General features: G+C 65.5%; 61 protein-coding genes and 1 pseudogene (2 of these 62 cut by a window edge). 46 read left to right on the plus strand and 16 right to left on the minus strand.

Features of this window, described 5'->3' with window-relative positions:
- From BMX67_RS11305 to BMX67_RS11355, 12 genes are all read left to right on the plus strand, one after another.
- Positions 1 to 792 carry the 3' portion of an ATP-binding protein gene (locus BMX67_RS11305; RefSeq protein WP_090734976.1) on the plus strand. The gene continues 84 nt to the left of window position 1, outside the view, so only the last 792 of its 876 coding nucleotides appear in the window; its start codon lies off the left edge, out of view; it ends in the stop codon at positions 790 to 792.
- 102 nt (positions 793 to 894) lie between these two features.
- Positions 895 to 1,518, plus strand: coding sequence for a hypothetical protein (locus BMX67_RS11310; RefSeq protein WP_090734977.1), 624 nt, complete (start codon positions 895 to 897; stop codon positions 1,516 to 1,518).
- A 14-nt stretch (positions 1,519 to 1,532) separates the two neighbouring features.
- Positions 1,533 to 3,221: a DEAD/DEAH box helicase gene (locus BMX67_RS11315; protein ID WP_090734979.1), complete on the plus strand. Its 1,689-nt coding sequence runs from the start codon at positions 1,533 to 1,535 to the stop codon at positions 3,219 to 3,221.
- Positions 3,222 to 3,224: 3 nt separating this feature from the next.
- Complete coding sequence (locus BMX67_RS19880) at positions 3,225 to 3,635, plus strand: DUF6511 domain-containing protein (protein WP_245739431.1); 411 nt, start codon at positions 3,225 to 3,227, stop codon at positions 3,633 to 3,635.
- A complete protein-coding gene (locus tag BMX67_RS19335) occupies positions 3,632 to 4,033 on the plus strand; it encodes a hypothetical protein (protein WP_139206505.1) in 402 nt (133 codons plus the stop codon). Before BMX67_RS19880 ends, BMX67_RS19335 begins: the two co-directional genes overlap by 4 nt.
- Positions 4,020 to 4,787, plus strand: coding sequence for a PD-(D/E)XK nuclease family protein (locus BMX67_RS11325; protein WP_090734981.1), 768 nt, complete (start codon positions 4,020 to 4,022; stop codon positions 4,785 to 4,787). Before BMX67_RS19335 ends, BMX67_RS11325 begins: the two co-directional genes overlap by 14 nt.
- Positions 4,784 to 7,105 carry an AAA family ATPase gene (locus tag BMX67_RS11330; protein WP_245739432.1) on the plus strand — a complete coding sequence of 774 codons (2,322 nt, stop codon included), beginning with the start codon at positions 4,784 to 4,786 and terminating at the stop codon, positions 7,103 to 7,105. The genes BMX67_RS11325 and BMX67_RS11330 overlap by 4 nt, the downstream gene beginning before the upstream one ends.
- A gap of 340 nt (positions 7,106 to 7,445) precedes the next feature.
- On the plus strand, positions 7,446 to 7,985 hold the full coding sequence (locus tag BMX67_RS11335; RefSeq protein ID WP_245739433.1) for a crossover junction endodeoxyribonuclease RuvC: 540 nt from the start codon (positions 7,446 to 7,448) through the stop codon (positions 7,983 to 7,985).
- Complete coding sequence (locus tag BMX67_RS11340) at positions 7,982 to 8,182, plus strand: hypothetical protein (RefSeq protein WP_090734984.1); 201 nt, start codon at positions 7,982 to 7,984, stop codon at positions 8,180 to 8,182. Before BMX67_RS11335 ends, BMX67_RS11340 begins: the two co-directional genes overlap by 4 nt.
- Entirely contained in the window at positions 8,175 to 8,555 is a 381-nt protein-coding gene (locus BMX67_RS11345; protein WP_090734986.1) for a DUF6362 family protein, read from the plus strand. Before BMX67_RS11340 ends, BMX67_RS11345 begins: the two co-directional genes overlap by 8 nt.
- A gap of 416 nt (positions 8,556 to 8,971) precedes the next feature.
- Complete coding sequence (locus BMX67_RS11350) at positions 8,972 to 10,348, plus strand: site-specific DNA-methyltransferase (RefSeq protein WP_090734988.1); 1,377 nt, start codon at positions 8,972 to 8,974, stop codon at positions 10,346 to 10,348.
- Positions 10,345 to 10,569 carry a DUF7220 family protein gene (locus BMX67_RS11355; protein ID WP_090734990.1) on the plus strand — a complete coding sequence of 75 codons (225 nt, stop codon included), beginning with the start codon at positions 10,345 to 10,347 and terminating at the stop codon, positions 10,567 to 10,569. Before BMX67_RS11350 ends, BMX67_RS11355 begins: the two co-directional genes overlap by 4 nt.
- Before the next feature lie 53 nt (positions 10,570 to 10,622).
- Here the strand turns inward: BMX67_RS11355 and BMX67_RS11360 are convergent, their stop codons facing one another.
- The gene (locus BMX67_RS11360) at positions 10,623 to 11,195 is read right to left on the minus strand and encodes a DUF3489 domain-containing protein (RefSeq protein ID WP_090734992.1); all 573 of its coding nucleotides are present in this window, start codon (positions 11,193 to 11,195) and stop codon (positions 10,623 to 10,625) included.
- A gap of 95 nt (positions 11,196 to 11,290) precedes the next feature.
- Positions 11,291 to 11,563 carry a hypothetical protein gene (locus BMX67_RS11365; protein WP_090734994.1) on the minus strand — a complete coding sequence of 91 codons (273 nt, stop codon included), beginning with the start codon at positions 11,561 to 11,563 and terminating at the stop codon, positions 11,291 to 11,293.
- 111 nt (positions 11,564 to 11,674) lie between these two features.
- On the opposite strand from BMX67_RS11365, the gene BMX67_RS11370 reads away from it, so the two are divergent.
- The 25 genes from BMX67_RS11370 (at position 11,675) to BMX67_RS11485 (ending at position 34,663) form a co-directional block, all read left to right on the plus strand.
- Complete coding sequence (locus BMX67_RS11370) at positions 11,675 to 12,271, plus strand: hypothetical protein (RefSeq protein WP_090734995.1); 597 nt, start codon at positions 11,675 to 11,677, stop codon at positions 12,269 to 12,271.
- Positions 12,219 to 14,225: a phage terminase large subunit family protein gene (locus BMX67_RS11375; RefSeq protein ID WP_175479882.1), complete on the plus strand. Its 2,007-nt coding sequence runs from the start codon at positions 12,219 to 12,221 to the stop codon at positions 14,223 to 14,225. Before BMX67_RS11370 ends, BMX67_RS11375 begins: the two co-directional genes overlap by 53 nt.
- A 1-nt stretch (position 14,226) precedes the next feature.
- The gene (locus BMX67_RS11380; protein WP_090734997.1) at positions 14,227 to 14,436 is read left to right on the plus strand and encodes a phage head-tail joining protein; all 210 of its coding nucleotides are present in this window, start codon (positions 14,227 to 14,229) and stop codon (positions 14,434 to 14,436) included.
- Positions 14,436 to 15,992 (plus strand): phage portal protein, encoded by a 1,557-nt coding sequence (locus BMX67_RS11385; protein ID WP_090734999.1) that lies wholly within the window; start codon positions 14,436 to 14,438, stop codon positions 15,990 to 15,992. Before BMX67_RS11380 ends, BMX67_RS11385 begins: the two co-directional genes overlap by 1 nt.
- Before the next feature lie 4 nt (positions 15,993 to 15,996).
- A complete protein-coding gene (locus BMX67_RS11390; protein ID WP_090735001.1) occupies positions 15,997 to 18,054 on the plus strand; it encodes a prohead protease/major capsid protein fusion protein in 2,058 nt (685 codons plus the stop codon).
- A gap of 15 nt (positions 18,055 to 18,069) precedes the next feature.
- Complete coding sequence (locus tag BMX67_RS11395; protein WP_090735003.1) at positions 18,070 to 18,642, plus strand: HNH endonuclease signature motif containing protein; 573 nt, start codon at positions 18,070 to 18,072, stop codon at positions 18,640 to 18,642.
- Between the two features lie 15 nt (positions 18,643 to 18,657).
- Positions 18,658 to 18,993 (plus strand): DUF2190 family protein, encoded by a 336-nt coding sequence (locus BMX67_RS11400; protein WP_090735004.1) that lies wholly within the window; start codon positions 18,658 to 18,660, stop codon positions 18,991 to 18,993.
- A complete protein-coding gene (locus tag BMX67_RS11405) occupies positions 18,993 to 19,304 on the plus strand; it encodes a head-tail joining protein (RefSeq protein WP_090735006.1) in 312 nt (103 codons plus the stop codon). Before BMX67_RS11400 ends, BMX67_RS11405 begins: the two co-directional genes overlap by 1 nt.
- A complete protein-coding gene (locus BMX67_RS11410; RefSeq protein WP_090735007.1) occupies positions 19,301 to 19,930 on the plus strand; it encodes a DUF6441 family protein in 630 nt (209 codons plus the stop codon). The genes BMX67_RS11405 and BMX67_RS11410 overlap by 4 nt, the downstream gene beginning before the upstream one ends.
- Before the next feature lie 606 nt (positions 19,931 to 20,536).
- The gene (locus BMX67_RS11420; protein WP_090735009.1) at positions 20,537 to 20,956 is read left to right on the plus strand and encodes an acyl-CoA transferase; all 420 of its coding nucleotides are present in this window, start codon (positions 20,537 to 20,539) and stop codon (positions 20,954 to 20,956) included.
- 24 nt (positions 20,957 to 20,980) lie between these two features.
- The gene (locus tag BMX67_RS11425; RefSeq protein WP_090735011.1) at positions 20,981 to 21,919 is read left to right on the plus strand and encodes a phage tail tube protein; all 939 of its coding nucleotides are present in this window, start codon (positions 20,981 to 20,983) and stop codon (positions 21,917 to 21,919) included.
- Positions 21,919 to 22,374: a hypothetical protein gene (locus BMX67_RS11430; RefSeq protein ID WP_090735013.1), complete on the plus strand. Its 456-nt coding sequence runs from the start codon at positions 21,919 to 21,921 to the stop codon at positions 22,372 to 22,374. Before BMX67_RS11425 ends, BMX67_RS11430 begins: the two co-directional genes overlap by 1 nt.
- A gap of 83 nt (positions 22,375 to 22,457) precedes the next feature.
- Positions 22,458 to 22,601 (plus strand): DUF7697 family protein, encoded by a 144-nt coding sequence (locus BMX67_RS19885; protein ID WP_158644569.1) that lies wholly within the window; start codon positions 22,458 to 22,460, stop codon positions 22,599 to 22,601.
- Positions 22,594 to 25,011 carry a phage tail tape measure C-terminal domain-containing protein gene (locus BMX67_RS11435; RefSeq protein ID WP_090735014.1) on the plus strand — a complete coding sequence of 806 codons (2,418 nt, stop codon included), beginning with the start codon at positions 22,594 to 22,596 and terminating at the stop codon, positions 25,009 to 25,011. The genes BMX67_RS19885 and BMX67_RS11435 overlap by 8 nt, the downstream gene beginning before the upstream one ends.
- Positions 25,011 to 25,637 carry a DUF2460 domain-containing protein gene (locus BMX67_RS11440; protein WP_090735016.1) on the plus strand — a complete coding sequence of 209 codons (627 nt, stop codon included), beginning with the start codon at positions 25,011 to 25,013 and terminating at the stop codon, positions 25,635 to 25,637. The genes BMX67_RS11435 and BMX67_RS11440 overlap by 1 nt, the downstream gene beginning before the upstream one ends.
- Entirely contained in the window at positions 25,634 to 25,984 is a 351-nt protein-coding gene (locus BMX67_RS11445; RefSeq protein WP_090735018.1) for a hypothetical protein, read from the plus strand. Before BMX67_RS11440 ends, BMX67_RS11445 begins: the two co-directional genes overlap by 4 nt.
- Positions 25,977 to 26,108, plus strand: a complete 132-nt coding sequence (locus tag BMX67_RS19990; RefSeq protein ID WP_264080903.1) for a hypothetical protein — start codon at positions 25,977 to 25,979, stop codon at positions 26,106 to 26,108. The genes BMX67_RS11445 and BMX67_RS19990 overlap by 8 nt, the downstream gene beginning before the upstream one ends.
- A gap of 4 nt (positions 26,109 to 26,112) precedes the next feature.
- Entirely contained in the window at positions 26,113 to 26,769 is a 657-nt protein-coding gene (locus tag BMX67_RS11450) for a lysozyme (RefSeq protein ID WP_090735019.1), read from the plus strand.
- A 5-nt stretch (positions 26,770 to 26,774) separates the two neighbouring features.
- Complete coding sequence (locus tag BMX67_RS11455) at positions 26,775 to 27,005, plus strand: hypothetical protein (RefSeq protein WP_028031150.1); 231 nt, start codon at positions 26,775 to 26,777, stop codon at positions 27,003 to 27,005.
- Positions 27,006 to 27,091: 86 nt separating this feature from the next.
- Entirely contained in the window at positions 27,092 to 27,322 is a 231-nt protein-coding gene (locus tag BMX67_RS11460) for a hypothetical protein (RefSeq protein ID WP_090735021.1), read from the plus strand.
- A gap of 126 nt (positions 27,323 to 27,448) precedes the next feature.
- Complete coding sequence (locus tag BMX67_RS11465) at positions 27,449 to 28,333, plus strand: DUF2163 domain-containing protein (RefSeq protein WP_090735022.1); 885 nt, start codon at positions 27,449 to 27,451, stop codon at positions 28,331 to 28,333.
- Entirely contained in the window at positions 28,330 to 28,764 is a 435-nt protein-coding gene (locus BMX67_RS11470) for an NlpC/P60 family protein (protein ID WP_090735024.1), read from the plus strand. Before BMX67_RS11465 ends, BMX67_RS11470 begins: the two co-directional genes overlap by 4 nt.
- 9 nt (positions 28,765 to 28,773) lie before the next feature.
- On the plus strand, positions 28,774 to 32,739 hold the full coding sequence (locus tag BMX67_RS11475; protein WP_090735026.1) for a baseplate multidomain protein megatron: 3,966 nt from the start codon (positions 28,774 to 28,776) through the stop codon (positions 32,737 to 32,739).
- Positions 32,740 to 32,748: 9 nt separating this feature from the next.
- Positions 32,749 to 33,825 (plus strand): DUF2793 domain-containing protein, encoded by a 1,077-nt coding sequence (locus BMX67_RS11480; RefSeq protein WP_090735027.1) that lies wholly within the window; start codon positions 32,749 to 32,751, stop codon positions 33,823 to 33,825.
- A 157-nt stretch (positions 33,826 to 33,982) separates the two neighbouring features.
- Positions 33,983 to 34,663, plus strand: a complete 681-nt coding sequence (locus BMX67_RS11485) for a L,D-transpeptidase (RefSeq protein ID WP_090735029.1) — start codon at positions 33,983 to 33,985, stop codon at positions 34,661 to 34,663.
- A 36-nt stretch (positions 34,664 to 34,699) separates the two neighbouring features.
- Here the strand turns inward: BMX67_RS11485 and BMX67_RS11490 are convergent, their stop codons facing one another.
- On the minus strand, positions 34,700 to 34,984 hold the full coding sequence (locus BMX67_RS11490) for a hypothetical protein (RefSeq protein ID WP_040610620.1): 285 nt from the start codon (positions 34,982 to 34,984) through the stop codon (positions 34,700 to 34,702).
- Between the two features lie 181 nt (positions 34,985 to 35,165).
- Here BMX67_RS11490 and BMX67_RS11495 point away from each other — a divergent pair, with 181 nt between their 5' ends.
- Positions 35,166 to 37,520 (plus strand): heavy metal translocating P-type ATPase, encoded by a 2,355-nt coding sequence (locus tag BMX67_RS11495; protein ID WP_090735031.1) that lies wholly within the window; start codon positions 35,166 to 35,168, stop codon positions 37,518 to 37,520.
- A 63-nt stretch (positions 37,521 to 37,583) separates the two neighbouring features.
- Positions 37,584 to 38,096 (plus strand): L,D-transpeptidase family protein, encoded by a 513-nt coding sequence (locus BMX67_RS11500; RefSeq protein WP_090735033.1) that lies wholly within the window; start codon positions 37,584 to 37,586, stop codon positions 38,094 to 38,096.
- Here BMX67_RS11500 and lnt read toward each other — a convergent pair.
- The 10 genes and pseudogenes from lnt to BMX67_RS11550 all read right to left on the minus strand — a co-directional run bounded on the left by lnt (position 38,077) and on the right by BMX67_RS11550 (position 45,520).
- Positions 38,077 to 39,684, minus strand: a pseudogene (gene lnt / locus BMX67_RS11505) (apolipoprotein N-acyltransferase). The gene BMX67_RS11500 and the pseudogene lnt overlap by 20 nt on opposite strands.
- Complete coding sequence (gene lspA / locus BMX67_RS11510; protein WP_090735086.1) at positions 39,651 to 40,109, minus strand: signal peptidase II; 459 nt, start codon at positions 40,107 to 40,109, stop codon at positions 39,651 to 39,653. The pseudogene lnt and the gene lspA overlap by 34 nt, the downstream one beginning before the upstream one ends.
- A 19-nt stretch (positions 40,110 to 40,128) precedes the next feature.
- Positions 40,129 to 40,911, minus strand: coding sequence for a ZIP family metal transporter (locus tag BMX67_RS11515; RefSeq protein WP_090735036.1), 783 nt, complete (start codon positions 40,909 to 40,911; stop codon positions 40,129 to 40,131).
- A gap of 12 nt (positions 40,912 to 40,923) precedes the next feature.
- Positions 40,924 to 41,379 carry a DUF411 domain-containing protein gene (locus BMX67_RS11520; RefSeq protein WP_090735037.1) on the minus strand — a complete coding sequence of 152 codons (456 nt, stop codon included), beginning with the start codon at positions 41,377 to 41,379 and terminating at the stop codon, positions 40,924 to 40,926.
- 3 nt (positions 41,380 to 41,382) lie between these two features.
- Complete coding sequence (locus BMX67_RS11525; RefSeq protein WP_090735039.1) at positions 41,383 to 42,756, minus strand: M23 family metallopeptidase; 1,374 nt, start codon at positions 42,754 to 42,756, stop codon at positions 41,383 to 41,385.
- A complete protein-coding gene (locus BMX67_RS11530; protein ID WP_090735040.1) occupies positions 42,753 to 43,379 on the minus strand; it encodes an SCO family protein in 627 nt (208 codons plus the stop codon). The genes BMX67_RS11525 and BMX67_RS11530 overlap by 4 nt, the downstream gene beginning before the upstream one ends.
- A complete protein-coding gene (locus tag BMX67_RS11535; RefSeq protein ID WP_090735042.1) occupies positions 43,379 to 43,846 on the minus strand; it encodes a copper chaperone PCu(A)C in 468 nt (155 codons plus the stop codon). Before BMX67_RS11535 ends, BMX67_RS11530 begins: the two co-directional genes overlap by 1 nt.
- A 23-nt stretch (positions 43,847 to 43,869) precedes the next feature.
- Positions 43,870 to 44,529 (minus strand): DsbA family protein, encoded by a 660-nt coding sequence (locus BMX67_RS11540; RefSeq protein ID WP_090735043.1) that lies wholly within the window; start codon positions 44,527 to 44,529, stop codon positions 43,870 to 43,872.
- Positions 44,526 to 44,948: a disulfide bond formation protein B gene (locus BMX67_RS11545; protein ID WP_090735045.1), complete on the minus strand. Its 423-nt coding sequence runs from the start codon at positions 44,946 to 44,948 to the stop codon at positions 44,526 to 44,528. Before BMX67_RS11545 ends, BMX67_RS11540 begins: the two co-directional genes overlap by 4 nt.
- Before the next feature lie 5 nt (positions 44,949 to 44,953).
- Positions 44,954 to 45,520 (minus strand): SCO family protein, encoded by a 567-nt coding sequence (locus BMX67_RS11550; RefSeq protein WP_090735046.1) that lies wholly within the window; start codon positions 45,518 to 45,520, stop codon positions 44,954 to 44,956.
- A 209-nt stretch (positions 45,521 to 45,729) separates the two neighbouring features.
- Here BMX67_RS11550 and BMX67_RS11555 point away from each other — a divergent pair, with 209 nt between their 5' ends.
- The 7 genes from BMX67_RS11555 (at position 45,730) to BMX67_RS11585 (ending at position 52,964) form a co-directional block, all read left to right on the plus strand.
- Positions 45,730 to 46,158, plus strand: coding sequence for a MerR family transcriptional regulator (locus tag BMX67_RS11555; protein WP_007426244.1), 429 nt, complete (start codon positions 45,730 to 45,732; stop codon positions 46,156 to 46,158).
- Between the two features lie 82 nt (positions 46,159 to 46,240).
- On the plus strand, positions 46,241 to 46,843 hold the full coding sequence (locus tag BMX67_RS11560) for a cation efflux transmembrane domain-containing protein (RefSeq protein WP_090735048.1): 603 nt from the start codon (positions 46,241 to 46,243) through the stop codon (positions 46,841 to 46,843).
- An 88-nt stretch (positions 46,844 to 46,931) separates the two neighbouring features.
- A complete protein-coding gene (locus BMX67_RS11565; protein WP_090735050.1) occupies positions 46,932 to 47,702 on the plus strand; it encodes a transglutaminase-like domain-containing protein in 771 nt (256 codons plus the stop codon).
- On the plus strand, positions 47,692 to 48,621 hold the full coding sequence (locus BMX67_RS11570; protein ID WP_090735052.1) for a cation diffusion facilitator family transporter: 930 nt from the start codon (positions 47,692 to 47,694) through the stop codon (positions 48,619 to 48,621). Before BMX67_RS11565 ends, BMX67_RS11570 begins: the two co-directional genes overlap by 11 nt.
- 761 nt (positions 48,622 to 49,382) lie before the next feature.
- Positions 49,383 to 50,270, plus strand: coding sequence for an NAD-dependent epimerase/dehydratase family protein (locus BMX67_RS11575; protein ID WP_090735053.1), 888 nt, complete (start codon positions 49,383 to 49,385; stop codon positions 50,268 to 50,270).
- 370 nt (positions 50,271 to 50,640) lie between these two features.
- Positions 50,641 to 51,831, plus strand: a complete 1,191-nt coding sequence (locus BMX67_RS11580; RefSeq protein ID WP_090735055.1) for a COG3904 family protein — start codon at positions 50,641 to 50,643, stop codon at positions 51,829 to 51,831.
- Positions 51,832 to 52,031: 200 nt separating this feature from the next.
- Positions 52,032 to 52,964, plus strand: coding sequence for a hypothetical protein (locus BMX67_RS11585; RefSeq protein ID WP_139206507.1), 933 nt, complete (start codon positions 52,032 to 52,034; stop codon positions 52,962 to 52,964).
- Between the two features lie 9 nt (positions 52,965 to 52,973).
- Here BMX67_RS11585 and BMX67_RS11590 read toward each other — a convergent pair whose 3' ends face one another.
- The 3 genes from BMX67_RS11590 to BMX67_RS11595 all read right to left on the minus strand — a co-directional run.
- The gene (locus tag BMX67_RS11590; protein WP_139206509.1) at positions 52,974 to 53,486 is read right to left on the minus strand and encodes a hypothetical protein; all 513 of its coding nucleotides are present in this window, start codon (positions 53,484 to 53,486) and stop codon (positions 52,974 to 52,976) included.
- Positions 53,483 to 53,824 carry a hypothetical protein gene (locus tag BMX67_RS19340; RefSeq protein ID WP_175479883.1) on the minus strand — a complete coding sequence of 114 codons (342 nt, stop codon included), beginning with the start codon at positions 53,822 to 53,824 and terminating at the stop codon, positions 53,483 to 53,485. Before BMX67_RS19340 ends, BMX67_RS11590 begins: the two co-directional genes overlap by 4 nt.
- Before the next feature lie 911 nt (positions 53,825 to 54,735).
- Positions 54,736 to 55,382, minus strand: partial view of a GIY-YIG nuclease family protein gene (locus BMX67_RS11595; protein ID WP_217645840.1) — the 3' portion only. Its footprint extends 103 nt past the window's final position; the window shows 647 of its 750 coding nt (coding positions 104–750); its start codon lies beyond the right edge, outside the window; its stop codon occupies positions 54,736 to 54,738.

Here is a 55,382-nt window from a genome sequence, read left to right on the forward strand (position 1 = left end):
GGTAAGACCAGCCTGCTCTGGACGCTGAACGCCTCGACAACGCTCTTCCTCGATCTCGAGGCTGGCGACCTGGCGGTCGAGGGGCTGGAGATCGACACGCTCCGGCCCCGCACCTGGAAGGAATGCCGCGACTTCGCGGTGTTCATCGGCGGGCCGAACCCGGCGCTGCGCGAGGACCAGCCCTACAGCCAGGCGCATTTCGACGAGGTCTGCGGGCGCTACGGCGACTCGGCGGTGATCGGGAAATACGAGACCGTCTTCATCGACTCGATCACCGTGGCCGGGCGGCTCTGCTTCCAGTGGTGCCGTGGGCAGCCCGAAGCGTTCTCCGAGAAGACCGGCAAGCCCGACATCCGCGGCGCCTACGGTCTGCATGGCCGCGAGATGATCGGCTGGCTGACCCACCTGCAGCACACGCGCGGCAAGCATGTCTGGTTCGTCGGCATCCTCGACGAGCGGCTCGACGACTTCAATCGCAAGGTCTTCCAGCCGCAGATCGACGGCTCGAAGACCGGGCTCGAGCTGCCCGGCATCGTCGACCAGGTCATCACCATGGCCGACATCCCGGACCCCGGCGGCCAGCCGCAGCGCACTTTCGTCTGCCAGACACTGAACCCCTGGGGCTATCCGGCCAAGGATCGCTCCGGTCGCCTCGACAGGGTCGAGGCCCCGCATCTCGGACGGCTGATGGAGAAGATCCAGCGCCCCGCGGCGCCTGCCTCCGAACGTCTGACCTGGCCGCCGGTGACCCCGGCCGATCCCGCGCCCGCGCAGGAGCCCGGCCATGGCTGAGCGCATCTCGCCATGCCCGGTGTCCCGATCCGGTCGCCGGGGTGGCTTTCCCCTTCTGACGCCGCTGCGCGTCCCATCCTGCAACAGATAAGGAGCCGCGCAATGTCCGGACCCTGGAACGACTTCAACTCCGCCCAATCCAACACCAACGTCATCCCCAAGGGCACGCTCGCCAAGGTGCGCCTGACGCTCCGCCCCGGCGGCTTCGACGACCCCTCGCAGGGCTGGACCGGCGGCTGGGCGCGCCGCGCCGCCACCGGCGCCGTCTATCTCGACGCCGAATACACGGTGGTCGAGGGTCCCTATGCCCGGCGCAAGGTCTGGTCGCTGATTGGCCTCTACAGCCCCAAGGGCCCCGACTGGGCGAACATGGGGCGCGGCCTGATCCGCGGCATCCTCAACTCGGCGCGCGGCGTGTCCGACAAGGACAACTCGCCCGAGGCGCAGGCGCGCCGCCGCATCAACGGCTTCGGCGATCTCGACGGGGTCGAGTTCATCGCCCGCATCGACATCGGCACCGACACCAACGGCGAGGACAAGAACGAGATCCGCGCTGCTGTCACCCCCGATCACCGCGACTACGCCGCGCTGATGGGCACGGCCGCGCCGCAGTTCACTGCCGCCCCGGCGCAGGGCCACGCCCCGCAGCAGCCCGCCACGGCCACCCAGCCCAGTCAGCCCGCGTCCGCCCCCGGCGCCGCCGGGCGGCCGAGCTGGGCGCAGTAAGGGGGAGACCGATCATGCGCCTGCGCCCCCGCCAGAAGACCTTCGTCGAGCGCAGCGTGGCTGCGCTCGCCTCCCGCGGCAACACGCTGGGCGTGGCGCCCACCGGTGCGGGCAAGACCATCATGCTCTCGGCGGTCACCGGCGAGATGATCGGCGACGGCGCCAAGGCTTGCGTGCTGGCCCATCGCGACGAGCTGACGGCGCAGAACCGCGCCAAGTTCCAGCGCGTGGTGCCTGGCGTCGCCACCTCCGTCATCGACGCCACGGAGAAGTCATGGGGCGGCCAGGTCGCCTTCGCCATGGTGCCGACGCTGGCGCGCGCCTCTAACCTCGCCGACATGCCGCGTCTCGACCTGCTGGTTGTCGACGAGGCGCACCATTCCGTCGCCGATAGCTATCGCCGTATCATCGACCGGGTGCGCGAAGCCAATCCCGACGCCCGCATCTTCGGGGTCACGGCGACGCCGAACCGTGGCGACAGGAAGAGCCTGCGCGAGGTTTTCGACAATGTCGCCGATCAGGTGCGGCTGGGCGAGTTGATCGCCTCGGGCCATCTGGTGCCGCCGCGCACCTTCGTCATCGACGTGGGTGTGCAGGACGAGCTCCGCTCGGTCCGCAAGACGATGTCGGATTTCGACATGGCGGAGGTGGCGGGCATCATGGACCGCGCCCCCGTCACCGACGAGGTGATCCGCCACTGGAAGGAGAAGGCAGGCGACCGGCAGACCGTGGTGTTCTGCTCCACCGTCGCGCACGCCGAACACGTCACTGAGGCGTTCAGGGCAGCGGGCGTTTCCGCCGCGCTGATCCACGGCGATCTGGCGGCCGAGACCCGCAAGGCGATCCTATCCGACTACGCCGCGGGGGACATCCGCGTCGTGGTCAACGTGGCGGTGCTGACCGAGGGCTGGGACCATCCGCCCACCTCCTGCGTCGTGCTGCTGCGGCCCAGCTCCTACAAGTCCACGATGATCCAGATGGTCGGGCGCGGCCTGCGCACCGTCGACCCCGAGGAACATCCCGGAATCGTCAAGACCGACTGCATCGTGCTGGATTTCGGCACCTCGAGCCTGATCCACGGCACGCTGGAACAGGATGTCGATCTCGACGGCAAGACCGAAACCGGCGCGGCGCCGACAAAGACCTGTCCTGCCTGCGAGGCGGAGATCCCGCTGGCTGCCACAGAATGCCCGCTCTGCGGTGAGGCGTTCCCCCGCGAGGATCTGGATGCGGGCGAAGGCGGGGACGCCGCGCCGCTCTCGGGCTTCATGATGACGGAGATCGACCTGCTGAAGCGGTCCAGCTTCGCGTGGGTCGACCTCTACGGCACCGACGATGCGCTAATGGCAACAGGCTTCGCGGCCTGGGGCGGCATCTTCTGGCTGGATGGGGTCTGGTACGCCATCGGCGGGGCGAAGGGCGAACGCCCTCACCTGTTGGGTGTCGGCGAGCGCACGGTCTGCCTCGCGCAGGCAGACGACTGGCTGAACACCCACGAGACCGACGAGAGCGCCTTCAAGACCCGGTCCTGGCTGCGCCAGCCGCCGACCGAGAAGCAGCTGCAGTACCTGCCGCCCGAGTGCCGGCATGACTTCGGCCTGACGCGCTACCGCGCCTCCGCGCTGATGACCTTCGGCTTCAACAAGCGCGCTATCCGCCAGTTGATCGACAACTCGGCCAGCCCCGAACGGAGGGCGGCATGATCCATGACCTCCTCCACCCCCATCACGGCCGAGGACCGGCGGCGGCTCTGGCATCCGCGTGGGACGCTCTGTGCTGTCTGCCGGCAACCCACCCGTGGTTTTGGCTGGTTCGATCCGCACCGGTCGAAGCAGCCCCGGCCTTCGGTCTGGTTCTGCTCGATGTCCTGCCAGTCCTTCTGGACGCGTCTGGCGCGGGAGCGTTTCGCCATGGTTGACCTGACCGAGGAGGAGCGCGCCGCGATCACCGCCACCATGAAGCGCATGGCGCTGCTGATGGACGAGATCGGCTGGGCCACACCGCTCGGCGAACTGACCGAGGCGCAGGTGCGCGCGCTGATCGAGGAAGCCGTCGAGGGCTTCCGCGAGGCCATGTCCGACATCGCCCGGGCGCAGACGCCGGAGGTGCCGTTTTGACCAAGCTCTGCACGAAATGCGGCGTCAAGAAGGACGTCTGCGAGTTCGGACGCCGCCGGCTCAGTCCCGATGGTCGGCAGACCTGGTGCCGGGATTGCCGCCGGGAATACCAGCGTGCCTATGCGCAGAACTTCCGCAATCCCGAGAAGCATCGGGAGGCGCAGCGTCGCTATCGCCTGCGCCACGCCGAGAAATATCGGGCCCACAGCATCGTCAGGCGTGCCGTCAAGGCTTGTCGGATCGTCGTGCCGGTCTGGTGTCAGCGATGTGGCTGCGTGACCGACCTCGAAGCGCATCACCACGACTATGACGCGCCGCTCTCGGTCGAATGGCTCTGCTCGACCTGCCACGGGCTCGCCCACCGCAGCTACGAGGGAGGACAGCATGCTGGACTATAACCGCCGCCCCAGCTTCGCTGACCGGGTCAACGCCGCCGTCGATCAGGCGCTCACCGCCGATCAGGCCATGCGGCCGCCCCGCGACTATCTCGGAGGCTCACGCCTGGGCCATGCCTGCGAGCGGGCCCTGCAGTTCGAGTTCACGGCGACGCCGAAGGACGAGGGCCAGGACTTCTCGGGCCAGTCGCTGCGCATCTTCGCCATCGGCCATGCGCTCGAGGATCTGGCCGTCGCCTGGCTGCGCGGCGCGGGCTTCGACCTCTACACCCGCAAGGGCAACCGGCCAGATGGCGGCCAGTTCGGCTTCTCCGTCGCGGGCGGACGCATCCGCGGTCATGTCGACGGCATCATCGCGGCCGGGCCCGAAGGCTTCGGTCTCGCCGTTCCCGCGCTCTGGGAATGCAAGACCATGAACGCCAAGAACTGGCGCGCCTGCGTCAAGGACGGCGTGAGCAAGTCGAAGCCGGTCTATGCCGCCCAGATCGCGGTCTATCAAGCCTACATGGAAACCAGCGTGCCCGGCATCAGCGCCGCGCCCGCGCTCTTCACCGCGATCAACAAGGACACGGCCGAAATGCACCATGAGCTGGTGCCTTTCGACGCCGATCTCGCGCAGCGCATGTCCGACCGGGGCGTGCGGATCCTGCAGGCGACCGATGCGGGCGAGTTGCTGCCCCGCGTCGCCACCACGCCCGACTTCTTCGATTGCCGCTTCTGCCCTTGGTCCGAGCGCTGCTGGAGGCTGCCGGCATGAGCGACGACGGCATCCTGCATTTCAACCCGTGGATGGACTTCAACGACGGGCCACCGTCCGAGAACCCCTTCGGCTGCGACCCTGATCCCGAGCAGATCGCCGTGTTCCTCGACACCGTGTTCAGCTGGTGCGAGGGGCTGATCCCGCTACGCGGCTTCGTCGACAAGGGTCAGGGCCGGGACGGCAAGCCGCACAACATCTGGATCCCGGGCGACGACAGCGCGCCCGAGAAACTCGCAACCTTCGCCGGATGGGCGAACCGCGAGGGTGCCGCCGTCTATGTCATCCCCGGCACGGTCGAGGAACAGGGCCAGGCACGCGCCGCCGACGTGCTGCAGATGCAGGCCATCGTCGTCGATCTCGACGCGGGCGATATCCCGGCCAAGCTCGACCATGTCACCCGCCACCTAGGCGCGCCCACGCTGATCATCGAGAGCGGCGGGCGGACGCCCGAGGGTGCGGCCAAGCTCCATGTCTGGTGGAAACTGACCGAACCCGCCGAGGGCGAAGATCTGACCACCCTCTGCCGCCTGCGCGGCGAGATCGCCGTGAAGGTCGGCGGCGACACGCATTTCCGCTCGGCGCACCAGCCGATCCGGGTGCCCGGCACCGTCTATCACAAGCACGGCCACCAGCGCCTCGTGCAGATCCGCGAACAGCGTGACGTCGAAGTCGACCTTGCGGACTTCGCCGAGAAGGTCGCCGAGATGCCGCCGCTGCCCGGTGTGGGCTTCGAGAGCCACGTTGCCGCGCCGACCGCGAAGCCCGGCATCGACGCGGTGCTCACGACGCCGGTGCGCGAAGGCGCGGTTGACGACTGGTCCCGGTTCCAGGGGGCCAGCGCCGCCATCGGCCATTACGTGCGCCTCGTGCACGAGGGTCGCCTCGACCCGTTCGCGGGCTGGGAGGCGATCTGCGGCTACAACGCCGCCATGCTGCGCCCGTCCTGGCCGCTTGATCGGCTGAAGGCCGAGTCCGAACGGCTCTGGGCGCTGCATGTGAAGCGCAACGGTCCGCCGCTCCTGCGCGCAGCCCACATCGATGCTCCGGCCAGCCCGCTGCCGACATTCAGCCTCGGCGCGCTGCTCGACGACACCAGTCCGATGCCGGAGGACATCATCGGCCCCCGCGTGCTGACACCTGGCGGGCTCCTGGTGCTGGGCGGCGCGCCCAAGGTCGGCAAGAGCGACTTCCTGATCTCCTGGCTCGTGCACATGGCGGCAGGCGTGCCCTTCCTCGGCTTCACGCCGCCCCGGCCGCTGCGCGTGTTCTACCTTCAAGCCGAGATCCAGTATCACTATCTGCGCGAGCGCATGCAGCAGATCGCGCTGCCCGCCACCGTGATCGCCGCCGCGCGCGACACCTTCATCGCCACCCCGAAGCTGAAGCTGCTGCTCGACGCCGAGGGCGTCGCCCGCGTGGCCGACCCGATCCGGGTCGCATTCCCCGACGCGCCGCCCGACATCATCGTCATCGACCCGATCCGGAACCTCTTCGACGGTGGACCAGACGGCGGCGGCGAGAACGACAACACCGCCATGATGTTCTTCCTGAAGGACCGGGTGGAGCTACTGCGCGAGGCGGTCAATCCGGAGGCGGGCGTCATCCTCGCCCACCACACCCGCAAGGCCAGCAAGCATCAGGTCAAGGACGACCCGTTCCTCGCCCTCTCCGGCGCCAGCGCGCTGCGGGGTTTCTACACCTCCGGGCTGCTCATGCACCGACCCGACGAGGACAGCACCGTCCGCAGGCTGGAGATCGAGCTTCGAAACGGGCCCGCGCTGCCAGGGAAGCTGATCGACAAGGTGAAGGGCGAGTGGGTCGAGCTGAACCCGATGAACGAGCGCCTGGTGCGCAAGGAGGTCGGCGCCAGGCTCGATGCCGAACGGCTGCGCAAGCACGATGTCATCCTCGGCATGCTGCTGGATGAGGCGGCAAGCGAGCGCCTCTACACCGCCATGCAGTTCGCCGAGACCTTCGAGAACCGGGGCGGCCTGGGCAGCAAGCACACCATCCGCGAGCGGCTCAGCGTGCTGGCGACCAAGGGCTTCGTGAAGTTCCTGCGCGACCCCTCTGGGTTCGGTTTCCCCATCACCCGGTCGCGGTTCGGCTACCTCTGCGTGGAGGGCATGCAGTTCGGCACGCCCGTCGAGGAGATCGATCCGGCCACCGGCGAGGTCACCACAACCGCCCGTCCGGTCCTGCCCAGCCACTTCAAATGCCCCCAGTCCGGGCTCTGCCTGCAGGTCGAAAACCCCGCCGTCTGGGTCTACCCGGAGGGGCTCGAGGACGACCTCACTCATATGAGTGAGGCCTGACTCATATGACAGCGCCAACTGTGCACTCAACGAAATCAATGGGTTGCGGGGAAATAAGAGTCAGGTCCCTAACTCATGCCCGAAGACTTCATAAAGTCTTATTCCGCAATGATTTCAGTTACTTGAACACCTCGAAACAGTTAGGTGTCAAACCCCCATACTACGTATGGGAGGGCCACCCCACAGGGTTGGCCACTCCTCCCATACGTCCGGGCCAGCCGCGCGCGCCGCCGTGACGGTCTGTTGTGCTTCCCGATCCGACGACGGCGGCCCCGTACCGCCAAGCACCAGACCGCCGTCGTCTTCCACCACCACAGGCCACCGGCAAAGGAGACCCATCATGGCTCAGCCGACTCTGATCCCCAATTGCGACGGCGCAAGGTTTGAATCGCTGCCGCTCGACACCCCTCGCAACCGCTGCATCCTCGCGCTCGACCTCGGCACCTCGACTGGCTGGGCGATCCGCGGCCATGACGGTCTGATCACCAGCGGCACCGTCTCGCTGCGCCCCGGCCGCTTCGACGGCGGCGGCATGCGCTACCTGCGCTTCACCAACTGGCTGACCGAGATCGACCGGCTGTCGGGGCCCGTCGCCGCGATCTGGTTCGAGGAGGTCCGCCGTCACGCCGGCACCGACGCGAGCCACATCTACGGCGGGCTCATGGCCACGCTGACCGCATGGGCCGAGCTGCGCGGCGTGCCCTACGAGGGCGTCCCGGTCGGCACGATCAAGCGCCACGCCTCGGGCAAGGGCAACGCCGATAAGGCCGCGATGATCGCCGCCGTCCGCGCCCGCGGCTTCAGCCCCGCCGACGATAACGAGGCCGATGCCATCGCCCTGCTGCTCTGGGCGATCGAGACGAAGGGAGGTGTCGCATGAGATGGCATCCCCACGGCTACGGCGGCCGACGCCGGGATCCCGAGCAGGTCAAGCGCGAGGGCTGGAAGGAACAGGGCGTCCTCGCGGTCTCCGCCGATGACGACCGCCTCACCTGGCCCGAGCGTGAACTGGTCCGCCAGCTGGGCGAAAAGCTCTACGGCCCGCGCCCTTCCGACAGGGAGGCGCGCCATGGCTGATCGCGAATGGACCGCCGACTGCGTCGCCGATCATTTCGAGGAGGCGTTCCGCACCCTGGGCAAGCTGCCGCCGGTCAAGGCGCAGGGCTACTTCAACACCTGGCCCGACATCGTGCGGACCAGCCGCGAGATCGCGGCGATGGAGCCGCAGCCGATGCGGGTCTGGCCCTCGGCCGCCGCGATCACCCGGCTCGAGCAGACCTTCGATTGGGTGCTCTGGATCGAGGAGGCGGAGCGCAAGCTCGTCTGGTCCCGCGCGGCCCGTGTGCCGTGGAAGCAGATCAGCGGTGAGCTGGGGTGCGACCGCACGACCGCATGGCGGCGCTGGCAGCTCGCGCTGACCAAGATCGCTGCGCGCCTGAATGCGCAGTGACTCCAATGTGTTGCAACACTTTTTCCTTCGACATCTGCAACATGATCGTGCTATTCCGAAGGCAAGATGGGGAGAGTGCGCTGGAAAGCCCGCTCTCCCCTTTGCGTTGACGGGGACCTACTGGACCCCGGTATCCAGCAAGGGTCCGGCCGGGGTCCAGCCCGAGGCAGTTTCCGGTTCCTTCCTGGCGACATTCGTATGCTGGCGGGCGAAGCGCGGGACATCGCCAGCGACAGGGCCGGATTTTTGGGAAGCCACCCGGAAGCCGGAGCCACCCGTGCCCCGCGCAAACACCAATGAATGCTGGCCTTCCGACCGGACACCGCTGGTAGCCGCTGGACCCCGTGTGGAGTCCAGCACGGCATCCGGAGTCCGGAAGCCACCGGCATCCACCCGATCGAGGAACCTTGCCCACCATGACGCTGAGCTTCGCCCCGGACGTGATCGAGACGTGGCCGCTCTCGCGCCTCCAGCCCTACGCGAAGAACGCGAAGGCGCACGGGCCGGACCAGGTCGCCAAGATCGCCGCCAGCATGGCCGAGTTCGGCTGGACCGTGCCGTGCCTCGTCGGCGAGGACGGCGAGCTGATCGCGGGCCATGGGCGCGTGCTGGCGGCAACCCAGCTTGGACTGACCGACGCGCCGGTCATCGTGCTCGGGCATCTCACCGAGGCGCAGCGGCGGGCGTACCGCATCGCGGACAACAAGCTGACCGAACTCGGAACGTGGGACGAGGCGCTGCTGTCGGCCGAACTGAACGACCTGCTGGCCGAGGATTTCGACCTGTCGCTGGTCGGTTTCTCCGACGGCGAGTTGGACAAGCTGCTGGCCTACGTCGCGGAAGACGACGGTGAAGAAGGTGGCGCCGGGGGCTCCGTGCCGCCGGTGACCATTCCCGAGCCGCCGCGCAATCCGGCATCGCGAACGGGCGACCTGTGGATCCTCGGCGATCACCGACTGCTTTGCGGCGACAGCACCAGCGTTTCCGATGTGCGCCGCCTGATGAATGGCGAGCGGGCGATCCTGTTCGCCACCGACCCGCCGTATCTTGTGGATTACGACGGCTCGAACCATCCGACCCGCAACAAGGACTGGTCTGCGTCCTACGGCACGACCTGGGATGACAGTTCGCAGGGGGCCGAGCTTTACGACGGCTTCATCGCGGCCGCTGTCGCCGAGGCGATCACCGAGGATGCCGCCTGGTACTGCTGGCACGCTTCGCGCCGCCAGGCGATGCTGGAGGCCTGCTGGGAAAAGGCCGGGGCCTTCGTCCATCAGCAGATCATCTGGGTGAAGGACCGCGGGGTTCTGACCCGCTCGCACTACCTCTGGAAGCACGAGCCCTGCTTCATGGGCTGGCGCCGTCCGAACCGCCCGCCGAAGGTGGCCGAGCAGACGCTGCCCTCGACCTGGGAGATGCCGTCCTTCGCCAAGGACGAGCGCCCCGACCACCCGACGCCGAAGCCGCTCGACGCCTTCGGCATCCCGATGCGCCAACATGTGGCGCGCGGCGGCCTCTGCTACGAACCGTTCTCCGGCTCGGGCTCACAGATCATGGCGGGCGAAGCCAATGGCCGCCGCGTCTTCGCGATGGAAATCAGCCCGGCCTATGTCGATGTCGCGGTGGAACGCTGGCAGGCCGAGACCGGGCGCGACGCGATCCTCGATGGCGATGGACGGACCTTCGCTGAGGTGAGAACCGAGCGGCTGGGCGACGACGCCGATGCCCCGGCCGATGCGCCAGCAAAGGACGCAGCCCCCGAACCCGCGCGAAAGCGCAAGTCCGCCGCATGAAGCAGTCACGCTTCATGTCTCTGGTCGAGTTCGTCGCCAACGTGATCGTCGGCTACGGCGTCGCGGTCATGACGCAGATCCTGATCTTCCCGATCTTCGGCCTGCACACGACGCTGGCGCAGAACCTGAAGATGGGCGCCATCTTCACTATCGTGTCGATAGCGCGTTCCTTCGCCTTGAGGCGGGTGTTCGAGGCGATCCGGATGCGGACCGCCAAATGATCGACCGCCGCCCCGGCGGGACGGCGGCCATCGACTTGTCGGCGTCCGGCGCGTCAGGCAGCGGGGAGTTTGTAAACGCGCCCCCGGCTCTCGACCTTCTCCGAGGTCACCTCGAGCCCGAGTTTCTTCTTCAGCGCCCCGGCCATCGCGCCGCGCACCGTGTGAGACTGCCAGCCCGTCGCGGCCATGATCTCCTCGATGGTCGCGCCGTCCGGCGCGCGCAGCATGGCGATCAGCGTGGCCTGCTTGGTGCCCTCGCGGGGCGTGCGCGCCTTGGGCGCGGGTTTTGGTTCAGTGGGGGTGTTCGGCGCGGGCTGTTCGCTCGGCACGTCCGTCGCGCCCGCAGGCGCGGTGTTCGCGTCCTCGGACTCAATCCCGATGGCGGCGAGGCCTGCGTCGGTGGCGACCAGCGTGACGCCGTGGCCGTCACCGGTCTCGCGCCAGACGGGTTCGCCCTTGCGCATGTCCGCGTCGGCCTCCTGCAGGAAGCCCTTGGCGAGCATCGCGCCGACCACCTTGGCGGCAGCGCCGCCGCGCAGGCTTTCGGGCAGCGGCAGGGCGCTGCGGTCCTCGCGCCGTGCGGCAGAGCTGAGGATGATGGCTTGGGTGTCGGAAAGCTTGGTCATGGGGTCGTCTCCGTATTCGGGTCCGCGTCATGCGGCGCCTTCTACGACCACGAGCCGCGCGGGGCGCGCGGCGGGAGTTCCGGCAGCGCCGGAGATCAGCGGGCGTGTTCGCCCTCGCCGAAGGCGCTGTCGGTGATGCGCTTCAGGAGGCTGGCGTAGTGTTCGAGGGTACCGACCATGGCCCAGCCCGCCTCGTCGGGGGCGCACTTGAAATGGTCGTCGCTGAGTGCCTGCAGGCGGGCGAGCATCTCGTCGATCTCGGCCTTCTTGCCGATGAAGGCCGCGAGCGCGGCTTCCTTGTTCCGGCGCGCCTTCTCGGCGCGGAGTTCGTGGCGCGGGGTGGTGATCGGGTTCAGGCGCGTGGTCATCGTGGTGGCTCCTTGGTGAGTTGCATCGCTTCGCTGGAGTGACGTTCGCTCTCTCCGCAGCGCTTATCAACTCGACAAGCGCATGATCTTGAATGATAATCGGAGCCGCCGATGCAGGGCATGAGCGAGCGCCAGTACGCCGCCCATGTCGGGCTGTCGCGGGGCGCGATCCAGAAGGCGAAGACGGCCGAGCGGCTGGTCCTCTATCCCGACGGCAGCATCAACGCGGCCGCCAGCGACGCCAGGCGTGCCGAGACGACGGACCCGTCCAAGACCCGCAAGCCGCTCGCACCGAAGATGAAGCCCGTCCCCGAGGCGGCCGTGGCCGCGGTCGGCGACACGCTGCGCGAACAGGGTCTGGCGGTCCCCGCGGTCGGCAGCGGCACGACCTTTCTGCAGGCGAAGACCGCGAACGAGGTGCTGAAGGCGCAGGAGCGGCGCGTACGGCTGCAGAAGCTGAAGGGGGAGTTGATCGAGCGGGCCCGCGCGCTGGCGCTGGTGTTCCGCCTGGCGCGGGAGGAACGGGACGCGTGGGTGAACTGGCCCGCGCGCGCGGCGGCGCTGATGGCGGCAGAACTCTCGGCCTCGTGCAGCGACGCGACGGGCCAGCAGATCACCGTGGAGCCAGCCGCGATGCAGAAGGTCCTGGAGAAACATGTACGCGCCCACCTCCACGAACTCGCCGAGGTCCGGCCCGACTTCCGGTGAGAGCGGCGATGGCCTGACGGACTTCGACGGCGCGGGAGAGATCCTGCGCGCCTGGGGCAACGGGCTGCGGCCCGACCCGGACCTGACCGTCTCAGAATGGGCCGATCGGCACCGGATGCTCTCGGGTCGCGCCTCGGCCGAACCCGGGCGGTATCGCACGGTTCGCACGCCATACATGCGCGAGATCATGGACCGGCTGAGCCCCGGCGATCCCACGCAGCGGGTTGTGTTCATGAAGGCCGCACAGGTCGGCGCGACCGAGGCGGGGAACAACTGGATCGGGTTCGCGATCCACCAGGCGCCGGGACCGATGCTGGCGGTCCAGCCGACGGTGGAATTGGCGAAACGCAACTCGCGCCAGCGGATCGATCCGCTGATCGACGAAAGTCCGGAGCTGCGGGAGCGGGTCAAACCGGCCCGGTCCCGCGACGCGGGCAACACGATGCTGTCGAAGGAGTTCGCCGGCGGCATCCTGATCATGACGGGCGCGAACTCGGCGGTCGGGCTGCGCTCGACCCCGGCGCGCTACATCTTCCTCGACGAGGTCGATGCCTATCCCGCCTCGGCCGACGAGGAAGGCGATCCGGTCACGCTGGCGGAAGCGCGGTCGCTGACCTTTGCGCACCGGCGCAAGGTGCTGCTCGTCTCGACGCCCACCATCCGTGGCCTGAGCCGGATCGAACGGGAATACGATGCGTCCGACCAACGCCGGTTCTTCGTGCCGTGCCCGCATTGCGGCGCGATGCAATGGCTGAAGTTCGACCGGCTGCGCTGGCAGAAGGGCCGCCCGGAGACGGCGGAGTATCACTGCGAGGGCTGCGACGCGGCAATCGCGGAACACCACAAGACGGCGATGCTGGAGGGCGGCGCATGGCGGGCGACCGCCACGGCCGCCGATCCGACCACGGTCGGGTATCACCTCTCGGCGCTCTATTCGCCGATCGGCTGGCTGAGCTGGGAGCGGATCGTGCGGGCATGGGACGCGGCGCAGGGTTCGGACGAGGCGATCAAGGCGTTCCGCAACACGATCCTCGGCGAGACTTGGGTCGAGACCGGCGAAGCGCCGGACTGGCAGCGGCTCTATGACCGGCGCGAACGCTGGACATCCGGCACAGTGCCCGCGGGCGGGCTGTTCCTGACCGCCGGGGCCGACGTGCAGAAGGACCGGATCGAGGTCGATGTCTGGGCCTGGGGCCGCGGGCTCGAAAGCTGGCTCGTCGATCACGTCGTGATCGAGGGCGGGCCGGATCGGCATGACGCCTGGTCGGAGCTGACTGCGCTGCTCGACCGATCCTGGCCGCACGAACGCGGCGCGCATCTCAGGATCGCGCGGCTCGCCATCGACACGGGCTACGAGGCCCCGGCGGTCTATTCCTGGTCGCGGGCGCAAGGCTTCGCGCAGGTGTCGCCGGTCAAGGGCGTCGAGGGGTTCAACCGCTCGAGCCCGGTGTCGGGTCCGACCTTCGTCGATGCGACCGAGGGCGGCAAACGCCTGCGGCGTGGCGCGCGGCTCTGGACCGTGGCGGTGTCGACCTTCAAGGCCGAGACCTATCGGTTCCTTCGGCTCGAACGGCCGACCGAAGAGGATATGGCCAAGGGCGCGGCGTTCTCGCCCGGCACGGTGCATCTGCCGCATTGGGTCGAGAACGAATGGCTGAAGCAGTTCGTCGCCGAACAGCTGGTAACGGTGCGCACGAAGCGCGGCTTCGCCCGGCTGGAATGGCAGAAGCTGCGCGAGCGCAACGAAGCGCTGGATTGCCGGGTCTATGCCCGCGCCGCCGCCTGGATCGCGGGCGCGGATCGCTGGCCCGACGAGAAATGGCGCGACCTCGAGGATCAGCTCGGGGCGGCGCCAACGGAAATGGATGGCGCAGGGCGGGTCAACCGACCGCAATCCGCACCCCAGGGAAAGCGGCAGTCGGACTGGCTGGGTCGACGCGGAGGATGGTTCTGACATGACCGACTGGACGGAAACGGAGCTCTCGGCGCTTCGCCGGGCCTACGCCAGCGGCACGACCCGGGTCAGCTATGACGGCAAGTCGGTGGACTACGGCTCGGCCGAGGATCTGCTCGCCCGCATCCGCACCATCGAGCGCGCCATCGCCGGGACAACCCGACCGCTGCCGGTGGCTGGGCTCGCGGGCTTCTCGCGCGGGGATCAGTGATGTCGGCGACCTGGCTCGACCACGCCATCGCATCGGTGGCGCCGCGCATGGCCGCACGTCGCGTTATGGCCCGGCAGGCCTTCGAGACCCTGACGCGGGGCTATGACGGCGCCGCGCGCGGGCGGCGCACCGAAGGCTGGCGCGCGCCGGGATCCTCGGCCGACACCGAGATCGGCGTGGCCGGGGCGCTCTTGCGTGACCGGATGCGCGACCTCGTGCGCAACAACCCGCATGCGGCGAAGGCCGTGGCGGTGCTGGTGAACAACATCGTCGGCGCGGGCATCATGCCCCGCGCCGCCAGCGGCGACGACACGCTGGACCGGAAGGTGGATACGCTGTTCGAGCGCTGGACGGCGGACTGCGACGCCGATGGTCAGCTCGACTTCTACGGCCTGCAGACGCTGATCTGCCGCGAGATGGTCGAGGCGGGCGAGGTCCTGGTGCGCCGCCGTCTGCGGCGAGCGAGCGACGGACTGCCGGTGCCGCTGCAATTGCAGGTGCTGGAGGCCGACTTCCTCGACGCCACCAAATCCGGCGCCCTCGGCGCGGGGCGGCTGGTGCAGGGGATCGAGTTCGACCCGGTCGGCAAGCGCCGGGCCTACTGGCTTCATGCCGAACATCCGGGCGATGCCTATGGCGCCTTGCAGAACGGTCTGCAGAGCCGCCCGGTCCCGGCGACCGAGATCGCCCACATCTATGAGAAGCAGCGCACGCAGGCGCGCGGCGTCCCGTGGGGCGCGCCGGTGATCCGGTCCTTGCGCGATCTCGACGACTACGAGGTGGCGGAACTGGTCCGCAAGAAGACCGAGGCCTGCGTCACCGCCATCGTCTTTGGCGACGACGAGGCGCAGCAGGGCATCGCGCCCTCGGTGGTCGACGCCGATGGCAACCGGGTCGAGCAGTTCGAGCCGGGGCTGATCGCCTATGCGCGGGGCGGCAAGGACATCCGGTTCAACCAGCCCTCCGCCACCGGTGGCTACGGCGAATACAAGCGCGCCAGCCTGCACACGATCTCGGCCGGGTTCCGGGTGCCCTACGAGCTGCTGACCGGCGACCTCAGCCAGGTCAACTATTCCTCGATCCGGGCGGGGCTCGTCGAGTTCCGCCGCCAGATCGACGCCGTGCAGTGGCAGCTCTTCATTCCGATGTTCTGCGCACCCGTCTGGCGCTGGTTCACGGAAGCCGCGTGGGCGGCGGGGCAGATCCCGTCGCCGACCGTGCCGGTCGAATGGTCGCCGCCAAAGTTCGAGGCGGTCGATCCGCAGAAGGACGCGATGGCGAACCTGCTGTCGATCCGCTCGGGCACCATGACGCTGGCCGAGGTGATTGCGAAACAGGGCCGCAACCCGGATGCGGTGCTGGCCGAGATCGCGGCGACCAACGCCAAGCTCGATGCGCTGGGGCTGGTGCTCGACAGCGATCCGCGCCGCGTCACGAAAACCGGCAGCGCGCAGACCGGCGATCCGGCGAACGATCCCGCCGCTGACGACACCACCGCCGACGACCCAGCTGCCGACGCGGACAATGACCCGGCGCAGGCCGACCAACAGGACTGACCCCATGGACACGATGATCGAACTGCCGGCCATGCGCCGGTCGGCGGAGCTTGCGCCGAACACGGCCGATGCCGACAGCCGCACCGTCGAGGTGGTCTGGTCGGCCGGGGCCCGCGTCCGCCGCGCCACCTTCTTCGGCGAGCCCTATGACGAGGAGCTGAGCCTCGACCCGGCCCATGTCCGCCTCGACCGGCTGAACGCGGGCGCGCCCTTCCTCAAGGTGCACGAGCTCGACACGCTGGATGCGGTGATCGGCTCGGTCGTTCCGGGCTCGGCGCGGATCGAGAACGGCCGCGGCATCGCGCTGGTGCGGATCAGCGAGCGCGCCGATGTCGAACCGATCTGGCGCGACATCCAGGCCGGGCACATCCGCGCGGTCTCCATCGGCTATCAGGTCCACCGCTTCGAGGTCTCGAAGCCCGAGGCGGCCCGGGAGCTTTGGCGGGCCGTGGACTGGACGCCCTTCGAGGTCTCCGCCGTCGCGGTCGGCGCCGACCCCGCCGCCGGTTTCCGCGCCCAGCACCCCCTTCACGACTGCGTCCTCCACCGCCGGGACGCCCCTTCCACAACGAAAGGACCGATCCCGATGACGGACAAGACGGAAACCCCGGCGAGCGACGCCGCAAACCCCACCACCAACCAGCCGACCGAGCCGGTCGAAACCGAGGACACCCCCATGACCGAGCCGAAAGCGGCTGCGTCCGATCCCAAGGTCGCTGCAGTCGAAACCCGGGCACAGCCCCACGCCGCCCAGACCAGCGCGCCCGACACTGAGGCGGTCGCCACCCGCGCCCGCGAGGCCGAGCGCGACCGCGTCTCCACCATCTATGACTTGGCCGGGCGGCTGAACCTCGAGCGCGGCTTCGCCGAGGATCTGGTGAAGCGCGGCGTCAGCATGGACGAGTCCCGCCGACTGATCCTCGACCAGGTCGCGGCGAAGTCGGACGAGACCCGGACCTTCCCCCATGTTTCCGTCCCCCTCGGCGGCCGGGACGAGCTCATCACCCGCCGCGACGCGGTGGCGAACGCGCTGCTGCACCGCTACAGCCCGACACTGTTCCAGCTGGAGGACGCCGCCCGGCAGTATCGCGGCATGACGCTGCTGGAACTCGCCCGCGAAAGCCTCGGCAACGCTGGCGTGAACACCCGGGGCCTCTCGCGCGACGAGGTGGCGACGCGGGCACTGCATTCGACCTCGGACTTCCCCGAGATCCTGTCGGCGGTGACCAACAAGACCCTGCGGCAGGCCTATGACGCTTATCCCCGGACTTTCGCGCTCTTCTGCCGCCAGGTTCTGGCCACCGATTTCAAGTCCATGCACCGCGTCCAGCTGGGCGAGGCGCCGCAGCTGCTGGAGGTCGGCGAAAGCGGCGAGTTCAAGCGCGGCACGCTGGGCGAGAGCAAGGAGAGCTACAAGGTCAAGACCTATGGCCGGGTGGTCGCCATCACCCGGCAGGTGCTGATCAACGACGATCTCGACGCCTTCACCCGCATCCCGGCGATGTACGGAAACTCCATCGCCCAGCTGGAAAGTGACGTCGTCTGGGGCATCATCACCGCCAACCCGGCCATGGCCGATGGCACGGCGCTGTTCCACGCCAACCACAAGAACCTTGCGGGCACTGGCGCAGCGCTGGCCGTCGATGCGGTGGGCGCGGCCCGTGCGGCGATGGCGCTACAGACCGGCCTCGACAAGAAGACGGTGCTGAACATCCGCCCCGCCTTTCTGATCGTGCCCGCCGCGCTGGAACTGAAGGCCGAGCAGCTGGTCGCCCAGAACCTCGTGCCCGCCGCGACCTCCAGCGTGGTGCCGCAGTCGATCCGCACTCTCTCGCCGATCAGCGAGCCGCGCCTCGATGCCGCCAGCGCCACCGCCTGGTATCTGGCGGCCAGCCCGAACCAGATCGACACCATCGAGTACGCCTACCTCGAGGGTCAGCAGGGCGCCTACATCGAGACGCGCAACGGCTTCGACGTCGATGGCGTCGAGATCAAGTGCCGCCTCGACTTCGGCGCCAAGGCCATCGACTGGCGCGGCCTCTACAAAAATCCTGGGGCGTAGGTCCGGCTGGCTCCCATGACGATCGATGATCGACAGGGCGCGGTGCCGATCCCCGGTTTCCCCGGATACCACGTCGACCTGACCGGCCGGGTCTGGAGCGCGCATCGCAAGGGCAGGATCCCTCGCGGTGCGTGCTCTCGCTGGCTGGACCGCCGCGACTGGACGCTGAGGCGGCCGTGGCGTGACCCAGAGGGGTATCTGCACCACACGCTGGTCCGCGAAACGGCAGGCAGCCGCCAGAGGATCGCCCTGCACATTCTGGTCGCGACCACGTTCCTCGGGTCACGACCGGAGGGGTTGGTCGTCGCCCATCTCGACGGCGACAAGTCCAACAACGGCGTCGAAAACCTCGCCTATGTCACGCAGCGCGAGAACATCGGGCACAAGCGCGACCACGGCACGATGTGCTGCGGCGACCGTTCGCATCTCTCGCGCCTGACCGATCATCAATGCAGCCGGATGCTCGACTGCCTCGGTGCGGGGTTCTCCCGCCGCGAGGTGGCCAGGGCGTTCGGCGTCACCGTCAGCCACGTCGCCGCCCTGAAGACGGGCCGCATCCGAAAGCACCTGACCAATCAGCACGTCTGAGAAAGGATCCTCCCCATGAAAAACTACGTCCAGCCCGGCAACACCATCACCCTGACCGCGCCCTATACCGTCGCCTCCGGCGATGGCCTGCTCGTCGGCTCCATCTTCGGCATCGCCGCCGGAGCGGCCACCCTCGGCGAGCCCGTCGAGACCGCGCTCGTCGGCGTCTTCGACATCACCAAGATCGGCTCGCAGGCCTGGACGGTCGGCACCAAGGTCTATTGGGACGACACCAACAAGCGCTGCACCACGGTAGCGACCGACAACACTCTCATCGGCGTGGCCACCGAGGCGGTGGCGAGCGGCGCCGGCGACACCATCGGCCGGGTGCGCCTGAACGCGGCCTTCTGATGAGCGCCTTCGCCGCCGCAGTGGGCGCGCTCTTCGCGGATCCCAACATCGGCCGAGACGCGATCTACATCGCCGATGGCGGCGCGCCCGTCCTGGTGCGCGGCGTCGCCCGGCGTGCGGATGTCGTCTCCGACTTCGGCGACGCGCGTCTCTGGTCCGAGACCACCCGGGTCGACCTGCGCGTCGCCGAGGTGACGAACCCGCGCGCGGGCGACCGCATCGAGATCGACGGGGATGCCTTCCTCATCCAGGGCGAGCCCGTTCGTGACCGCGAGCGGCTGGTCTGGACCGTCGATCTGAGGCCCGCGTGAAACTGAAGCTCGATATCGATCCCGACATCGTCGCGATGATGGCGGCCGAAGTCGCGGCGGGCGAACGCGCTGTCACGGCCGCCATGCGCGAGGCCGGTCCCGGGCTGAAGACGGCGTGGCGGCTGCAGATCACTGGCGCGGGGCTCGGGCCCCGGCTCGCCAACTCGATCCGAAGCCAGAACTTCCCGAGGTCGGGCGAGAGCCTGGAAGCCGCGGCGCTGGTCTGGTCGAAAGCACCGGTCATCGTGGGTGCGCATGACACCGGCCCGCTGATCCGCTCGAAAGACGGGTTCTGGCTGGCGATCCCGTTGCCCGCGGCGGGCAAATCCCTGCGCGGCAGCCGCATCACGCCCGGCGAATGGGAGCGCCGCCGCGGGCTGCGCCTGCGCTTCGTCTATCGCCGCACCGGCCCGAGCCTGCTGGTGGCGGAGGGGCGGCTGAACACGAAGGGTCAGGCGGTGGTGTCGCGCTCGAAGACCGGGCGCGGCAAGGTCACCGCGCCGATCTTCCTGCTGGTTCCGCAGGTCAAGCTGCCGAAGCGGCTCGACCTCGCGCGGGATGCAGACCGGACGTTGAACAGCGTGCCGGGGCTGATCGTGGCGAATTGGGTGGAGGGGAGGCTGTAGATGGCCTAAGCCGAAAGAAATGGCGGAGTTATCCATGAGGTCAGAAACTGTTCTCGAGAGATTGCTTGAATCTCCCCCGGTCAGATTGAACGCGTTGCCTACCGATCAGGGCATATATGCCTTGTACGATCATGAAGGCGTGGCCCGCTACATCGGAGTGACAGAGATGGGTCTGAGAAGGCGGATCCATGACTACCATGTTGGTGGAGATGGAAATAGCCACAAGTTCTCCACGATATACAATGCGGGGCGCATGTTTCACACGCGGGGCGACCTGTTTACACATGCTGGAGACGGGCGCGCTGCAAAAGAGCTTCGACGTATGTTTTCGAGAAGATATTGCAGTGCAGTCGGTATGCCTCTGCAACATTGTTCGAAAACAGAACTCTACGCTCTCGAAACTCAAGTTAGGCGGATTGCGCCGAAGCATGCGCTTAGTTGGAATGACGCTCGCGCGCTGGATGCTTACGAGCCAACAGAGCTTCTTAACGAATTTCTCAAAGAGATTAGTTGGCCATCTGCAAAGTCGGAGGCCATTGCGCGACAAGCTGGACGTTGGGGCCAGAAGGTAGCCGCAGCAACAGCCTCTGGTGACGTGTAACTTTCATGCCCACCCCGCGCGAAACCATCCTCGCCGCGCTGCACGCGCGGCTCTCGGTGCTGCCCGCCACCGCCCTGCGCGGTGAGGTGCTGCCCGAGCGCGTGCCGGCCGAGGGGCTGCTGATCCTGCGCGATGGCGAGCCAGGGGAGCCGGAGGTCACACTGTCGCCGCTACACTACCATTATCAGCACCGCGCCGAGATCGAGGCGGTCGTTCAGGGCGCCGACCGTGACGCCGCCTTCGACACGCTGACCGCCAGCGTCGGCTCGATGCTTGCCGCCGACCGCACGCTGGGCGGGCTCTGCGACTGGGTCGAGGCGAAAGCGCCGCGGCCGGTCGATCTGCCGGTCGAAGGCGCGGCGAGCCTGAAGGCGGCCGTCATCCCGGTGGTGCTGCACTATTCCACGGCCGACCCGCTGGCCTGACCCAACCGACCACAGGAGACGAACATGGCACGAGCCCAAGGGGCGCGGGCGCTGATGGCGCTTGCGTTCGAAACGACCTATGGAACGCCGCCCGCCAGCGGCTTCACCCGCATGCCCTTCGCCAGCACATCGCTCGGCGCGGAGCAGCCGCTCCTCAACTCCGAGCTTCTCGGCTACGGACGCGACCCGCTGGCGCCGATCAAGGACGCGGTGACGGCTGACGGCGACGTCGTGGTGCCGCTCGACGCAGAGGCCTTCGGCTTCTGGCTGAAGGCGGCGTTCGGCGCACCGACCACCACCGGCACCGGCCCCTGGACGCACGAGTTCCAGTCGCGGTCCTGGACGCTGCCCTCGATGTCGATCGAGACCGGCATGCCCGAGGTGCCGCGTTACGCGATGTATTCCGGCTGCGTGCTCGACCAGATCACCTGGCAGATGCAGCGCTCCGGCCTGCTGACGGCAACTGCGCGGCTGGTCGCACAGGGCGAGACGGTCGGCACGACCACCAGCGCCGGGACACCCGCCGCGCTGGAGCTGAAGCGTTTCGGGCATTTCAACGGGGCGATCACGCGCAACGGGTCCGCCCTCGGCAACGTGGTCTCAGCCGAGATCACCTACGCCAACAACCTCGACCGGATCGAGACGATCCGCTCGGACGGCCGCATCGACGGCGCCGACCCGTCCATCGCCGCGCTGACCGGCCGGATCGAGGTGCGCTTCGCCGACCAGACGCTGGTGACGCAGGCCATCAACGGCGAGGCCTGCGAGATGGAATTCGCCTACGTCCTCCCCTCGGGCGAAAGCTTCACCTTCACCGTGCACGCCGTCTACCTGCCGCGCCCGCGCATCGAGATCTCGGGTCCGCAGGGCGTCCAGGCGACGTTCGACTGGCAGGCCGCGCGCGACAGCGTCGTCGGCCGGATGTGCACCGCCACCCTCGTGAATGAAGTGGAGACGTATTGATGCTCACGCTCGACCTGACCAACGCGCCGCGCTGGCACGACGTCGCCCCCGGCGTCCGGGTGCAGCTGCGCCCGCTGACCACGGCGCTAATGGTGGCGACCCGGAGCGATCCCGCCGTCGAGGCAGTTCCGGAAGAAGCCTCGGACGAGGAACGCGCCGTCGCTTTCGCGAAGGCGCTCGCGCGGCGTGCCGTGCTCGCCTGGGACGGCATCGGGGACGCGGATGGCAACGTGATCGACCCGAGCCCGGAGGCCATCGACGCGCTGCTCGATGTCTGGCCGATCTTCGAAGCCTTCCAGCTGACCTACGTCTCGAAGGGTCTGCTGCTGGAACAGGAAAAAAACGCCTCCGCGCTCTCGCCGAATGGTCCTTTGGCGGGGGCGAGCGCTACTGCGAAGCATGCGCACCCTACGAGGGCCGCGAGCAAGCCTGCCCGGACTGCCCGGCGCGGCTGAACCGTCCGGCAACGCCAGAGGGTTGGCAGGTCTGGGACCTTGTCGGCCGACTCGGCGGCCAACTGCGTGTCCTGCCCGGCGCGGTGACCGGCTGGGACATGTCGGCGGCGCTCGCGCTCGGTGACGCACTCGGCGTGCCGCCGCTCGCCATGGCCGAACTGCTGCCTGTCATCGAAGCGGTGATGGTCGCCAAGCTCAACGAGCAGATGGAGCACTCCCATGGCTGAGAAGAGGGTCAGCGTCCGCCTCGCGGCCGTGGGCGGACGGCAGGTGCGCGCCGAGCTGGAAGGCGTGGGCGAGGCCGGGTCGCGCGGCTTCGGACGGCTGAGCCGGGAGATGGAGGCCGCGAACGCGAGGCTAGCGGCATTTTCCCGTCGCGTTGCCGTAGCCGCTGCCGCCGCAGTTGCAGCTGCCGCCGCGGCGGGCGTGGCGATGATCCGCTCCGGTCTGCAGACGGTCGATGCGCAGGCCAAGCTCGCCCAGTCCCTCGGCACCACCGTCGCCTCGATCCAGACGCTGGAGCGCGCGGGCGAGCTGGCTGGTGTGTCCATGTCCGGCATCGAGCAGGCGACGAAGGACCTGACGCGGCGACTCAGCCAGGCTGCCGCCGGGACCGGCCCCGCCGCGGACGCGCTGGACCGGCTCGGCCTCTCGGCCGCCGACCTGATCGCGCTGCCGCTCGACGCGCGCGTCGGCGCGATCAACGCCGCGATCGAAAGCTTCGTCCCCGTCGCGGAGCGCGCGGCCGTCGCCGGCCAGCTCTTCGGCGAGGAAGGCTCCATCGCCATGAGCCGGATCGACACCGCGACGCTGCGTCAGGCAACGGAGGACGTCCTCGCCTTCGGCGTCGTTGTCTCGGAGCAGGACGCGGACCAGATCGAGCGGACGAACGATGCGATCTCCCGGCTCGGGCTGATCTGGCGCGGGCTGGCGAACCAGCTGGCCGTCGCCGCGGCGCCTGCGCTGGAAGCCGTCGCCAGCGCCATGGCGGCGGTCGCCAGCCGCACCGGACCGCTTGGCATCGCGATCCGCGGCCTCTTCGACAACATCGGTCGCCTGACCACCTATGCCGCCACCTTCGCCGCCTTCCTCGCGGGACGCTGGGTGGCGGGGATGGCCGCTGCGGCCCTGTCAGTTCGCGGCCTCGCCACCGCGCTCGTCGTGTTGCGGGGCGCGCTGATCCGCACCGGCATTGGGGCGCTGATCGTCGGCGCGGGCGAGCTGGTCTATCAGTTCACCCGCCTCGTCTCCGGCGCGGGCGGGTTTGGCGAAGCGATGTCGCTCTTGAAGGACGTCGCCGTCGAGGTCTGGGAGCGGACCCGGATGGGCGCAGCGGCTGCAGGCGCGGCCGCCACGGCGATGTTTTTCGACCTGAAGGCGGACGCCGCCTCGGGCATGCAGAGCGCCATCGAGAGCGTCGTGGGTTTCGGCAACACCGCCGCGAACACGTTCGAGGGCGCCTACGAGGCGATCAAGGCGATCTGGGGTCTGCTGCCCGCCGCCATCGGCGATCTGGCGTTCCAAGCGGCCAACAGCCTGGTCGACGGCGTCGAGGCGATGCTGAACGGCGTGGTCGCGCGCATCAACAGCTTCATCGGCGGCATCAATCAGGGGCTGGAAGCGCTGGGGTCGGAGCGCCGCATCGCGCTGGTGCCGGACCTCGACCTCGGCGAGATCGAGAACCGCTTCGAGGGTGCGGCGACGGCCGCGACCACCGCCGCGCAGACGGCGTTTGACCGGGCGTTCGAGGACAACCCGCTCACCGCGCCCGATCTCGGCCTGACCGAGGCGGCGAACAGGGCGCTCGAGTCCGCCAACCTTTACCGCAGCGCGGCGCGCGACCTGGCGGAGGGGGCCCGTGCGCCCCTCGAAAGCTGGCAGGCCCTGCGCGATGCGGTGCGCGGCACCGATGAGGACGGAGCCGATGCGCTGACCGAGGCCACCGGTGCGGCCGAACGACTGGAGACGGCGCTCGGCGATGCAGGTCGCGCGGCGACAGGTGCAGGCGCGGCGGCCGGGGCTGCTGCTGCGGCAGCAGAGCCCGTGACCGAAGCTGCCGTCACCGGTTGGCAGGCCGTCACGGCGGCGCTGTCAGATTACGCCAGCAAGGCGCGCGAGATCGGCGGCGATATCGGCCAGAGCCTCGTTGGCGCCTTCCAGTCGGCCGAGAACGCGGTGGGCCAGTTCGTGAAGACCGGCAAGCTGAACTTCCGCGATCTCGTCACCTCGCTGCTCGCCGATCTCGCCCAGCTCGCGGCGCGGCGGTTCATCCTCGGGCCGATCGCCAATGCGCTCTCGGGCGTGTTCTCCGGTGCTGGCGGCATCTTCGCAAACGTCCTGCATGCGGGCGGGATGGTCGGATCGGCCGGCCCCTCGCGCTTGGTTCCGGCCCCGGCCTTCTCCGCCGCGCCGCGGATGCATGGCGGCGGCATGGCCGGACTTCGCCACGACGAGGTGCCCGCGATCCTGCAGCGGGGCGAACGGGTTCTGTCTCGACGCGAGGCTCAGAGCTACGGCGCGGGCGGCGGGGTCAACGTCACCATCATGGCGCGTGACGCCGAGAGCTTCCGGCAATCGCGCACGCAGGTCGCGGCGGACATCGCCCGTGCGGTCTCGCTCGGGCGGAGGGGCATGTGATGGCGTTTCACGAGGTCCGGTTTCCCGACGACATCAGCCGCGGTGCCCGCGGCGGGCCGGAGCGGCGCACGCAGATCGTCGAGCTTGCGTCGGGCGACGAAGAGCGCAACGCCAGCTGGGCCAATTCGCGCCGCCGCTATGACGTCGCCTATGGCATCCGCCGCGCGGACGATCTGGCGGCCGTGGTCGCCTTCTTCGAGGCGCGGAACGGTCGGCTCCATGGCTTCCGCTTCAAGGACTGGGGCGACCACAAGTCCTGTCTACCCTCGGGCACGGCATCGCCCACCGACCAGGCGATCAGCACCGGCGACGGCGCAACGACCGCCTTCCAGCTGGTGAAGCGCTACGCCTCCGGGGCGCAGTCCTGGGCGCGCGCCATCGCCAAGCCGGTGGCGGGCACCGTGCGCATCGCCCTCGGCGGGGTGGATCAACCCTCCGGCTGGTCGGTCGACACCACGACAGGTGTCGTCAGCTTTGGCGCGGCACCGGGCGCAGGCGTCGCGATCACCGCGGGCTTCGAGTTCGACGTGCCGGTCCGCTTCGACACCGATGCGCTCGACGTGACGCTCGACCTCGAGCGGCTCGGCTCGATCACCTCCATTCCGCTTCTGGAGATTCGGCGATGAACGACACCGGCAGCTTCGTCGCCGCCGTGTTGCGCGAGCTCGCGGCCTCGACCGCCGTGATCCTCGCCGCCTGGGGCGCGCTCGGCGGCGCCACGAACGCACTGACCACGAGGATGCGGCTGCGCGATGCGCTGCGGCACATCCTGCTCGGCGGGCTAATCGCGGCCGGGATGGGGAGCCTCTCCATGGCCGTGATCACCGCCTGGCTCAGCCTTCCGCCCGAGGCGATCCCTGCGGGCGGGGCGGCGGGCTCGGCGGCGTATCTCGTCGGGGTCTTCGGGCCGGCCTTCATCGAGATGCTGCTCGCCCGGCTACGCCGCGCCAACGAAGGCGACGGCGATGAATGAGCTTCTCCGCCTCGCGCGCTTCCTCCGCTGCGAACCCACCGATCCCCGGCAGGCCTTCCGCCACCGCCTGGCGGTAGGCTTCGCCGTCGCGACGCTGATCCTGATCCTCTCGCTTCTCCGGTAATCTCATGCACATGACCGACCGGGGCCTGCTGGCCCTCGTCCGGCACGAAGGACTCGTGCCCGGGCCCTATCTCGATGTGAAACAGGTCTGGACCTTCGGCATCGGCCACACGGCCGCGGCCGGGCCCCCTGATCCGGCCACCATGCCCCGAGGCATGTCCGCCGATCTCGACGCCGGCATCCGCGAGGCCTTCCGGGTATTCCGCGCCGACCTGGCTGCTTACGAGGCGGCCGTCCTGCGCGCCGTGAAGGTGCCGCTGGCGCCGCATGAATTCGATGCGCTGGTCAGCTTCCAATACAACACCGGCGGCATCTCCAAGGCCGCGCTGACCCGACATCTCAATGCCGGAAATCGCGTTGCGGCCGCCGACGCGTTTCTGAACTGGCGGCGACCGGCGTCGATCATTCCGCGCCGGGAGGCGGAGCGCGACCTGTTCCGCCATGGCCGCTATCCCGGCGGTACGATCCCGGTCTGGTCGGTGGATCGCACAGGCCGCGTGGACTTCTCGCGGCCGATCCGTCGCCTGACCGAGGATGAGGCCCTGGCCTTGGCTCGCGGTCCGTCGCCGACGCCTCCGGTCCTCGCCCCTTCACCCACCGCGCCGACCAGCTGGCTCGCCCGGCTGGCCGCCTTCTTTTCCACCCTGATCCGGAGGGCCTGATCCCCATGCGCTACGTTCGTCCCAATTCGCTCACCTGGTGGGCGGGACTTCTCGCCATGCTCACCGGCATCGCCTCCCTCGCGCTGCCCGCCACCGGGCCGCTCGGGGAACTGTCCCGGCTCGTCGCGCTGCTTGCCGGCTCTGGCGATGCCTCGCCAGCGGGGCTGATGTTCCTCGGTCTCGGCCTGATCGGCCTGCGCGACCGGATCGAGCGCGGGTTCCGCGGCGATGCTTGAGTTTCTCGCGGGTCTGGTCGTGGGCGGCTGCCTCGGGGTCTTCGTCGCAGCCCTCTGCGTCGCCGCCGCGCACGGGGAGCGGGACGATGGCTGAGTTCCTGATCTGGCTGGTCGCAGCTCTCGGCGCGATCGGGGGCGTTGTCCTCGGCCGGGGCTGGGGGCGCGCAGAAGGGAAGCGCGCGGGCAAACGGGAGGCGGAACGCGATGCCATGGAAGACAACAGCAAGCGCGTCGAGCGCGGGCGCGACGCGGTTCGCGATGGCCGCGGCGCTGGCGATCCTGCTGAGCGGCTGCGCCGCAACGATGGGCAGTGGTGATGCGGGCTGCGCCTCCTATGCCGAGGCGCGGCTCGCCCGGCCAGCTGCCGAGACCGTCGCGGAGGTGCCGCACGCATGGGCGAATTGGATCGCCGATCTCGACGACCGCATGGCGGGAACCTGCCGATGAAATCCCTCTCACCCGCCCTTCAGGCCCATCTCGACGACGGCACAACAACTCTTGCCTGGTGCTGGCGGATCACCCGCGTCGACGGCGTGAGCTTCGGCTTCACCGATCACGACCGGACGCTCAGCTTCGATGGCACGGACTTCGAACCCGAGAGCGGGCTCACTGCGTCCGAGGTGCGCTCGGGCTCGGACCTCTCGGTCGACGCGCAGGATGCCGAGGGTGTGCTGACCTCGGACCGGATCACCGAGACCGACATTCTCGACGGCCGCTGGGACAATGGAGAGGTCGAGGTCTGGCGGGTGAACTGGACCGATACGAGCCAGCGCGTGCTGATGCGGCGCGGCGCCATCGGCCAGATCCGGCGCGGGCGGCTGGCCTTCGTTGCCGAGGTCCGCTCGCTTGCGCATGTGCTCGGCCAGACGGTCGGGCGGACTTTTCAGGCGACCTGCGATGCCGCGCTCGGCGATGCACGCTGCGGCGTCGATCTGGAGGGCCCGGCCTACAAGGGCACGGGCGCAGTGATCGATCTGCTGCGCGACCGGTCCTTCACCGCCTCGGGCCTCGGCGGCTTCGCCTCCGGCTGGTTCACCTTCGGCACGCTGGACTGGACGAGCGGAGCGAACGCCGGACGACGCACCGAGGTTTTGGGCCATGACGTGACGGACGGCATCGCGGTGCTGACGCTGCTCGAGGCGCCGGTGCGGTCCATCGCCGACGGCGACGCCTTCACCATCCGCGCGGGCTGCGACAAGCGTATGGAGACCTGCGGCGCGAAGTTCGCCAACACCGTCAACTTCCGGGGTTTCCCGCACATCCCGGGCCAGGATGCCGTGCTGCGCTACGCCACGAAGGACGGCGGGCACGAGGGGTCGGTGCTGTGAACGCCGCTGATCCCCAGCACGTCATCACCATTGCGCGGTCCTGGCTCGGAACGCCGTATCATGATCAGGCCAGCCTGCGCGGTGTCGGCTGCGATTGCCTCGGGCTGGCGCGGGGCGTCTGGCGCGAGGTCGTCGGCCCCGAGCCGTTCCCGATCCCGCCCTACAGCCGGGACTGGGGCGAGACCGGGCCGCGCGAGGTTCTGGCCGAGAGCGCACGCCGGATGATGATCGAGGTGTCGCCCGCCGAGGCAGGCCCCGGCGCGCTGATCCTCTTCCGCATGAAGCCCCGCGCCATCGCCAAGCATGTCGGGATCCTGACCGGCCCAGACATTTTCCTCCATGCATACGAGCGGCTCGGCGTGATCGAGGAACCGCTCACTCCATGCTGGCGGCGGCGCATCGCCTTCGCTTTCCTGTTCCCGCAACGCTGAGACCCGACCATGGCAACGCTTGTCCTCGGTGCCGCTGGCGCCGCCATTGGCGGTTCGATCGGCGGGGCGATCCTCGGCGTCAGCGCCGCGACCATCGGCGGCTTCATCGGCTCCACCATCGGCTCGGTCGTCGACAGCTGGATCATCTCGTCGCTGGCGCCCACCCAGCGCATCGAGGGCGCGCGGCTCGATACGCTGCGCATCACCTCGGCCACCGAGGGCGCGGTGATCCCGCGGCTCTACGGCCGGATGCGCATGGGCGGCAACATCATCTGGGCGACCGATTTCCGCGAGGAGACGAAGACGACCACGCAGGGCGGCGGCAAGGGCGGTGGGGGCGGCAAGGTCAAGACCACCGAGTATCTCTACTATGCCAGCTTCGCCGTGGCGCTCTGCGAAGGCCCGATCACCGGGATCGGCCGCATCTGGGCCGACGGCAAGCCGATGGACCTCTCCGGCGTCACCTGGCGCTGGTATCCGGGCGACGAGGCGCAGACGGTGGACCCGTTCATCGCCGCGAAGATGGGCGCGGCCAGCACGCCCGCCTATCGCGGCACGGCCTATGTGGTCTTCGAGGAACTGGCGCTTTCCACCTACGGCAACCGCCTGCCACAGCTCTCCTTCGAGGTGTTCCGCCCGCTGGCCGACCCCGACACCGCCGAGGGGCTGACCCGCGCCGTCACCATGATCCCGGCCTCGGGCGAGTTTACCTATGCGACGCAGGCGATCCGCAAGACCGATGGCGGCGCGACGGTACCCGAGAACCTGAACGCGCTGGCCGACTCCACCGACATGGTGGAGGCGCTGGACCGGCTGCAGGCGATGGCGCCTGCGGTCGAAAGCGTCAGCCTCGTCGTGGCCTGGTTCGGCGACGATCTGCGCGCGGGCTCCTGCAAGCTGCGCCCCGGCGTCGAGGTCTCGGCCAAGTCGACGACGCCCGCCAGCTGGTCGGTGAACGGCGTGAGCCGCGCCAATGCCTTCCTGGTCAGCCGCGACGATCAGGATCGCCCGGTCTATGGCGGCACGCCGTCCGACTTCGCGGTGGTTCAGGCGATCCAGGAGATGAAGGCGCGCGGACTGCGTGTCACCTTCTATCCCTTCATCCTGATGGACGTGCCGCCCGGCAACACGCTGCCGAACCCGTATTCCGACAGCGCCGCCGAGACCGGCCAGCCCGCATTCCCCTGGCGGGGGCGGATCACCTGTTCCCCGGCCGCTGGCTACGCCGGATCGGTGGACAAGACGGCCACGGCGGCAAGCCAGGTCGCGGCGCTGTTCGGCGCGGCGACACCTGCGAGCTTCAGCGTGGCGGGCGAGAGCGTCAGCTGGACCGGGCCATCCAGCGACTGGGGCCTGCGGCGCATGGTGCTGCACTACGCCCATCTCTGCGCGGCGGCGGGCGGGGTCGATGCGTTCCTGATCGGGACCGAGATGCCGGGGCTGACGACGATCCGCTCGGGCGCGGCCACCTATCCGGCGGTGCAGGCCTACCGGGATCTGCTCGCGGATGTGCGCTCGATCCTCGGGTCCGGCACGAAGATCGGCTATGCCGCCGACTGGAGCGAGTATTTCGGGCACCAGCCGGGCGACGGCTCGGGCGACGTGTACTTCCACCTCGATCCGCTCTGGGCCGACCCGGAGATCGATTTCGTCGGGATCGACAATTACATGCCGCTGTCGGACTGGCGCGACGGGTTCGATCATGCGGACGCGGCCGAGGGCTGGCCCGCGATCTATGACCGGGCCTATCTGCAGGCGAACATCGCGGGCCGCGAAGGCTTCGACTGGTTCTATGCATCGGCGACGGATCGGTCGGCACAGGTCCGGACGCCGATTGCCGATGGCGCCGCCGGCAAGCCATGGGTCTTCCGCTACAAGGATCTGCGCAGCTGGTGGTCGAACCCGCATTACAATCGCCCCGGTGGGGTGGAGAGCGGCACGCCGACAGCATGGGTGCCGCAATCCAAACCCATCCGCTTCACCGAACTCGGCTGCCCGGCCATCGACCGGGGCACCAACCAGCCCAACGTCTTCTTCGACCCGAAGTCATCCGAGAGCTTCACGCCGCATTTCTCGCGGGGCTGGCGCGATGACGCCATTCAGCGCGCCTATCTCGAGGCCACGTATCTCTGGTGGGGCGAGGCCGCGAACAACCCGGTGTCATCGGACTACGGCGGCCGGATGGTGCACGTCCCCGAATGCGCCGCCTGGACCTGGGACGCGCGGCCCTATCCGTTCTTCCCGGCGCTGACCGACGTCTGGACGGACGGCGCGAACTGGCGGCTCGGCCACTGGCTGACGGGGCGGCTCGGCGCTGTGTCGCTGGCGGCCCTCGTGCGGCACCTCTGCCTGCGCGCCGGGCTGCCCGAGGCGCGGATCGACGTCATCGGCCTCTGGGGCGCGGTCGAGGGCTACGCCATCACGGCGCTGGAGAGTCCGCGCGCGTCGATCACCACGCTGTCGCGCCACTTCGGCTTCGACGCCGTGGAGACCGAGGGCGTGATCCGTTTCATCATGCGTGGCCGGGCCTCTGTCGCGACCCTCGCGCCCGACGATCTGGTGGCGGCCCGAGAGGGCGACGTGCTGGAACTGACGCGCGGCCAGGAGACCGAACTGCCGCAGGCGCTGAAGTGGCAGGTCGCGCGGGCCGACGAGGACTACGACGCGGCCCTCGTCGAGGCGCGGCGCATCACCGTCGACACGACACGGATCGCCTCGGAGAGCTTCCCGATGGCGGTGCCGCCCGAGGAAGCCGAGCGGCGCTGCCGCCGCGCGCTGATGGAGGCGTGGGTGGGGCGCGAGACGGCGGCATTCCGTCTGCCGCCCTCGCGGCTCGCGCTCGATCCGGCGGACCCGATCCGGCTCGCCCATGACGGGCGGCTGGTCGACCTGCGGCTCGTCTCCATCGCCGACGCGGAGGCTCGCGGCATCGAGGCGGTCCGCCAGGATCGCGCGACCTACGACCTGCCGCCCGGCGATCCCCGCGCGGCGTCGCTGACGCGCGCCGTGGTGTTCGGCGCGCCGGATGCGCTGCTGCTGGACCTGCCGCAGCTCACCGAGGACCAGCCCGCGCATCGGCCCCTTATTGCGGCGCACGCGGTTCCCTGGCCCGGCGAGATGGCAGTTTTCCGCAGCCCCTCCACGGATGGCTTCGAGCTGCTGACGACGTTCGGCAGTCGCGCCCGGATTGGCCAGCTGGTCTCCGACTTCTACGCGGGCCCCACCTCGCGCTTCGATTTCGGAAATGCGCTTGTGGTCGATCTGCTCACCGGCACGTTGGAAAGCGTCACCGACCTGACCCTGTTCGGGGGCGCCAACGCGCTTGCCATCGAGAGCGCGCCTGGGGTCTGGGAGATCGTGCAGGCCGGCGCGGCCGAGCTGCTCGCGCCCGGTCGATATCGGCTCACCCGGCTTCTGCGCGGACAGCGCGGCACGGAAGGTGCCATGGGCAACCCGGCGCCCGCCGGCGCGCGGGTGGTGGTGCTGGACGACAGCCTCGCGTCGCTGCCGATCGCCGAGGCCGATCTTGGCATCCCGTGGAACTGGCGCATCGGCCCGGCCAGCCGCCCGGTCAGCGACGAGACCTATGTGGCGCAGACCTTTACCCCCGCGGGCGCGGGACTGCGGCCCTTCTCTGTCGCCCATGTCGAGCAGCCGTGGCGTCGCCCACGCACGCCCGGCGATCTGACCATCCGCTGGACGCGCCGGTCCCGCGCTCTTTCCGCCGACAGCTGGGGCGGGCTGGAGGTGCCGCTGGCGGAGGAACTGGAAACCTACGAGGTCGAGATCCTCGACGGCGCAGCCGTGAAGCGGGTGCTGAGCGCGGCCACCACCAGCGCCGTCTACACCGCCGCCCAGCAGAGCGCCGACTGGGGCGCGCCGCTCGCCCCCGGCGACACCGTCAACATCCGCATCTACCAGCTCTCCGCCCTCGTCGGGCGGGGCGCGCCGAAAACCGTCACCCTCACGTTCTGAGGCCATCCCATGTCCGACGCCACGACCCATCTCCTGCTGCCCTACATCCTCGCGGCGCAGGCCCAGAAGCATGTCACTCACAACGAGGCGCTGCGGATCCTAGACGGGCTCGTCCAGCTCTCCGTTCTAGACCGGGATTTGACCGCGCCGCCGGCTTCTCCCGCCGATGGCGACCGCTACATCGTCGGCTCGGGCGCGACCGGCGACTGGGCTGGCTGGGATCTAAACGTGGCTCTGTTCACGGATGGTGCCTGGCTGCGCCTGCCTCCTCGCACCGGATGGCGGGCGTGGGTCGAGGACGAGGGCCTGCTGCTCGTCTACGACGGGTCTGGCTGGATCGGGACAACGCCGGACGTGCTGCAGAACCTTGCGCTTCTTGGGCTGGGGACGACGGCAGATGCGTCGAACCCGTTCTCGGCAAAGCTGAACGCCGCGCTCTGGACCGCTAGGACCGTGGCCGAGGGCGGGACCGGCGATCTCTTCTACACCATGAACAAGGAGGCGGCAGGCGGCGATCTCGGGCTGACCCTCCAGACCGGCTTCGTGACCAAGGCGCTGGTCGGGCTGTTCGGCTCGGACAGGTTCCGGCTCGCCGTCTCGGCCGACGGCAGTACCTTCTTCGACGGGCTGAGCGTCGACAACGCCACCGGCATCGTCGACCAGCCGCGGCTGCCGCGGTTCAAGGCGTACACCAACTACGACAACTATGTCGGCGTAGGAACCTGGACGAAGATCGGCCTGAACAACACCGATTATAACGATCAGGGGGCGTTCGACGCCGCGAACAACCATTTCGTGGCGCCTTCGGATGGCACCTACCTCTTCGGCGCGACGCTGCTTTACAAGATCAACGCCAGCGCCACGGCCCGCATGCGCGGGCGGCTCGTGCTGAACGGCACGACGGAAATCCGCGGCTCCCTCGGCGAAATCTCCGCCACCCATGTCTCGCTAGCCACCGCGATCTGGCTGCAGACCATGGTCCCGCTCACTGCGGGCGACACCGTCGAGTTGCAGGGGTATTTCCGGGTCGCGGACGGCTACTTCGCGGCTGACCACACCTCGTTCTGGGGCGCGAAGATCGGCTGAGCGGCAACAACGGGATTGCACACGCCCCTTTGACCTGTGCGGCGCTAGCGGAAAGAAATGCCTTGAAGCTCTAGTTGGTGGAGGTTGCATATCGAGACACGAAAGCGCTGCTCGTGCCTCGCGAGCCTGCGCAAATGCCCAGAACAAAGGCTGCCAAATGCTGACAAGACGACACTTCGTTCGATCAACCACAGCGCTGTTTTCAGCGTCGGTCTCCGGCCCACTCCTCGCCGATACCTGGCCCACCGAGGCGCAGAAGGCTGCCTGGGATGCACAGGTGACGCCTCCAAATTATGTCCCCGAAACCTCCAATCCTTGGGGTCTGCACCCGCGGTTCCTGCCGCAACGAGTCGTCGCGAAGGACGGTCTCGTACCGGGAGATATCCATGTCGATGCGGTCGCGCGATATCTCTACCATATCGAGGAGGGTGGAACCGCTATGCGTTATGGCGTGGCGATCGGGCGTGGCGACCTCTACGAACCGGGTATCTATACGATACAGCGCAAGGTCGAGTGGCCGCACTGGACCCCGACCCAGAACATGATCGAGCGGGAACCGGAGATTTATGCGCAGTTCGAGGGTGGTGTGGAACCCGGGCCCGAGAACGCGCTCGGATCGCGGGCCATGTACCTCTACGTCGGGGATCGCGACACATATTTGCGGATTCACGGTACCCCGTTTCCGCAAAGTATCGGCAGCCGAGCCAGCTCGGGTTGCGTCAGGATGGTGATGGCGCACATCAACAGTCTCTATCCACGTGTCGAGATCGGCTCGACGGCGTATCTCTATTCGGCGGAAGGCAGCCTTGCGGCACCAGAGGTTGGCGACCTGTGGTGATGCGCGCCGAGCGACGGATGCTGCCGTTCGCATTCGTCAGGCCTGCGCCTGCCGACAGATAGCCGCTCCGTTTCTTGCCCGAAGTGGCAGGAGCGTTGTCTCGACCTGACCGCGATGCTCGTACCAGTAACACCCGTCGTCAGGCAGCAGGCGGACGGTTGAGAGATCCTGACCGTCCGCCGCCAATTCGAGAACGATCTCGGGAACGCCGGACTCGGGTTCAGTGGCAGGCAACTGGCCGACCTCCTGCGAGCCGCAGCTTGCGGTCAGAAAGAGTGCGACGACAGCCATCTTCATCCGTGTCCGAGTAATACTCAGCATTGTTGTTCCTTCCGCTTATGCCACTCCTCGCGACGGTTTTCATGGGTAGTGCTAAAACCGCACGGATCACCGCACTTTCTAGCAAAAATACAAACTGAAATACCACCGTATTTTGCTCTTGAAGCTCTAGCTACTGTAGGGGCTATGTCATGGTGATGCACCCGAATCCAGAGGTCCATTCATGCCGTCCGACACCCATCACCACGATCACGATCATGCCGAAGACGACCAGGCAAACGGCGGCAACTGTTGCGGGAGCGCGGGAACGTGCGGCGACATCGAGCCGACGACGCCCGCGCCGACGGGCGGGCGCAGTTTTCAGGTGTCCGGCCTCGATTGCGCCGAGGAGGTCGCGATCCTGAACAAGGTGGTTGGCCCGAAGATCGGCGGGGCCGAGCATCTCGCGTTCGACGTGATCAATGGACGGATGACTATTCTCGACAGCGCCAAGAGTGTATCGGACGGCGAAATTGCAGAACTGGTCGCAAGCACCGGCATGACCGCCAAGCCCTGGGATGCCGAAAACGCGTCGGTCGACCAGGCGGCCCATCTTGCACGACAGCGGCTGTTTACGGCGCTCAGTGGCGGCTTCTGGGCCGCGGGATTTCTGTGGCACATCATCGAGACCGGCATGGGGGGGGCACTCGGCCTCTTCGCAGGGCACGGCGAAGCGCCGATGCCACTGGTCGAGGCAGGGCTATTCGCGGTTGCGATCCTGTTCGGTGTCTGGCTCGTGGCACCCAAGGCATGGTCGTCCGCACGGAGGCTGTCGCCCGACATGAACCTGCTGATGGTGGTCGCGGTGGCCGGTGCCATAGGGCTTGGCGAATTCTTCGAGGCGGCGACGGTTGCGTTCTTCTTCTCGCTCTCGCTCTACCTCGAAAGCTGGAGCGTCGGGCGTGCGAGGAATGCGGTCTCGGCGCTCTTGGATCTTGCACCACCGACGGCGCGCGTGATCCGCGAAGACGGAAGCGAGGCCGACGTTCCGGCGGCTCAAGTCGCCGTAGGCTCAAGCTTCATAGTACGCGGTGGCGACCGTATCCCCCTCGATGGTGAGGTGACGGACGGCGCGGGCGCGGTCGATCAGGCGCCAATCACCGGAGAGAGTGCGCTGGTCCCAAAGGAACGAGGCGACGAAGTCTATGCCGGCACGATCAACGGCGAAGGCACATTGACGGTGCGCGCCACGAAGGCCGCCTCGGACACCGTCTTGGCCAAGATCATCCGCATGGTCGGCGACGCCCATGCCCGCCGCGCGCCGGTGGAGCAATGGGTGGCGAAGTTCGCCCGCATCTACACGCCTATCGTCATGGCTCTCGCCATTGCAATTGCCCTGCTGCCGCCGCTCATTTTCGGTGGGGCCTGGGATTATTGGTTCTACAATGCACTCGTACTGCTAGTGATCGCCTGCCCGTGTGCTCTGGTCATCTCGACACCGGTCTCCATCGTCGCCGCACTCACCGCCTCAGCGCGGGCCGGAGTGCTGATCAAGGGCGGTGCATATGTTGAGGCACCGGGCAAGACCACTGCACTGGCCATGGACAAGACCGGCACGATCACCATGGGCGTGCCCGAGGTGGCGGCGGTGCATCCGCTGGGTAGAGCATCGGCGCAGGATCTGATGAGCCTCGCCGCGGGGCTCGAGGCACGTTCCTCGCATCCCTTGGCGCGCGCCATTCTCGCGCGGGCAGAAGCCGACGGCATCAAGGTGTCCGCCGCAGAAGATACCCGAACCGTTCCTGGTAGGGGACTTGAAGGACGCACTGACGGCCGGTCGATCTGGCTAGGGTCGGACCGGTTTGCCGAGGAGAAGGGTTTCGGCGACGCCATTCCGAAGGATTTGCGCGACCGCATCGAAGGGGCTGGCAGCACCCTTGTTGCCGTGGGCGACGACACCGGCGTGACCGGCATCCTGGAATTGCGCGACCGTATCCGCCCCGACGCCGAGGGCATCGTGGCACAGCTCCACGCGCAAGGCGTGAAGACCATCGTCATGCTGACGGGCGATAACGAGCGGACGGCGCGCGCCGTTGCAGCCGAGGTCGGCATCGACGAGGTCCGCGCCGAGCTTCTGCCCGAAGACAAAGTGACAGCCATCGAAGAACTGGTCGAAACGCATGACATGGTGGCCATGATCGGCGACGGGGTGAACGACGCCCCCGCCATGGCGCGGGCGCATTACGCCATCGCGATGGGTGCTGTTGGTTCGGACGCGGCAATCGAGACTGCGGATATTGCCCTGATGACCGACGACCTCGGCAAGGTGCCTTGGCTGATCGGTCATTCGCGCCGGACAATGTCGATTATCCATCAGAACATCGGTATTTCCTTGGCGACCAAGGGCGTTTTCGTTGTCGCTACCGCGTTTGGAGTGGCATCGATGTGGGGCGCTATTGCAGCCGACGTAGGAGTGTCATTGCTGGTGGTGGCCAACGCCCTGCGCCTGCTGAACAGCCAAGAGGCTAAGGCGCCGCCGTCCGGCGGTGAACAGGTTGGCCCACAAATGGCAAAGGCCGCGCTTGCCCACGGACATTGATCACGCAGCATTTGCAAGGTAACGTAATGTCCATATCAGACCTCACGAAAGAGGCATCGAGCAGTGAAAACCATCCGATTTCCCCGCCGCGCCGTCCTGTTAGGCGGGCTGGCAGCGTTTTTGTCCGGCTGTGCCAGCAAGTTCCGCAGCTATGGCGGACCCGAGGTGACCCGTGTTCGGCTCTACAAGGGGCAGCGCTTGCTTGTTCTCGACGGAGCCGATCGAGTATTGCAAACCTATCCGGTCGGACTGGGTTTCGCGCCCGAAGGTCACAAGCAATTCGAGGGAGACGGTCGGACCCCGGAGGGCAACTACGTTGTCGATAAGCGCAACCCTGAAAGCACTTATCATCTTTCGGTTGGCATCTCTTATCCGAATGAGGCCGACATCGCTTTTGCCGAGGCGCAGGGCCGATCCCCCGGGGGCGACATCTTCATCCATGGTGGTCCACGACCCGGCATCGACCCAACGGACGTCCGCGACTGGACAGCTGGCTGCATCGCGGTCACAGATCGGCAGATCGAGGACATCTATGCAATGGTGAAGGACGGAACACCTATCCACATCTTTGCATGACGGTGTTTCTCATGCGGCGGTAGCGCGCCGTCGCATTGGTCGCCATTGCCCAGCTCCACGAAGCCAAGATGAGCGCCAGCAGCATCCAGTCCCCGAAGCTCGCGTAGAGTGTCGGCGGTCGCGCGGAGGGCAGGCTAGCGTCGATGATGCCCGTTTCGCCGGTATCGAGCCGCGCAACGATCTCTCCGTTCGCGTCGATGACCGCGGAGATGCCCGTATTCGCGGCTCGGATGACAGGAAGGCCTTCCTCTACGGCGCGCATCCGTGCGGAAGCCAGATGCTGCTCCGGTCCGATGCTGGTGCCGAACCAGGCGTCGTTCGTCGCGTTGAAAATCCAGTCAGGTCGGAACAGGTCGTCGACCACATGGCCTGGGAAGATGATCTCATAGCAGATCGCTAGGGCGACCAGCGGCACACCCGGAAGTGCAAGCGTTCGTGGGCCCGGTCCGGGCGTAAAGTCGCCGAGCCCCGCCGTCAGCCGCTCGATGGGCAACCAGCCGCGGAATGGCACATATTCGCCGAAGGGTACGAGATGATGTTTCGCGTATCCGGTCAGGATTCTGCCGATCGCGCCAAAAGCCTAGACCGTGTTGCAATATCGGGTGCCATCTTCGCTCGGTACACGGTCCGGCACACCGGTGAGCAGCACCCTGCCGTCTGGTAGCGCAGCGGCAATGCGATCCCGTGCCTCCGTATCCTCATCGAGGAAACCCGGAGAGGCGGTTTCCGGCCAAAGAAGAACGTCGAAATCGCCGGGCTGGGTTGAAAGCTCAAGATAGCGCGCGAAGGTCGCCTCGCGGTTCTCGGGCGCCCATTTCTCCTCTTGTGGAATGTTGCCCTGGACGATGCGCAGGTCGACACCGGGTGGCTGTTGTGCATCCGACTGGAGGCGAAGCGTGCCGACAGCCCACATCGTCGCGATGCCCGCCAGCGCCATGAGCGAAACGGTCAATCGTTGCCGCCCGGACGCCATGACAGCCGCGCCGGGAAGTGCCGCGACGAACACGGTGAGAAAGCTTAGCCCATAGCTTCCGACCCAGGCGGCGGGTTGGCGAGGAGCGGCGTAATCGACCAAAGCGTAGCCGGCGAGGTTCCATGGAAAACCTGTCAGAACGTGACCGCGCAACCACTCGGCCACGGTCCAGGAGGTCGCGAACAGGAGGCAGGCCAAGAGACTGCCCATGGCTCCACGCCGCGCGATTTCGGCGAAAAGCGCGGCGGCAATGGCCGGGAAAATCGCGAGACCTGCGGACAATCCCGCGACGGCCGGGATCGCCATCGCCCCGAACCGCTCGGCCTCGACGTAGAAACTCTCTGCAATCCACGAAATCCCGAAACCGAACTGGCCGAGACCAAACGCCCAGCCGACGAGGAAAGCGCGCCCGAAGGAGAGATCGCGAAGCCCGACAAACAACGCGGAATAGGCAACGGGAACAAGCAGGAGAATCGAAAGAGGCGGGAAAGTCAGAACCGTCAGCGCCCCGGCGGCGAAACCAAGCGTCATCCGCGAAAGCAAACAGGGGCGCAGAGCGATGCGGTTCAGAATTTCCGTCTTCACGACTTGATCGGACGCCGCGCGCTGATCCATGGCGCGGCGAGCAAGAGCCCTACGCCACTGACGACAAATACATCGGCCATGTTGAAGGCAGGCCAATGTGTTGTGCCAATGTAGAAATCGAGAAAGTCTGTTACAGCCCGATAGCGCACACGATCGATGACATTGCCCAGCGCTCCGCCAATGATCGCGCCGTAGGCAAGTGTTTCGGCCGCATTTTCGACGCGAAACAGCATGACAGCAAGCCAAACACAGATGGCAAGAGCGAGAGCGGTGAGGCTCCACCACGGCGCGCCGCCCAGCATCCCGAAAGTCACGCCGTCATTACGAGAAAAGACGAGGTTGAATCCCGGAAACACGGAAATCCCGGCGCTAAAAGTGGCGGCATTCGCAACGACAATGGCTTTGGTGATCTGATCGATTGCGAACGCAGCAAGCGCGGCAAAGACGCCGATCACTTTGGGTAGTGACATTGCCTCACCCCAACCAGACATCGAGAAACAGCATCAGAACGAGCCCGACAGCCAGGCCGAGCGTCGCCCTGTTCTGATAGCCGCTGCGATGGGTTTCGGGGATAATCTCGTGGCTGATGACGTAGAGCATTGCGCCCGCGGCAAAGGCCAGTCCCCATGGAAGCAGCGGTTCCGACAGTGTGATGATGCCGGCCCCGAGCAGACCGCCAATCGGCTCGACCATGCCAGTCAGCGCCGCAATGCCCCAGGCGCGCAGCTTCGGATATCCCTCGCCCAGCAGCGACACCGCGACGGCCAATCCTTCGGGCGCGTTCTGCAAGCCGATGCCGATGGCGAGTGGGAGGCCACCTTCCATGCCACCGGAGCCGAACCCGACCCCGACCGCGAGACCCTCGGGAAAGTTGTGGATCGTGATCGCGATGATGAACAGCCAGACCCGCCGCAATGACGCCGCTTCGGGCCCTTCGCGTCCCGTCTTGAAATGCTCGTGCGGCAGCTTTTCGTTCATCAGGGCGACAGCCCCCATGCCCAGAAGGATCGAGACGCATACGATGGCCGCAGGCATCGCGCCGTTCTCGAACATCGGCTCTGCGGCATCTAATGCCGGGATGATCAGCGAAAAGAACGAGGCTGACAGCATGACACCGGCAGCGAAGCCGAGCGACAGATCGCGCGTGGCCCGGGACGGGATGCGCCCGAACAGCACGGGAGCTGCTCCGACTGCCGTGAGCGAACCGGCGGCGAGACTTCCGAGAAAGCCGAGCATTATCGTGGACAGATTTTCCATGGGCGGGCCAGATTATCCTTCGGCGTAGCTTGAAAAGACTTCCGTCGCCCCGTCCTCGCGGATGAGGAAGACATCATAGGCTTCGCGGTCATCCTCAGGCCCCATACCGGGCGAGCCATAGGGCATCCCCGGAACGGCGAGGCCTACGGCGTCCGGGCGCTCCTCGAGAAGGCGGCGGATGTCAGCGGCCGGGACATGGCCCTCGATCACGTAGCCATCAATGAGCGCGGTGTGGCAGGAGACCATGCGCTGCGGCACGCCGTTGTCGAGCTTGAAGCGAACCAGCGATCCACCGAACATGTCCTGGCCGGTCGGCGCAAAACCGTTTTCTTCGAGATGGTTCATCCACGAGAGGCAGCAGCCGCATCCGTTCGTCTTGCGGACGTCGATCGCCGTTGCCTCTGCGAGGGCCTGTGCCGCCGGGGAAAGGGCGAGCGTGATGGCCAGAGCTTGGGTCATGCGTTTCATGGATCAGAGCCTTTCGGTTATCGTTTCGGCAATCTCGCTGCCGAGGTTTTCATTCAGAAGCGCCCGCGCCTCGGCCAGACGCGAGAGCGCGGCGGTATCATCCGCTTCGCGCTCGGCTGCTTCGGCGAGCCGGTCGTCAGAGAGGGGGTCAGTCGGGCGCCCATCCACGAGCACCTCATAGTGCAGGTTCGGACCTGTCGCCGTGCCAGTCGCGCCGACGCGGCCGATCACGTCTCCCGCCGCAACGCGTTGGCCTTGTGCCAAGTCTTCCGGCACGGCGCTCAGATGCGCGTAGCGCGTCATGGTGTCGGAGCCGTGCAAGATTTCGACCACGCGACCATATCCGCCGCGCCAGCCGATGAAATTGACCCGCCCCGGTGCCGTCGCTTGAACCGGTGTCCCACGTGCCGCTGCGAAATCGACGCCGGTGTGCATCCGGACGTTGCCAAAGACCGGATGCGTGCGGCGTCCGAACACCGAGCTCAGGCGCGCACCCTCGACCGGCTGTGCGAAGACGCGCAGCACCTCGCCATCGACGTAGATCGTCGCCTGACCGCTGCCGTCGTCCGGCCATACGATCTCGTAAAGCGAACCGCCGATCTCCAGTGCGGCGAAGGCGAGTTCGGGCTGTCCGATCCTGTCCTCGCCGACCCGCGCCTCACGCCAGAGAAGCCTTAGTGCTTCGCCGCCGGCCATCTCGCGGCGGAAATCCACGGTCCCACCCAGCATCTGCGCAAGGTCCACGGAAAAACGGGCGGGTATGCCGGCTTCGTCGAGTGCCGCGAAGATCGAGCTGTCGATCACGGCTTTGCCGGCAAGGGTTACGATTTCCGGATCCGGAGTCACGACCTGTGTGGACAACTGCTCGCCGAAAACCACCTCGATCCGAACCCCGTCCTCGACGGCAAGTGAGACGGTGCGGGGGCTGCCGTCCATGGTCGAAGCGACAGTGACCGAGTGCCCCGGCCGCAGCCGTCGCAGATCGTATTCCGCGCCAAGCGCGAGGGCAACTTCGGCTCTGTCAGAAGCCGCAAGTCCAGCTTCGGACAGCAAGAAATCGAGCGTCTCGCCTGGTGCAATGTCGCGCGACCACGTCGACAGCGGTGGCTCGATCGCCCTTACCGGCCTGTCGGCAAACGCGACCTGCAGAAGGGGCAGCGGGCTGAGGTCGGATGCATCGTCTGCCCATGCCGCCGCGGGCAGCATCACGGGGATGTCAACGTTCTGGGGGGCTTCAGGACCTTGGGGCATCCAGCTACCTGCCTGGGCAAGTTCCGGCGGCACGGGTTCTTTCGACAAAAGATCGGAGATCGCGATAGCTGCCCCGGGAACCGTCCCCGCAATTGCGACACAAGCCGCCAAAGTTCTGAGCCTCATGTCGCCCCCTCCATTTCTTCTTCCAGCGCGCGGCGAATTTTCGGCACCGCGAATTCTCTGGGTTCGTGATAGTCGATCATGGTGACGAACCGCCCAGAGGCTGCGAACAGGAAGACGCTCGCGCTGTGGTTCATCGTGTAATCGCCGCTCTCCGTCGGCACCCTTTCGTAGGTGGCGTGGAAGCCGTCCGCGACGCGCGCTATCTGCTCCTCCGGCCCCGTCCAGCCGCGAATCGCCGGATGGAAGTAGCCGACATATTCGGCCATCGTTTCGACAGTGTCGCGCTCGGGATCGACCGTGATGAAAACCACGTTCATCTCGTCGGCCTCGTCTCCCAGATCGTCGAGCCATCCCGAAATGTCCGAGAGCGTGGTCGGGCAGACATCGGGACAGTAGGTGAAGCCGAAGAACGCCATCGTCGGTCGCCCGATCAGGGTTTCCGGCCCGACCGCGTTGCCCTCATGATCCGTCAGACGGAAATCCATCGCGGTCAGAGCCACAGGCCGCTGCCCGATAGGCTCAGGTCCACCGGGGCCATCGACCTGCCACCAACCGGCAAAGAGCATCAGGGCGACCACCCCGACACCAGCCGCGCCGTACCCCAGGATCGCCCGTCGCCGCATCAGTCCTCCGGCCCCCGCGCGGAGATGCCGAGGATCGTCACCTCGACCGTCACTTCGCCTCCGTCGTCGAAAAGCAGGGTCAGCGGAAAGGTTTCCCCTTCCGTCATCGGTTCTTGCAGCCGCATCAGCATTGCGTGCAGGCCCCCCGGTTCGAGCGCGACGCTCTCGCCCGGGGCGATCGCGATTTTCCCCGCCGGGCTCATGGAACTCACACCCTCGGCATTGGTCTTCGTCTCGTGAATTTCGGGCATCATCGCGAGCGGTGTTGTAAGGCCGATCAGCGTCACCGGCTCGTCGCCAGTGTTGCGGATCGTCATGTAAGCGGCCCCGGGACGGTTCACCCCGATGGAGGCGCGGGACCACGCGTTCTCGACGACAACATCCTCGGGTCCGGCCAGCGCGGGCACTGAGAGGCCTCCAAGGGTCAAAAGCGCCGCCAGTATGCTGGTCAAAATATACTTTTTCATCGTTTTGATCCTGCCCTTTCCATTCAGCTTTGCGCGGCAGCGACTTCGGCAGCCACCAATCGCCGCAGTTCTGCCTCCCCGAATGGATCGAGCGGCTTGCCGTTCACGAAGAATGTGGGCGTCTGGCGAACTCCCACGGTCTCTACATCGGCACGATCCTGATTCAGGATCGCCACGACATCGGGTGCCAGCATTTGCGTGCGCGCGGCCTCGGCATCGAGTCCGGCCGTGGCGGCGATCTGAAGGATCAGGCCAGGCGCCGGGGCACCGTGTGACGCCCATCTCGGCTGTTCCCGCAGAACGGCCTCGAGCACCGGCACGTAAACGTCCTGCATGTGCGCCGCCTCGAGCACGCGGATGGCTTCCTCGGATGCCGCGCCGTGGAAGGGCGTGTAGCGGATCACGACGCGGACAGCATCCCCATGCTCGGCCATGATGTCCTTCAAGAAGGGGTGAAAGGCGCGACAGGCCTCGCAGGCCGGATCGAAGAATTCGACGATCGTGACGGGCGCTTCCGCAGGCCCGAGGATGGGCGAGTAGGGGCGGATCATCGCGTCCGCGAGTTCCGGCGCAACAGGCTCCGCTTCGGCCACCGGGCCGGGGCGGGTTGCAAACCAGGTGGCTCCGCCGAAACCGGCGACGCCGAGGGCGAGAACGGACAGGATCAGGCCGCGTCGGTTCATGTTCGTGTGTCCTTCAATGAAAGGGCCGACAGCGCCCCGATCAGCGCGAAGGCGGCGAGCGCCATCAGCGGGATCGGGATGCCGAAGACCAGTTGGTTGTCATCGGTGCAAGAGGGGCCGGTGGCCGTGCAGGGCTGGATGCGTTCGGGAACAAGACCGACGTACAGCCCCATGTGCCAGAGGGCGATTGCGCCGCCGCCAAGCGCCAATGCGATGCCGTAGCGCCCCACGCGGCCGTCCCGCCACCAAAGGCCGAGCCCGAGGACAATGGCCAAGGGGAACATGAAGGCGCGCTGGAACCAGCACAGCACACAGGGCGTCTGCCCCAGCACCTCGCCGATGAAAAGCACGGCAAGCGAGGCGACGAGCGCGATGATCCACGCTAGCCCGAGGGCTGTTTCTCCGGATATGCGGTTCATTTCGGTCAGATCCTCTCTTCCAGATCGGCGAGAATCTCCTCGGCGGAGGTGCCGTAGGGCCACGAGTCGGCGAAGCCCGCGTCGGGATCGAAGAGGAACAAATGCGACGTGTGGCCCATCGTGTAACCATCCGGCGCCGCAGCCTCTTCGACGCGTTCAAAGAAGATCGGAAACGTCTCGGATGTGGCGGCGATCTGTTCCGGCGTGCCGGTCAGACCGATGATGCCCGCATCGAACAGCGGGACGTATTCGGCGAGTGCGGCGGGCGTGTCCCGTTCGGGGTCGATGGTGATGAAAATCGGCTGGACCTTGGCGGCATCGTCGCCCAGACTGTCCATCACCGCCGCGACCTCAGATAGGGTCGTCGGGCAGACGTCGGGGCAGTTGGTAAAGCCGAAAAAAACAAGCATCCAGCGCCCCGCAAAGTCCTTCTCGGTTCGAACCATACCCTGGTGGTCCGTCAGTTCGAATTCAGCGAAGAAAGGCGGCTCGGCGTCAGTTCGGGCGCTGTCGGCACGATAGTCGGACCAGAGTAAAAGCCATACGAAGGCAAGCGCTGCCACGCCTGCCAAAACCCAAAGAAACTTCTGTGCCGATGTAAGAGACAATCCTGTTCGCCTGCCATTGATCCTTGTGTGTCTGCGCGTCTACATCCTCTAGCCACTGAAGGTTCAAGCATGAAGATGGCGCCTTGATGCGACATCACGCGCCTGTGAATCCCGCACTTGCCCGCTCACACCGCAAAACCTACAAGGACTGTATACTTTTTCTGGAGGCGAGAATGCTCACGATCGGCACTCTGTCAAAGAAGACCGGCACGAAGGTGCAGACCATCCGGTACTACGAGCAGATCGGGCTCATGCCCGAACCTGGCCGGACCGAGGGCGGACAGAGGCGCTACGACGGTTCACAACTCGATCGCCTGTCCTTCATCCGCCACTCGCGGCAACTCGGCTTCTCGCTCGATGCGATCCGCGAGCTGCTCGACCTCAGCGACCATCCCAATCGGCCCTGTGATGAAGCTGATGCCATCGCGCGTCGCCAGCTCAAACGGGTGGAGCAGCGCATGGCCCGCCTGAAGGCGCTGCGCACGGAACTGAAACGCATGGTCCACGAGTGCAGCGGCGGGCGGACAGCGGATTGCCGGGTGCTGGAGGTATTGCGGGACCATTCTGAATGTCTGACCGAGCACGACGAGATTGGGGCCTGATTGGACCATGCCGATGTCGCGGCAGGAACTTAGACCAGCCGCAGGAGTTCTTCGATCGTAAACCACGAGCCGAAAACGAGAAATGGCCGCAGAACAAGATTCAAAAGAGAGACGCACGCTCTGGATCGTTCTGGCGCTCAATATCGGTCTGGCCGTGGCTTTTTTTGCAACCGGTGCGTTCGGCGATTCCAGCGCCTTGATCGCCAACGGCCTCGACAACCTTTCCGACAGCTTCGTCTACGCTATCAGCCTGTTTGCGCTGTCCCGGTCCGGCAAATGGAAACGCGGAGCGGCGAACATCTCCGGTGGGCTGCTGATCCTGTTCGCTGCAGGCATCCTCTACGATGCATGGCGCCGCTACATCGGCGGGTCAGATCCGCTCGGGACGATCATGATCGCCATGGCCCTGATCGCCGCGGCGATCAACGCGGTCTGCGTCTGGTTGCTCGCCCGACTCCGCGAACCGGACGTCAACATCCGCGCGGCGAACACCTTCAGCTGGAACGACTTCGCCGCGAACCTCGGGATCGTCGTGGCTGGCGGTCTCGTCGCCTGGCTGGGAACGAACTGGCCGGACCTGGTCGTGGGTGTGGTCGTGGCCGGGATCGCGGCGTGGGGCGGTATCGACATCCTGCGCGATGCACACGGCGAACACCACAAAGCCGTTCATGCCGACGACCGGTAGCGATTGATCGCCTTCTGAGAAAAAGGACTTGAAGCTACAGTCGCTGGAGCATTTATGTAGATCCTCGCCAGACTCGAGGAGATGCATCTTGCCCGCCGTTGACCCCTTGCTGACAGCCACGCGGCTGCTGTATTTCGAAGCCGCTCCTATTGCGGATCTGGTCGCGGGCCGCGGCTGGCAGGCTTTTGGCGAGCATGACCGGATCGGTGCCGCCTATGATTTCGTCCGAAACGAGATCGCTTTCGGCTACAATCGTGCCGACGACATCCCGGCCTCAGAAGTGCTGTCGGACGGCTACGGCCAGTGCAACACCAAGGGCACGCTGCTCATGGCGTTGCTACGTTGCCTTGGCATTCGGTGTCGCCTGCATGGCTTCACCATCCACAAGGCGCTCCAGCGCGGTGTCGTGCCCGAGTGGGTTTATCCGCTGGCCCCCGCGGAAATCCTCCACTCCTGGGTAGAGGTCGAGACCGAGAATGGATGGATCAATCTCGAAGGGTTCATCCTGGACCCGCCCTTTCTGAAATCGCTGCAACGGGCGTTCATCGAGATGGAAAGCCTTTGCGGCTACGGGGCCAGCACCGACTGCTTGAGCGGCCCACCGGTCGAGTGGACCGGCGACGACACATATATCCAGAAGACCGGCATCGCCCGCGATCTCGCAACATACGCTATACCAGACGAGTTCTACCGGGGGCATCGCCAGGACTTCGGCGCCTTGCGCGACTGGCTCTATCGCCACGTCATCCGCCACTGGATGAACAGACGCGTGCGCGCAATTAGGCGGGGCAAGGTGCCGCAAATCCCCGGCCTCGCTCGCCCGAACCATCTTCATGAGGAGACGCACCGTGCCGCATGATCACGGCCATGCCCACATCGATCCCGCATCCGGTGACCGGCGCGTGTCCATCGCGATCTGGGCGAACGCCCTTCTGACCGTCGCACAGATCGCGGGCGGCGTCGTTTCGGGCAGTCTCGCGCTGATCGCGGATGCGCTGCACAACTTCTCGGACATGGCGTCGCTGGTGATCGCTTTCGCGGCGCGCAAGATCGCGCGGCGGCCCGCCGACGAACGCATGACCTTCGGATACGGCCGGATCGAGATTGTCGCTGCACTGATCAACTACACGACACTCATCCTCGTCGGCGTTTACCTGATCTACGAGGGCGGTATGCGCATGATCGATCCGCCCGAGGTTCAGGGTTGGACCGTCGTGATCCTCGGCGGCGTGGCGCTCGTGGTCGACGCTCTGACTGCGGCGCTCACCTGGTCCATGCAGAAGGGCAGCGTGAACATCCGCGCGCTCTTCCTGCACAACCTCTCGGATGCGCTCGCCTCGGTCGCCGTGATCGTCGGCGGCACGCTGATCATTCTCTACGACCTGCGCTGGGTCGATCCCGCAATCACCATCGGTATCGCGCTGTATATACTGTATCTCGCACTGACCGAGATCGGCGGCCCGATCCGGACACTGATGCTGGGCAGCCCGCCGGATATCGACAACTCGGCCGTGATTGCCGCGATGCGGGACGTGGACGGCGTTACGGATGTCCACCACGTGCATCTATGGCAGATGCAGGAACACGAGGCGGCGCTCGACTGCCACGTGGTCGTCGCCGAAGATGGATGGACAAGAATTGAGGCCATCAAGGGCGAGATCAAAGCACGACTGAGCGAGCGCTTCGGCATCGCTCATTCCAGCCTCGAATTCGAGAATGAAAGGAACGCCCACACCAACGCCAACCTCTACGGTCACGGTAGTAATGGCCATGAATGATCAGGAGCACGAATTGACGGAAGAACGATATTATCTCGCACCTTCATACACTTAAGCGCAGGGCAGGCAGTGTCAGCTTGGTGGAGAAGGTTGGATATCAGGCCCATCCCCTCCGCCACCTTACCCAAATGCAACTTTCTCCAAGCTCCTCCGGGGCTGAATTTTCTCGTTATATTCAAAAGTTATGCAGTTCGGGCTGACCACCGGTCATAGCTGAAAAAGCCTCGCCTCGCTCTCTGTAAGCCGCGTTTCTCTGAAGCTCATGACTTCGAAGAAATAGTGTTCAGCTTCTAGGGGTATGAATTCATATGAATTTTTGAACTCTTCCAGTCGCGTTCGATCTCAGGGTGTCCTGCTTCTGATGGAACTCCGGTCGAACCGCATGGCGCAAGCTGAATGCAGATCTCGAAGCGTTTGCTGGATTGTCCGAGAGCCACGCGCAGGTTCTCGACTTCGCTAGTTGCCGACTTTAAGCCGCACGAGAGCGGTGCGAGGCTGGTGCTCGCGCGAACGACGTCGGGCTGTTCCGCATGGGGCCAGTGGAAGCCGTTTGCGCTGTCGATGAAATTCTGGCCCTTCTAAAGCTGCCAGCGGTTTCACAGGCATTTGCGGCAAACCAGTATATGAAAGCCGATGCGGGTTCAGTGGTTCAAAACCTAGTTTATCTATGCCAGCTGCGTTCTGCTGCGGATGCACCCGTGCGCTTGTTTCGGTCGGGTGCTTCACTAAGCTGCGGGCATGCGCAGGGAGAGGGATTTGAGATGCGGATTTTCTTCACGGGTGGTTCCGGCAAGGCCGGGCGTCATGTTATCCCTTACCTGATCGAGCGGGGCCATAGGGTGGTCAATGCCGATCGCGTGCCGCTGGACCTACCGGGGGTGGACAATCTGCGCGTCGAGCTGACCGAAAGCGGGCAGGTGTTCAATGCGCTGAGCGCGCTGGCCGGCCTGGACGAACTGGATCTGCCCGCCGTGCCGCGCTACGACGCGATCGTGCATTTCGCGGCCCTGCCGCGCATCCTGATCGAACCTGACTGCAAGACCTATCGCGTCAATGTCATGTCGACCTACAACGTGCTCGAGGCGGCTGCGAAGCTGGGCATTCCCAAGGTGATCTTCGCATCCTCCGAGACGACCTACGGTATCTGCTTCGCGCAGGGCGAGACGCGCCCGGCCTATCTGCCAGTGGACGAGGAGCACCCGACCGTGCCGCAGGACAGCTATGCGATGTCCAAGGTCGCCAACGAGGTCACCGCGCGAAGTTTCCAGGCCCGTACAGGTGCGGATATCTACGGGCTGCGGATCAACAACGTCATCGAGCCGCACGAATACGCTCGGGACTTCCCGGCCTATCTCGACGATCCGTCACTGCGGCGTCGCAACATTTTCGCCTATATCGATGCTCGCGATCTGGGCCAGATGGTCGAGCGTTGCCTTCGAACGGACGGGCTTGGCTATCAGGTGTTCAACGTCGCCAATCCGGACCTGTCAGTCGGCATCAGCAACGCCGAGGTGCGAAAGCGCTTCTATCCGGATGTGCCCGTAAAGCGAGAGATGGGCGAGACCGAGACCTTCTATGCCATCGACAAGGCGCGCGAACTGCTGGGTTTCGCCCCGGAGCACAGTTGGCGAAACGAGCTGCGAGGCTAGTCGGAAGGCTTCCGATGCGCAACAGGCCGGAAATGACTACGTCAGAGCTGGCAAGGCGATAGTTTGCGGGACCGTCGCCGATATTTAGGTTGGAGCGCGGTCGTTCGCCACGGTCGCGAAGGCGTTCCGGCCGGATTGCAGAAAGGGTCATCCAGACAAGAAGCAAGCGTGGGGCCCGCTCGATCGACACCAGGGGCGGAGTGCTGCCGTTCGCTACGTTTACCAAAAGACATGCTTCTCGGCGCGGAAGCAGACTTTTGTTGTTGATCGGTTGGAGTTTCCTGAACATCTTAGGGAGGTGTTCAAATCTTAGCCTCAACGAAGAAAGCTTTTTGCTTGTTAAGTTGTAGGGACTTCGAATGTACGGGATGTGCTGAAGCTACTGTTTGAGGTGATTGTGGTTGCTCGAAGATTTTTCGTTTTCTTGGTCGTCCTTTTAGCCGCCTCGGTTAAACAGATCTCGGCTGAACCTATGACGTTTAGAGAAGCGACCGTTGGCGGGGTGTGCGCCGGGTGCACTTGGTTTGCGGCGGAGGGTGACATCACAAGTGATACGCCAGCGGCTTTCCGAGACGCATTCGGCGAGCCGTCCGGTGGCGAAGGCGGACCTACTATTATCATCAATTCAAATGGGGGCGATGATCTTGCCGCTGCCTTGGAATTAGGGCAGCTTTTTCGCGCCCACTCGGTTCGCGTAAGTATTGGAGATACCGTCTCTGACCCGCAAAACGGCAGCCACGTGTCTATGATAGAACCCGGGAAATGCTTGTCGGCTTGTGCTTACGCCTTTTTAGGTGGGCGGACTCGCGAAATCGGCGGCTCGCGGGAACTTGGTTTTCATCAATTTTACGACCAAGACATACTTGCGAATGCGGACCGACCCGCTTTTAGCGGCGTGCAAAGATTGCGAGACCAATACGTTGTGGGCGAACTCATCTCATATCTTATCGAGATGGACATATCAACCGAGGTCTTCTCATTCGCTGCCACGGCGTCTCCCGGCGAGTTCGCCTACATGACGGAAGCACAGGCGGCGGAGCTACGGGTTGTGGACGATCCGGGGGCGATGAGACCTTGGGACATCCTTCCGCTGGCTTCCGGACTAATGATCGAGTCCCGCTCTGTGGACGAACAGAAAGCAGTTCGTTTCTTTTGCCTGTCGCGTGAGAGAGGCCGGGTGCACGTTCAGATCATGAATGCGTCCGACGATAGATCTCAACGATTGACGAACGAGTATGCACAAGGAACACCTGACGAGTTTTTCTTTCCCAGACTGGGCACCTTCGAAAGTGAATTGAGGTATCCGGAAGCGAAGGCACGACCGTTGCAACTTTCGTTCAATCGAGTCCTGTCCGAGCCCGAAAGCGGGTTCCACGTTAACTTTGACTTCACGATGTCTGAGATCGAATTCAGGGCGGTTCCCGAAGCGAACCATCTCTATTTCTGGCCGGGTCACGCGTATGTTCTAGACGTCAACTTCTGGGGACAGTTCGTTGCATCTAAACTTCCTGCCGGAATGGACCCTAATCTTAATGAAATTGTGTTGGGTAATTGCGTATGAACTTGCGTTTTTCTCTTGCTGCATTTCTTTGGTTCTTGCCGGGCGCAATCGTTCACGCGGAGGGCATGGACTTCAAAATCGTAAGCAACGGGGGGAACTGTTACCACGGTTGCGTTTGGATCCTAGCAGAAGGCGAGATTACTGACGAAACACCTGCGCGATTTTCTAAGTTTGTCGAGCAGGGTGGGACAGGACCAATCATGTTGAACTCGACCGGGGGGAACATCTCCTCAGCAATGGAACTGGCTCGATTGATCCGCGCGGCTGGGATGGAAACGATGATTGGCAGGTCGGCTCCCTACTACGATAATTGGTATGAGCCGAAGGAGGGCGGGGCTTGCATGGAGGCCTGCGCGATTGCGTTTCTTGGTGGAACACACAGACTGGCAGGCTTAAAAACCTTCAACTACGAGTTTTCCGGTCGGCTTTCATTCGATCGCCTCAACGGGACTGAGATCCTCAAAAGTATTGGTGAAACTAATCTGACAGGTGAAGACCTTCTGCAAGAGCAGGTTGAAATTGGACTATTCGTCAGCTTTCTCTTGGAAATGGACGTAAGCTCCGAGGTCTATGCCAAGATGGCGTCACTCGCTCCGGGAGCTAAATTCGAGCCGTCTGAACAAGAGGCCCGTGATCTGCGTATCGCGACGACGGTCGACCCCGAACATTCTTGGCGTCTCGACCAGTTGGCTTCCGGTCTGGTAGCACGAACAGGCGAGCGTGGAGAGATCGATGGCCTATGGGCATTCTGCTACAACGAGAGCTTCCTCCTCGCGCGTTCGTTTTCGAATGCGACCGAAGCAGGAGAACCGTGCTCTGACGATTTCTGCTACTCGGATGATGACATTGCTGCGGTGTTCAATGGCGCGAAACTAAACGTTGGGGAGATGTCCTATCCGATAGGTCATGCGCAAACCTTGCGCGATGTTTCTGTGGGCACCAAAGTGTTGGTCAGCGCAGTTGTCCCGCGTCAAGCATTGGAAAGCTTGCCTGCGGCAAAACTGGTGACAATATCTCCGGCGGCTGACAGCCGCGCAATGCTTGCAAAAGCTACTATTCTTGACTGGAAGTGGGGGTCGGAGTTCGATCCCAGGATTATCGACTTGGCCCTGAAGAATTGCATCAGCGATTGATGTCGTTTTTCAGCAAGTCGTCTCGTAGTCGATGAATTCTCGGAGGCTGTCACCCAATCCTTCGAGTAGAAGCTCTTGCCTGAGCTCTGCTGTATAAGGCAACAAAAGGCATGCATACCTTGATGCGGTCTCCCCCAAACTCGCTTCGATTACGCGTCTGTCGCATGTCTCTGCTTCAACGCAGACCGCAATGTCATCAAGATTGCTCACAAGTGTAATAATATCCTGCTGCGTCTCGTCTGATTCCGCGCTGGTTGCGACCATGTTCTCGACAATTGCGCCGATAGTGTCCCGCTTCACTGACAGCCCTTGGAGCTGTCCGAGTTTTAGCTCCGCAAATTCGATTGAAAGCCGTCTTTGAATCGCGAGCATGTCTCCAGAGTTGAAGGCTGTGACCATGCTAACTGCCGTATCTCGCTTTGTTTGTTTGATCTGTTGGAGGTATGAAATTACCGCCATTGAAAGTGATATGACTACGGTCACATTCGCCAGGATGGTCGTTACATCCGTAACACGCCTCATCGACCACATGTGCCGTTCTTGGGTATGTAGGCAATGCCGTCCTCAACTCTGACACCGTCGATGGTCAGACAATTGAACTGCTCCGCGGTAAAAGTGATGACATCGTCTAGGAGGGTGTCGTCCCCGGTGCTTTGAATCTTGCTCACGCCGCCATAGTTGCTTTTTCCGGCGGTAGCGCCAGCAAAGGGATCCGGATTCGGGCAGGATGCTACATGGATAATAATGACCGGTGAACCGGAAGAGGTGTAAGCGTTGGAATGCTCCAAGATACACAACGCTTGTTCTGTGCTCACAATCCACGCATCGTTTTCCGCGATCGCCGTAGTAGCAGAGAACACGGAGAGAGATAGGGAAAGTGCTTTAGCGCAGCTGTTAAGTATTCGACGCATTATTCAAATGTCCCTTGTTCAAAGGGATTGAAGAGACGTGGACTCGATTGGTCAAGGCAAAACTCTAACGGAGATGGAGGCTCACATATCTTAGAGTCAGAATTCGTAATCAATCGACGACTGAGCGCCACCGGGGCGATGGCCGAGAGGAAGGCCTTCGGACGTCGGTGTTAGTAGTTCGCCACGCGTATCCAGTCCTTGATCCTGCCGCACGGGGTCTTGATCCGGTTGCCGCGCTTGTGGTGACGTTTGTAATGTCTGGCTGGCGTCTGGTCTGGGATACAGGTGCGTATCCTTTGTCTTTCGAAGCTTCTTTGAAACGATCGGCGCAAAAACCGCGCTATCCGAGCAGCTAGTCGATCTTCGGTAAACTTCTGAGTACCGCTCGTGCGCCGTTAAAATCGCACCGCGGACCTATGGTCACTCTCTATGCTGCGGTCTGCATGAATGGCCGCTTCGGTGTCGCTGCGGCGCGGCGTCTCAGCTGAAGGCGAAGTTCGGCTTTGGGCCGATCTTACCGGTGATGTTTCGCCCATCGAGTTGAAATGCTGTGACCGATCCTATGGCGGAAAAGAGCCCAACCCTGCAAGTTTCTGTCTTCCAAATGGAGTGAAGGCAGGACAGCTAGTTGATGTAGTCTGCAAGAAGCTGAGGATCACCCGAAAGATTTCCATCTACTGCAGCCTCTTTGACCTTCACCTCAGTACAAAATGCCTTCCTCTGCACCAACTGAGCATCCCGGAAGGTGAGACGAAGCACGGAGGCCGTCGATGGCTCCAACGATTGACGGCAACTGTCGTCGATAAGTAGCGACCAATCTTCGCGGGTCGGTCGTTACCCCTGGCATTATTCCGCTCGCGTCAGATATCGTCCGGTGTCAGTTCGGCTTGCTTCCTGTACCACTCTTTCTGGAATTTCTCGGATGGCGTAAGCTGCCCGCCCTCCCATCTGTACAAGTACTTATGCTCTATCAACCAAGCTAGTCCGGCCCTTACCGCATCTTCACCAAGTCCACTGTCCTCCGCTATCATTCGAATGGACGAGGGGTCATCGCTAGCGAGTGGATACCATCTCGGAAGAATTTTCTTGTAAAGAACATAGGCTGCAGTCTTTTCTGTGCTCCATTCTTTTCTTTTCTTTGTTGCCCGCTTTCCGAAATGCACCCATCCACCTTTGCGCCAGAGTATGCCATCGCTTTCAAACTGCTCCAGTGCTGCTTCGATGTCGTCAGGAAGAACGTTGAACCACTCACGGCCAGCAACTTTGATTTGTTTGTCCTCGAAAGCCTTGTGCAATAGTTTCTCTAAGCGCTCCGGATTGTCGCACTTAATCTTGATTTCTATATTTGGAATATATCCGACTGCGGCCTTTTGGGATTGAGACGCGACCCTCTCGGCGGCTCCCGCCTTCGCGTAGCCGATCTTACACATTTTTGGCTCAAATATCTGTCCGGAGAGAGGGCTCTTCATTCTGTAGATGTACACGCAGGGGTCCAAATCCTCGCCTC

Source organism: Paracoccus homiensis (assembly GCF_900111675.1).
GTDB lineage: Bacteria > Pseudomonadota > Alphaproteobacteria > Rhodobacterales > Rhodobacteraceae > Paracoccus > Paracoccus homiensis.

Excerpts from the sequence above, each read along its gene's own strand:
- BMX67_RS11310 (WP_090734977.1), top strand. The coding sequence starts at position 895 with ATGTCCGGACCCTGGAACGACTTCAACTCCGCCCAATCCAACACCAAC.
- BMX67_RS11315 (WP_090734979.1), top strand. The coding sequence starts at position 1,533 with ATGCGCCTGCGCCCCCGCCAGAAGACCTTCGTCGAGCGCAGCGTGGCT.
- BMX67_RS19880 (WP_245739431.1), top strand. The coding sequence starts at position 3,225 with ATGACCTCCTCCACCCCCATCACGGCCGAGGACCGGCGGCGGCTCTGG.
- BMX67_RS11325 (WP_090734981.1), top strand. The coding sequence starts at position 4,020 with ATGCTGGACTATAACCGCCGCCCCAGCTTCGCTGACCGGGTCAACGCC.
- BMX67_RS11330 (WP_245739432.1), top strand. The coding sequence starts at position 4,784 with ATGAGCGACGACGGCATCCTGCATTTCAACCCGTGGATGGACTTCAAC.
- BMX67_RS11335 (WP_245739433.1), top strand. The coding sequence starts at position 7,446 with ATGGCTCAGCCGACTCTGATCCCCAATTGCGACGGCGCAAGGTTTGAA.
- BMX67_RS11340 (WP_090734984.1), top strand. The coding sequence starts at position 7,982 with ATGAGATGGCATCCCCACGGCTACGGCGGCCGACGCCGGGATCCCGAG.
- BMX67_RS11345 (WP_090734986.1), top strand. The coding sequence starts at position 8,175 with ATGGCTGATCGCGAATGGACCGCCGACTGCGTCGCCGATCATTTCGAG.
- BMX67_RS11350 (WP_090734988.1), top strand. The coding sequence starts at position 8,972 with ATGACGCTGAGCTTCGCCCCGGACGTGATCGAGACGTGGCCGCTCTCG.
- BMX67_RS11355 (WP_090734990.1), top strand. The coding sequence starts at position 10,345 with ATGAAGCAGTCACGCTTCATGTCTCTGGTCGAGTTCGTCGCCAACGTG.
- BMX67_RS11360 (WP_090734992.1), bottom strand. The coding sequence starts at position 11,195 with ATGACCAAGCTTTCCGACACCCAAGCCATCATCCTCAGCTCTGCCGCA.
- BMX67_RS11365 (WP_090734994.1), bottom strand. The coding sequence starts at position 11,563 with ATGACCACGCGCCTGAACCCGATCACCACCCCGCGCCACGAACTCCGC.
- BMX67_RS11370 (WP_090734995.1), top strand. The coding sequence starts at position 11,675 with ATGCAGGGCATGAGCGAGCGCCAGTACGCCGCCCATGTCGGGCTGTCG.
- BMX67_RS11375 (WP_175479882.1), top strand. The coding sequence starts at position 12,219 with ATGTACGCGCCCACCTCCACGAACTCGCCGAGGTCCGGCCCGACTTCC.
- BMX67_RS11380 (WP_090734997.1), top strand. The coding sequence starts at position 14,227 with ATGACCGACTGGACGGAAACGGAGCTCTCGGCGCTTCGCCGGGCCTAC.
- BMX67_RS11385 (WP_090734999.1), top strand. The coding sequence starts at position 14,436 with ATGTCGGCGACCTGGCTCGACCACGCCATCGCATCGGTGGCGCCGCGC.
- BMX67_RS11390 (WP_090735001.1), top strand. The coding sequence starts at position 15,997 with ATGGACACGATGATCGAACTGCCGGCCATGCGCCGGTCGGCGGAGCTT.
- BMX67_RS11395 (WP_090735003.1), top strand. The coding sequence starts at position 18,070 with ATGACGATCGATGATCGACAGGGCGCGGTGCCGATCCCCGGTTTCCCC.
- BMX67_RS11400 (WP_090735004.1), top strand. The coding sequence starts at position 18,658 with ATGAAAAACTACGTCCAGCCCGGCAACACCATCACCCTGACCGCGCCC.
- BMX67_RS11405 (WP_090735006.1), top strand. The coding sequence starts at position 18,993 with ATGAGCGCCTTCGCCGCCGCAGTGGGCGCGCTCTTCGCGGATCCCAAC.
- BMX67_RS11420 (WP_090735009.1), top strand. The coding sequence starts at position 20,537 with ATGCCCACCCCGCGCGAAACCATCCTCGCCGCGCTGCACGCGCGGCTC.
- BMX67_RS11425 (WP_090735011.1), top strand. The coding sequence starts at position 20,981 with ATGGCACGAGCCCAAGGGGCGCGGGCGCTGATGGCGCTTGCGTTCGAA.
- BMX67_RS11430 (WP_090735013.1), top strand. The coding sequence starts at position 21,919 with ATGCTCACGCTCGACCTGACCAACGCGCCGCGCTGGCACGACGTCGCC.
- BMX67_RS11435 (WP_090735014.1), top strand. The coding sequence starts at position 22,594 with ATGGCTGAGAAGAGGGTCAGCGTCCGCCTCGCGGCCGTGGGCGGACGG.
- BMX67_RS11440 (WP_090735016.1), top strand. The coding sequence starts at position 25,011 with ATGGCGTTTCACGAGGTCCGGTTTCCCGACGACATCAGCCGCGGTGCC.
- BMX67_RS11445 (WP_090735018.1), top strand. The coding sequence starts at position 25,634 with ATGAACGACACCGGCAGCTTCGTCGCCGCCGTGTTGCGCGAGCTCGCG.
- BMX67_RS19990 (WP_264080903.1), top strand. The coding sequence starts at position 25,977 with ATGAATGAGCTTCTCCGCCTCGCGCGCTTCCTCCGCTGCGAACCCACC.
- BMX67_RS11450 (WP_090735019.1), top strand. The coding sequence starts at position 26,113 with ATGCACATGACCGACCGGGGCCTGCTGGCCCTCGTCCGGCACGAAGGA.
- BMX67_RS11455 (WP_028031150.1), top strand. The coding sequence starts at position 26,775 with ATGCGCTACGTTCGTCCCAATTCGCTCACCTGGTGGGCGGGACTTCTC.
- BMX67_RS11460 (WP_090735021.1), top strand. The coding sequence starts at position 27,092 with ATGGCTGAGTTCCTGATCTGGCTGGTCGCAGCTCTCGGCGCGATCGGG.
- BMX67_RS11465 (WP_090735022.1), top strand. The coding sequence starts at position 27,449 with ATGAAATCCCTCTCACCCGCCCTTCAGGCCCATCTCGACGACGGCACA.
- BMX67_RS11475 (WP_090735026.1), top strand. The coding sequence starts at position 28,774 with ATGGCAACGCTTGTCCTCGGTGCCGCTGGCGCCGCCATTGGCGGTTCG.
- BMX67_RS11480 (WP_090735027.1), top strand. The coding sequence starts at position 32,749 with ATGTCCGACGCCACGACCCATCTCCTGCTGCCCTACATCCTCGCGGCG.
- BMX67_RS11485 (WP_090735029.1), top strand. The coding sequence starts at position 33,983 with ATGCTGACAAGACGACACTTCGTTCGATCAACCACAGCGCTGTTTTCA.
- BMX67_RS11490 (WP_040610620.1), bottom strand. The coding sequence starts at position 34,984 with ATGCTGAGTATTACTCGGACACGGATGAAGATGGCTGTCGTCGCACTC.
- BMX67_RS11495 (WP_090735031.1), top strand. The coding sequence starts at position 35,166 with ATGCCGTCCGACACCCATCACCACGATCACGATCATGCCGAAGACGAC.
- BMX67_RS11515 (WP_090735036.1), bottom strand. The coding sequence starts at position 40,911 with ATGGAAAATCTGTCCACGATAATGCTCGGCTTTCTCGGAAGTCTCGCC.
- BMX67_RS11520 (WP_090735037.1), bottom strand. The coding sequence starts at position 41,379 with ATGAAACGCATGACCCAAGCTCTGGCCATCACGCTCGCCCTTTCCCCG.
- BMX67_RS11525 (WP_090735039.1), bottom strand. The coding sequence starts at position 42,756 with ATGAGGCTCAGAACTTTGGCGGCTTGTGTCGCAATTGCGGGGACGGTT.
- BMX67_RS11530 (WP_090735040.1), bottom strand. The coding sequence starts at position 43,379 with ATGCGGCGACGGGCGATCCTGGGGTACGGCGCGGCTGGTGTCGGGGTG.
- BMX67_RS11535 (WP_090735042.1), bottom strand. The coding sequence starts at position 43,846 with ATGAAAAAGTATATTTTGACCAGCATACTGGCGGCGCTTTTGACCCTT.
- BMX67_RS11540 (WP_090735043.1), bottom strand. The coding sequence starts at position 44,529 with ATGAACCGACGCGGCCTGATCCTGTCCGTTCTCGCCCTCGGCGTCGCC.
- BMX67_RS11545 (WP_090735045.1), bottom strand. The coding sequence starts at position 44,948 with ATGAACCGCATATCCGGAGAAACAGCCCTCGGGCTAGCGTGGATCATC.
- BMX67_RS11555 (WP_007426244.1), top strand. The coding sequence starts at position 45,730 with ATGCTCACGATCGGCACTCTGTCAAAGAAGACCGGCACGAAGGTGCAG.
- BMX67_RS11560 (WP_090735048.1), top strand. The coding sequence starts at position 46,241 with ATGGCCGCAGAACAAGATTCAAAAGAGAGACGCACGCTCTGGATCGTT.
- BMX67_RS11575 (WP_090735053.1), top strand. The coding sequence starts at position 49,383 with ATGCGGATTTTCTTCACGGGTGGTTCCGGCAAGGCCGGGCGTCATGTT.
- BMX67_RS11585 (WP_139206507.1), top strand. The coding sequence starts at position 52,032 with ATGTTGAACTCGACCGGGGGGAACATCTCCTCAGCAATGGAACTGGCT.
- BMX67_RS11590 (WP_139206509.1), bottom strand. The coding sequence starts at position 53,486 with ATGAGGCGTGTTACGGATGTAACGACCATCCTGGCGAATGTGACCGTA.